The organism is Ruegeria sp. AG7 (assembly GCF_056541545.1).
The window spans coordinates 1-57,144 of the sequence record NZ_JBQFYP010000015.1 but is presented as its reverse complement, the minus strand read 5'-3'; the positions used below and the strand labels follow the sequence as shown (position 1 = coordinate 57,144).

Sequence of the window (57,144 nt, the reverse complement as noted above, 5' to 3'; positions counted from 1 at the left end):
GTTCATTGTATTACGTGGCGGCGGGGTCTTCGGGGCTGATGGCTGCGGCTGATGCAATGGAACTGGGCGGCACTTTCGGTATCGACGAAAACTGTATCCATATCCTGATGGCCGGAGGGCTGCCGCAATCCGCGCATATGCCCGGTGGAACCGAGGATGACACCGACGGGCTGGTTGAAGCGCTGGCCGGACTTACGTGCAACGACACGGTCATTGCTGTCTCTGCCAGCGGCACCACCCCGTATACACTTGAGGCGGCGCGGCTTGCTCGTGCTGCGGGTGCATGCACGATCGGGATAGCCAACAACCTGGGCAGCCCGCTGTTGGCGCAATGCGATCACGCGATTCTGCTTGCCACCCCGCCTGAACTGATTTCAGGCTCAACCCGAATGGGCGCCGGTACAGCCCAGAAAATCGCGCTGAACATGCTTTCCAGCCTTATGGCAATCAAGTTGGGTCATGTTCATGACGGGATGATGGTCAACTTGCGAGCAGACAATGCAAAGCTGCGGGCGCGTGCGACCGGCATCGTCGCCCGGATCGCCGGAGTTGATGCAAGCACCGCCCAAAACGCCCTGGCACAAGCGCAAGGAGACGCCAAATCCGCCATCCTTATCGCTGCTCGCGGCGTTTCACTGGCGGCAGCCGATGCGCGCCTGAAAGAAACGGGCGGAGTTCTGAGCGCGGCACTGACACCTGATAAATAACTGCAAACCAAATGGGAGAGTACAATGAAACGTAATAGCCTGAAACTGGCCTTGCTTGGTGGGACGCTGTTAGCCTCTGCCGCCTATGCCGAAGACGTCACGCTGACCATCGAAAGCTGGCGTAACGATGACCTGACCCTGTGGCAGGACCAGATCATCCCGGCCTTTGAAGCAAAGCATCCTGGCATCAAAGTCCAGTTCACGCCGTCTGCTCCGGCAGAATACAACGCGGTTTTGAACTCGAAACTTGATGCGGGGTCTGCCGGTGACCTGATTACCTGCCGCCCCTTCGATGCTTCGTTGGCACTTTATGAGGCTGGTCACCTGACCGATCTGTCCTCGGTCGAGGCGATGAACAACTTCTCGGACGTTGCAAAGTCTGCCTGGCAGACGGATGACGGTTCGGCCAGCTTCTGCGTGCCGATGGCATCGGTTATTCACGGCTTCATCTACAACAAGGACGCTTTTGCCGAGTTGGGCCTCGAAGTGCCGACCACGGAAGACGAGTTCTTTGCCGCATTGGACAAGATCAAGGAAGACGGCACTTACATCCCAATGGCAATGGGTACCAACGACCAATGGGAAGCTGCCACGATGGGCTACAACAACATCGGGCCGAACTACTGGAAGGGTGAAGAAGGTCGTCAGGCGTTGATCGCAGGCGAACAGAAGCTGACCGATGAAGCCTGGACAGCCCCGTACGCAACGCTGGCCCGCTGGGGTGCCTATCTGGGTGATGGCTACGAAGCACAGACCTATCCCGACAGCCAGAACATCTTCACTTTGGGCCGCGCAGCCATCTATCCTGCGGGATCATGGGAGATTTCCGGCTTCAACGCACAAGCCGATTTCGAGATGGGAGCTTTCAAGCCTCCGGTTCAGAACGCGGGCGACACCTGCTATATCTCGGACCATACGGATATCGGCATCGGCATGAACGCGGCTACGAAGAATCCTGAAGCCGCTGAAACATTCCTGACCTGGGTCGCAAGCCCTGAGTTTGCTGAGATCTTCGGCAACGCTTTGCCCGGGTTCTTCCCGCTGTCGAGCACTCCGGTCGAGTTGCAGGACCCGCTGGCCAAGGAGATCGTCGGCTGGCGTGAAGAATGTGAATCGACCATCCGCTCGACCTACCAAATCCTGTCGCGCGGAACACCAAACCTCGAGAATGAGACCTGGGGTGCATCCGTTGCCGCGATCAAAGGTGCCAAGTCGCCCGAAGAGCTGGGTGCAGAACTGCAGACAGGCCTCGCCTCGTGGTACGCACCACATCAGTAAGCTGAACCATACCCGGGCAGCATGAGTTGCCCGGGTACGCCCAGCATTCCATTGAAAGCGCTCCCCATGACCCGCCCCCGCATCCGCTGGCATATCGTCGTGTTTCTGGCACCAGCCGTACTTGTCTACACAGCGGTGATGATCTTTCCCCTGTTCAATACGCTCCGTCTGGCCCTTTACTCTGAGGTCGACCAGAGCCGCGTATTTGTTGGACTGCAGAACTTTCAAACGCTGTTTTTCGATCCGATCTGGTCGGAACAGTTCTGGAATGCGCTGGGCAACAATTTCTGGTTCTTTCTGGTTCACATGCTGGTGCAGAACCCTATCGGCGTCGCGCTGGCCGCACTGCTCAGCCATCCGCGCCTGCGATTTGCGGTGCTCTATCGGTCGGCGATCTTCATTCCGACAATCCTCAGCTTTGTGATTGTCGGGTTTGCATGGAAATTGATCTTGTCGCCCATCTGGGGCATCGCGCCTTCGATGCTGGACGCGGTTGGGCTGAAATCCCTCTTTGCCCCGTGGTTGGGGAAGGAGGAATACGCTCTGACCACTCTGGCGCTGATTTCGGTCTGGCAGTTTGTTGGTATCCCTATGATGCTGATCTACGCGGCCTTGCTGTCGATCCCCGAAGAAATCCTGGAAGCCGGGGAAGTGGATGGCATCACCGGTACAAGCGCCTTCTGGAAGATCAAGCTGCCGCTGATCCTGCCCTCGGTCGGGATCATCTCAATCCTGACATTTGTCGGCAATTTCAACGCCTTCGATCTTATCTATGCTGCACAGGGTGCTCTGGCGGGGCCTGATTTCTCGACCGATATTCTCGGTACCTTCATGTATCGCACATTCTTTGGCTTCCAGCTGCAATTAGGTGATCCGCATATGGGTTCGGCCATTGCTGGTGCGATGTTTGCAATTATCCTACTGGGTGTCTGTGTCTACCTTTTCGGCATCCAGACCCGGATGCGCCGGTACCAGCTGTAAGGAGCAGATGACATGAACAAGGCCCGCTCCAACCCGCTAAACACCTTCGCGATGCATGGTGCACTGATCTTTTATACGCTGATCGCACTGTTTCCGGTTTTCGTGATCCTGATCAACAGCTTCAAGACCCGCAAGGCTATCTTTCGCGAACCGCTGGCGCTGCCCGATGCCGACAGTTTTTCGATGATCGGATATCAGACAGTGATGAAGCAGGGGGATTTCTTCCTTTATTTCCAGAACTCTCTGATTGTGACTGTTGCATCCCTGACATTGGTCCTGCTGTTTGGCGCAATGGCGGCTTATGCGCTGAGTGAATACCGGTTCAAAGGCAACATGCTTATGGGTCTGTACCTGGCTCTTGGAATCATGATCCCGATCCGCATCGGCACTGTGGCCATCCTGGAAATGATGGTCGCGACCGGGCTGGTGAACACCCTGTGGGCGCTGATCCTTGTCTATACGGCGCAGGGCCTGCCCTTGGCGGTGTTCATCCTTAGTGAGTTCATGAAACAGGTGAGTGACGACCTCAAGAATGCGGGCCGCATTGACGGCCTTAGTGAATACACAATCTTCTTTCGGCTTGTGTTGCCGCTGGTGCGTCCGGCAATGGCAACGGTTGCCGTATTCAACATGATCCCGATCTGGAACGATCTGTGGTTCCCGCTGATCCTGGCCCCCGCGGAAGAGACCAAGACACTGACACTGGGCAGCCAGGTCTTCATCGGTCAGTTTGTGACAGACTGGAACGCGGTCCTGTCAGCCCTTTCAATGGCGATCCTGCCGGTGCTGATCCTCTATGTGATCTTCTCGCGACAGCTCATTCGCGGCATCACGTCAGGAGCGGTGAAATGACTCGCGTCCTGATCGCAGGCCTTGGGAACATGGGGCTGAGCCATGCGCTGGCACATCATCATCACCCGGACGCGCAGATTGTCGGGCTGGTGAACCGATCCGGCCGCGTGGATCACTCTGATCTGACGCGCTATCCGGTGTATTCAAGTTTTGAAGCCGCTCTGACCGAAACCAAACCGGATCTGGTTGTTATCGCGACTTATTCGGACAGTCACGCGGATTACGCCTGCGCTGCGATGGAGGCGGGTGCCCATGTGTTTGTCGAAAAACCACTCGCCACCAACGTTGTCGATGCGCGGCGTGTGGTCGAAACAGCGGCGCGGCTGAACCGAAAGCTGGTGGTGGGCTATATCCTGCGCCACCACCCTTCCTGGATGCGCCTGATCGCCGAGGCTCGCACTCTGGGTGGCCCCTATGTGTTCCGTCTGAACCTGAATCAACAATCCTCAGGGCCTGAGTGGGAGACGCACAAGGCCCTGATGCAGACCACGTCACCCATCGTGGATTGTGGTGTGCATTATGTCGATGTGATGTGCCAGATCACCGATGCAAAGCCCGATCGCGTCCATGGCATGGGACTGCGCTTGTCGGATGAAATCGCGCCTGACATGTACAATTACGGCCAGTTTCAGGTGGTGTTCGATGACGGTTCGATCGGGTGGTACGAGGCTGGCTGGGGTCCGATGATGTCCGAAACTGCGTTTTTCGTGAAGGACATCGTTTCGCCCAACGGGTCTGTTTCGATCACCGACGGAAACAAGGGCGCGTCAGCAGACATCGATGGTCATACCAAGGTTGGTGGCCTTCTGGTTCACACGCCGCAGGGCGACCGGACTATCGACATGCCTGATGAGCCCGGTCATCAGGAACTCTGCGATGCTGAACAAGCCTATATGCTGCGCGCCATCGCCGAGGATATCGACCTGACCCGCCACATGTCCGACGCCGTACAATCCCTTGCAATCTGCCTGGCCGCTGACCAAAGCATCCGCACCGGCCAACCCGTTTCTCTTGAGGAGACCAGCCAATGACCGCCCTGTCACTGAAAAACATTCACAAATCTTTTGGCAATGTAGAGGTCCTGAAGGACATCAGTCTTGAGGTTGAGGACGGCGAGTTTGTGGTTTTTGTCGGCCCTTCCGGATGCGGAAAGTCCACTCTTCTGCGCGTTATTGCAGGGCTTGAAGACGCCACATCGGGCGAGATCAGAATTGCGGGCGAGCAGGTCAATCTGACCCCGCCCTCGAAACGCGGCATCGCCATGGTGTTCCAGAGCTACGCGCTTTATCCACACCTGAATGTACGCGGCAACCTGACCCTTGCCCTGAAACAGGAACGCCAGCCGAAAACCGTGATCGACGAGCGCGTCGCCGAGGCGAGCCGGATGCTGGGGTTGGAGCCCTACCTTGACCGCTACCCATCCGAACTGTCGGGGGGGCAGCGCCAGCGTGTTGCCATCGGTCGCGCCATCGTGCGCCAACCCAAGCTGTTTCTGTTCGACGAGCCGCTGTCCAATCTTGATGCCGCTTTGCGCATGAACACCCGGATTGAGATTGCAAATCTACACAGGCAACTCTCGGCTTCGATGATCTACGTCACGCACGATCAGACAGAAGCGATGACACTGGCCGACAAGATTGTGGTGCTGCGCGACGGACGGGTGGAACAGGTCGGCACCCCGATGGAGCTGTACAACAACCCGGCAAACCGCTTTGTCGCCGGATTTCTTGGTTCACCTTCCATGAATTTTCTGCCCGCAGACAGCCTGACCCCGGGCGATGCGCGTGAACTTGGGCTGCGCCCGGAGGACATCCGCTTGGAAAGCGGCGGACCGATTGCCGGCACCGTTTCACATGTTGAACAGTTGGGTGGTGATACCAATGTCATTCTGCAAACCAGCAACGTGCCAATCACAGTCCGGTTGTTTGGCCAGTACGCGATTGCCCCGGGTGACGATGTACAATTCGGGTTTGATCCTAGCCGCGCATATTACTTCGGGAATGACGGACAGAGATTACAGTAACGGCAGTTTTCGACCCGTTCTGCACCAGTTTGTTCTGGTGTGAGCGTGACCCAAAGAGTGCAACCGCTGGAAAACATGACTGGTTATCCAAGATTGTGGCGTGTGAACATGAATTGCCCGGATGGCAGGTTCGACCGGAAGTCAGCGGCACGACCGGACAGCGCCCTGTAGAACTGACGCAAGCCGGGCTCGATGTCTTCAGCCAGATTTTCGCACTGTTGGCACAAGGTATTGACCAGGCTGTTAGGGTGTCGATTTGTGATCGCCAAAATCAGCTCTGCATGTGCAACCCTGAGTTCCTGGAACGCCGCTGTTTGCAACAGGGCCTGATCGCCCACCAAAACAAAGACGGATTCCGGGTTGGCTTTGCCTTTCAGATCAACATGCCCGGCCTCTAACATGGCCAGATTCCCATGCGTGATTTCATGGACGCCGTTTGAAACGACGATGTCGTAGTCGACCGTTCGACAGCATTGTTCGATCCGCGCTGAGACATTCACGACGTCACCGATGACCGTATAGTTGAACCGTTTCTGCGAGCCGATATTGCCGACGCAGGCCTGTCCGGTCGCAAGCCCCGTTGCCAGCGCGATAGGGGGGCGGTTTCGCATGATGTCGGATGCATTGAACTCTGCCAAAGCGCGCCGCATCTTCAGCGCGGCTAATGCAGCCCGGCACGGGTGGTCAGCGACAGGTAAAGGCGCGTTCCAGAACGCCATAACAGCGTCGCCGATAAACTTGTCGATGGTTCCTCGTTCAGCCAGTATCTGGTCGCCGATACTGGAAAAAAGCGCATTCAGCAGCGAGACCAGCTCGGTGGCAGATGCGGACTCAGACAAAGGTGTAAAACCCCGGATGTCGGAGAACATCACTGTGATATCCTGCGTCTCACCTCCCAATTGCAGCTGATGTCCCGAGGCTTCCATCTCATCAAGGATCTCCGGGGCGACGTAATGAGAAAAGACTTTTCGGATTTTGCGCTTTTCCCGTTCGGTAGACAGGAAAAGATATCCTGCCAGCAGCCCGAAATTAGCCATGCCACCGATAAGCGGAAATGTGGCGTCGAACAAAACCGACTGGTTTTGAAAGACCAGCCAACTCAATATCAGAACGGCGGCAGCGGCGACACCGCCTGCAATGAAAGATGCAACCGCACCAAAACTGGACATGACGGCAATCACGACAAGCCCGAGAAAGGCGAAGGCAAGCATTTCCTGCGCAGCGGTCACATCCGAGCGGCTTAGCATTTCGTTGGTCAGGACCTGTTCCAGCACCTGGGCGTGAATTGAAACGCCGGGAACGCTCTCGCCAAGCGCCGTCTGGTGCATATCGAATAAACCGGCGGCCGACGTTCCGATCAGTATGATCCGCCCCTCAACTTCCGCCCGAACGTCCGCATCATCCGAGCCTTTGAGGATATCGTTGGCCGAAATATACAGCTCGGGCGCATCGCGCCTGTATCTCAGCCAAATCTCGCCGTTTTCTGTTGTTGGTATCCGGTATCCCCCGACCTCAACCGCCAACATGATGCCTGTTTCATCCTGTGCACCTTCGGCCACAATATTGGTCTCGCCCAAGGCAACTCTCAGGGCTTCAATTGACAGACCCGGCAACAACCCATCCGGCCCGCGCCAAAGAACCGGCACGCGGCGCATGATACCTGTTCCCCCGATGGGCGAGACGTTGACCCCACCAATACCTGCCGCGGTCCGGTCCAACGGAGGCGCAATTGGCGTCCAATGAGGAACTGAAATTAGACCCGCGGCGGGATTTTCACCGAATTCAATGATACCTGCTTTTGCAGTGATGGGGTTTCCTTCCGCCGACATTCGTGCGGCAGTCCCAAGAACGACCGGCCAATAGGCGATTTCCATCCCAAGCAAGACATCGTTATCGAGCTTTTGAGCGTGCCGTTCAACTGTAAGAACCCCTTCCAGAGACGGATCGTTCAGAAGCCGTGAGGGGGAAAACCGGTCAGGCTCAGCGAACAACATATCAAATGCGATAGCCGCAGCACCGTATTCACCCAGATTCTGAACCATTTGCGCCACCAGAGTCCGGGGCCAGGGCCATTGCCCCCAATTGGCCAGAGAGGCTTCGTCAATATCTACAACCCGTATGGGAAGGTCGGGATTGAACTCTCGCGGAGATGACCTTTGCAGAACGTCGAAATAGATCAGACGGGCCATTCGCACCGGATAGGGATCCATGACCCGGATGAAACAGCCCACCAGGATCAGACACAATCCGACAAGGCGGAACGCCCATTTCCCTGTCTTGGTTTTGCGCTTCTCGTTGCTCACGTCGTTCTCCGAAAAAGTGAGGCAAAGCCCAATTGGTCAAAAGCGCTATTGGACCAGTTCGTTTCCCGGCTCCTGTTGTTCCGGTTCTTCCGGTTCAGACTCTTCTGGTTCCGGTTCAGGTTCTTCCGGTTCTTCCGGTTCAGACTCTTCTGGTTCCGGTTCAGGTTCTTCCGGTTCCGGTTCGGGTTCTACTTCCGGCTCTGGTTGTGACGGGGGCGATGGCGGTGCTGCGACGCTGATTGCGCGCGGCTGCGGCGCAGTTCTGCGAATGTCGGCCCTGTCGACTTTGGCCTGCTGCACGGGTGCACCTTCGCCAGAACACCCCTCAACCCTCACCTGCAATGGAGGCAGCAGGCCTTCCTGCGACTGAACAAATGGGAAACCAGATTTCAGCGCCTGATCATACTGCTCCTGATCAGCAGGCCGCCCGACTGTCCCGCCTCCACTGGTGGCATACATGCTGCATACGCGGCCTGTGGACCTGCAAGACCCCTGTGCACTGCACATTTGAACCGTTCCGTGCAGGACAAGCATTGCACTCTGGGTTTGTGATACGACCCACATGTCGAAAGTTGTTCCGCGAACGGCCATAGTCGCAGTCGGTGTCTTGATCGAATATGCACCTTTTCGGCTTTTGCCGGAAATGAATCGAAAGCTGCCACCCAAGGCCTGCACGGCAAAGCTTTTGGCCTTTCGATTGCCGCGCAGCATAGTCACGTCCAACACCATATGCGCATTGGGGCCAACGGCAATTTTTGTTTCATCCACAAATACGATCTGTACCAAACCGCTGTGATCTGTAGATATCGTATCGCCTGATTCAACGTCCATTCCTGAAATGACAGGCTGAGTGTTTCCGGCGCGAATGATCTGAGCGCCTTGCTTGGCGCTGATAACTGTTCCGATGTTGGCAAGGGCCTGCGCCGGCATGAGCGCGACAACAAATACAACCAACACAATCTTTAACCAAGTCAAACCAGAGCCCCTTCCCCCCACGGGTCTAAGTAAACGCGAAGCGCGCCAAGCTCGATTTTTGCCCCCAGAAATGTGTTATTCTTATTCAAATGCTCTAAAATGCTAGCAATATTTATGCATTATGGTGTGTATTTGTAGCAAGTTGTTTTTTAATCCGCGTTTACCAGCTTAAACACTTACGGATATGTGGGCGATGGTCTCCGCCATGGTCAGTAGGTGTGAACAACATGCTAACACCAATGGAAAAGAGAGACGTAAGTGGGGCTAACTGGCAGGTGTTTAGCAAGGCAACTGAACAGGCCAAAGCGCAGTATCCGTCAAATTCGCGCATAGGGCACGTGGCTCATCGCTTTTCTCGCGATGAGCCGTGATGCTTTTGCAGCGTGTTGTTGAAGGGTCAGAGGAATTGTTCGGGCAACAATGCGTCCGGCATGTTTTGGTAACACACGGGTCTCAGGAACCGCCGGATTGACAACGTGCCAACCGAGGTGGCACCGAAATTGGTCGAAGCGGGGTAGGGGCCGCCATGCACCATGCTGTCACAGACCTCGACGCCCGTGGGAAAGCCATTGGCAAGCACACGTCCGGCCTTGCGCTCGAGGATCGGCATCAGGCAACGCGCGGTGTCCATGTCCGCATCATCCATATGCAGTGTACAGGTCAGCTGACCTTGCAGGCTGTGTGCGACGGCCTGCATTTCGTCAGGCGTTTCGGCGGTCACAATAACGCCTAGCGGGCCAAAAACCTCTTCACCAAGGGTTTCGTTTGCCAGCCAGTTCACAGCATTGGTGCGATACAGGTGCGGGGACGCGGTGCGTTGGCCACGCATCGAGGTCAGAACCTCCTGCACACCTGTTGTATTGGCGATCCTTGCCTGACCAGCTCGATAAGCGTCGGCGATGCCGTCGGTTAGCATGGTCTGCGCGGGTGTCTTTGACAGGGCGGTTCGCGCGGTCTCAGCGAAGCGGTCCGCTGCTGCACCCGCCAGCATAACGGCGACCCCGGGGTTGGTACAGAACTGACCTGCGCCCATGGTCAGCGACCCCGCCCAGTTCTGAGCAATGTTGTCGCCCCGGTTCGTCAGCGCAGCATCGAGAATGAACATCGGGTTGACCGAGCCAAGTTCACCGAAAAACGGGATTGGCTCAGGACGCGCGGCACATAGATCGAACAGTGCCCGTCCACCAGCCAATGAGCCAGTGAATCCGACAGCCCTGATCAGCGGGTGTTGTACCAAAGCGGAACCCACGGTCCGGTCACCCCCCTGAATCAGACTGAAAACACCGGGATGAATTTTGCAGCGTTCGATGGCAGCATGTATGGCCTCGGCTATGATCTCACCGGTACCCGGGTGAGCGCTGTGCCCTTTTACGACAACGGGGCACCCAGCAGCCAAAGCGGCTGCGGTGTCGCCGCCTGCGGTTGAAAAGGCCAAAGGGAAATTCGAAGCACCGAATACGGCGACAGGGCCAATCGGGCGCTGAAGCATTTTCAGATCCGGGCGCGGCAGCGGCGAGCGGTCTGGCAACGGGCCGTCGTGGCGCCGATCCAGATACTCACCACTCAGAATATGTGTCGCAAACAAGCGAAGTTGGCCCGATGTGCGACCCCGCTCCCCTTGCAGACGGGCCTCGGGCAGGCCGGTTTCCTGCGTGCCTATTGCAGTAATCGCCTCGGCGCGGGCTTCGATCTCATCTGCTATGGTATTCAGAAATGCCGCGCGGTCTTCCCGGGTCGAAAAACCATAGCTCCAGAACGCTTCTTCGGCAGCTTCCGCAGCTGCATCAACATCCTGAAGACGCCCCACCGAAAAACTGTGTGAAGATCCAAAAGCGGGCTGTGACTGAAAAACCGTGTCACCTGAAAGCCAATTTCCAGCGATGAGGTGCTTACCATGGGGGGAGCAGGTCATGAATGTTCCATATCTACGATTCTAATGTTATGGATAATGTATCCAATTAAGGAGGGCAATCAAGCGCCCTGTTAGGTCTCCTCCATGGCGCGTTTTGCCACGATCATCTCCAGCAGTTGTTCCTTTGTTCGCCGGATGTGCCGCATCAGCATGTCACAGGCTTCGTCGACGTTCCCTGCTTGCGCTAGTTTCAACAGCTCTCGATGTTCTTTTTTCGCCGGTTCCCGCTGCTTCATCACGCTCAGATGCATTCGGACATAGCGGTCTGATTGCAGATTGACGCGATCCAGCAATTCATTTGTCAGTTTCCTCTGCGATGCCGCGTAAAGGGCGGAGTGGTATTGATAGTTCAGGATCCCCCACTTCCCGACGTCATTCTCGTCATAAGACGCTTCCATCTGTGTCAATATGTCGTTGCATCGCGCAAAGTCGGCAGATGTCATCTGCGGAATGGCTCTGCGGAAAAGATCGACTTCAATAAGCATTCGAAGGTCGAATATCTCTCCGATTTCATTCAGGGAGTGCTTGGTGACTGATCCGCCCCGATTATTGGCCCATTGAATCAGGCCTTCAGCGTTCAGACGCTTCAGGGCCTCGCGGATGGGCATCCGCGATACGTCATATTCCTCGGCCAGAGCTTCCTGGCGAATAGCTTCACCTTCGGCAAGTTCACCATTCAGTATCCGCTCACGAAGATCGTTCGCGATGACATCTGGTAGGCTTTGCTTGGTTATTGCGCGCTTTCCTGCCATAATTTTCCTGCCACTTGTTTGGGTACAGCTACCGGTTACCGGCGGTTATTCCAAGTTGAGCCGCGACGCGACCACTTAGAAAGCTGATTAAGGACACTCCGTTTAATAATGCATCCAATATCTATGTTGTTTCAACCCTGCTGAGACAGCGAGGTAAGACCAAGTGCGAATGGAACCTTCTGTGACCGCCTTTCCCTGAGAGCGGGCACGGTCAATGCACTGTTTAGTCAGACACCCCAGGTGTCCGACAAGCGATACCCGCCAGGCCAGGGGTCATCTGGGTCAAGCATGTGTTGATGAATGCCGGTGATCCAGCCGCGCCCACTTATTTCGGGGACAATCGCGGCACGGCCCGCCACCTCGGTGGCATCGACGATCCTGCCAGTGAACCGTGATCCGATGATCGAGACCGCCTCGAATGTCTGACCCGGCGACATCAACCCCTTTGCAGCCATCAGCGCCATGCGTGCGGAAACCGCTGTACCCGTGGGCGATCTATCAACTTTGCCCGGTTGGATTGCGACGGCAGATTTGCCAGTTAATCCGGTCTCGGTCTGGCTGATCGGGCCGCAGAAAGCACAGAATGAAATGTGGTCCCAATCCGGGTTTTCAGGATGCGAAAACCCAAGCTGTTCATTGGCTGCATTGGTGATCTTCACCCCCAATCGGGCGATGTCACGGGCCTCGTGTTCGACAATCTCGAATCCCAATGCCTGTGCATCGACCACGACAAAACTGTCACCCCCATAGGCGGTATCAACCATGATCGTATCCAATCCGGGTACCTCAAGCGGGACGGACAGTTTGTCGGCAAAGCTGGGCAGGTTCTGCACGAAAATGCGTTGCGCTTTTCCACCGCTGCATTCCGCCCGTACACGAACCAGCCCGCCTGGGGCCTCAAGCACCATATGAGTTTCGGGTTCCTGCATCGGAATGATTCCGCCATCCAGCAATACGGTTGAAACACAGATCGAGTTCGAACCGGACATGGGTGGCGTGTCTTCGGGTTCCATAATGATAAAGGCCGCGTCGGCCTTGGGGTGTTTCGGGGGCACCAGAAGATTGACATGACGGAAAACACCGCCCCGAGGTTCGTTCAGAACGAAGTTGCGCAGCGTCTGGTCGCCCGCGACAAAGCTGCGCTGTTCCCACAAGGTATCGCCCGGTGGCGGGGCGACACCCCCAACAATAACATCCCCGACTTCGCCTTCTGCATGGGCAGAAATGACATGAACGGTTTTGCTGCTCCGCATCGGATCTCTCAATATTGTGCGACAGGCTCGCCCAGAGCGTCGAAAATCGGTGTAACGCCCAGACCCGGACGGGCGGGTGCGGTCATCCGGCCGTTGACACGCTTTGGCGCACCCTCGGCAATGTCCACCGTGCCGTAGGAATTGAAATCCGTGGCAGAGAATGTGAACTCGGACGGCGTTGAACGGGCCAGATGTGCGATGGCTGCGGTGGTGATGTCACCGCCCCAGGTGTCTTCGATCGTCATGGGGATGCCGTGCGCCACGCAGAGGTCACGCATAAGACGGGCTTTGGTCAACCCTCCAACTTTCGAGATCTTCAGGTTGATCACATCCATCGCGTCTTCGGCAATGCCGCGGACCAGCGTGTTGGGGGTGTCGATCACCTCGTCCATCACGAAAGGCAATGCGGTGCGGCGGCGGATCGACACGCATTCCTCATACGTCAGGCAAGGCTGTTCCACATAGACATCCAGACCCGAAATCGCTCCCACCACGCGGGCGGCCTCGTGCCGGGTCCAGCCGGTATTGGCGTCCGCTACCAGCAGGTCCGTCTTTTTCAGAACGGCGCGGGTGGCGTGGATACGGTCAATGTCGTCATTGGCCTCGCCACCCACCTTGAGCTGAAATTTGGTGTAGCCTTCGGCGGCATAGCCTTCGATCTTTTTGGCCATGATCTCGGGTGCTTCCTGACTGATCGCGCGATAAAGCACCACATCGTCCTGCGCCGCGCCACCCAGCAAGGTGTAAAGCGGCTGTTCCGTGGCCTTGCCCAGCAGATCCCAGCAGGCAATATCCACCGGGGCCTTGGCATAAGGATGACCCCGCAAGGCCGCATCCATCGTGCGGTTGATCTGACCGATATTCAGTGGGTCCTGCCCGATCAAATGCGGGGCCAGCTCTGCCAGCCCGGCCCGGACGCCGAGCGCGAAAGACGGCAGATAGGCCGAGCCAAGCGGGCAGCATTCGGCATAGCCTTTCAACCCCTCATCCGTGATGATTTCCAAAACGGTGCTGTCAAACACTTCGACAAAATTGCCGTTGGACCAGCTATAGCGGCCTTCTTTCAGCGGCAGATTCACCTGATATACGTTCAGCCCGGTGATTTTCATAAGGTGTTCTCCAGATTAGAAGCGTGTGGATGCGAAAGGTGACATATCGAGCACCGGCTTGGCGTCAGTGACCAGATCGGCCACCAGTTCGGCCGTGCCTGCGGATTGGGTCAGCCCCAGATGACCATGGCCAAAGGCATAAAGCACCTTTGGTGCGCGCGAAGATCGGTCAATCACTGGCAGGCTGTCGGGCAGTGACGGGCGAAAGCCCATCCATTGCGTGCCGCCCTCTAGGTTAAGGTCTGGCATGAAGCGCCCGGCCTTGGCCAGCAACGTGTCAGCGCGCCGGTAATTTGGGGCCAGCTTCAATCCACCCAGTTCGACCGCGCCACCGATGCGCACACCGCCGTTGATCCGGGTCACCACAAACCCATGCCCCCCAAAGGTCAGATGCGTGCGCAGGTCAAAAGCGCCTTCGGGCAGGGTCGTGTTATAACCCCGCTCGGTCTCTAGCGGGATATGATCCCCTAGGGATTTGGCCAGTTGGTGTGACCAGGCTCCGGCGGCGACAATCACCTGACCTGCCGAAATGTCACCGTTGACGGTGACGAGACGCACGCCGTCATCGGTTGGTATCAGTGCCGTGATCCCTGCGATCTTAACCTGCCCACCGCGCGCGATGAACTGTTCCGCCAGATGCTTGGTCCAGCGGGCCGGATCGACGGTATTCATCCATGTCGGGGTAAAACCCGCATGGGTGAATCGCCGGTTTAGTCCGGGTTGAATCTCGGCAATTTCATCCGGACTGTCCAAAAGATCAAACGGGATGCCATGGTCCTTGCGCAGGTCCCAGGTGGGCAGGCTGGCACGGAAATCTCTCTCACTCTCGAACAACTGCAATTGGCCTTGGCGCTGCATCAGCGCTTCGCCGTCTACATATGCGATCTGGCGCTCCAGCGCGGAGCGGCTTTGGTTCATCAGCGCGGCCTGTGCGGACAGTGAGGCAGCATAACGATCCCGCCAACTGGCCCGCCAGAACCGGAGCATCCACGGTGCAATACTCAGCGCATAAGCGGGCGGGATCGACAAAGGCCCCAGCGGATCAAGAAGCCATTTTGGTGCTTTGCGCATGATCCCTGGGGTTGCAAGCGGCACGATATCTGTAAAGGCAAAGGCCCCGGCATTGCCCTTTGACGCTCCGGCTGCAACGCCTTCACGGTCCAGCACCAGCACCTGCCTTCCACGCTTTTGCAATTCCAGCGCTGAGCTGATGCCAATGATGCCAGCACCGATCACAACTATGTCCGTTTTGGTGTTATGCTGCATGGTTACAGGTTCTCAAATCGTGGTGCGGGGTCGGGGACCGGACAGTGTCTGTCCCCGGACTTGATTTCAAAGCGCGATACCATCACGGAACGGATCATTCGGCGCGAAAACCAACCTGCCTTCCGACATGATATGCGCCTGCCCGGTCAGGGTGGGAATGACACACCCGTTCGGGCCGGGTTGGTAGCTCAGCACATAGGGGCTGCCGATCACGCTTTCCTGCACAATCTCTTCCCCGGCGGCCAGCGCCCCGTTTTCCGCCAGACAGGCGAGGCGCGCCGAACTGCCCGTACCGCAGGGCGACCGGTCATATTGATTGTCAGGGCACAATACAAAGTTTCGGCTGTGAACATTCTTGTTGGGGGATTGATCCTGTAGGATCACGTGATCGACCAGTTCCCCGTTCTCACCACACACGCCCTGTGCGATGCAGGCTTCACGTATGGCGATGGTCAGATCTGTCAACGCACGAATATTTCCCGGATTCACCGGGATCGGGCTGGGATCAACAATGAAGAACCAATTTCCGCCATAGGCAAGATCGCCGGTTATCGACCCATGGCTGCCGACCTCAATTTGCACAGCTGCCCGCACGCGGCGGCTCTCGACATTTGTGACGCGCACGGTATTGGCGTCCAGCAACTCCACCGAGATGACCCCGACCGGGGTTTCCACCCGGTGCGTGCCCGGCCGGATCCGACCCATATGGGCCAGAGTGACACCCAAACCGATGGTGCCATGCCCGCACATGCCCAGAACGGCATCCGCATCGAAATAGATCACGCCGGTCTCGCATCTTGAATCTTCGGGCGCGACCAGAAGCGCGCCCACCATTCCGGGCTGTCCGCGCGGTTCCAGTAAGATGGATTTGTAGAACACCTCATGCTCGGTGGCCAAGCGTCGTGCACGCTCGGCCAGTGGGCCGGACCCCAGATCGGGGCCACCGTCGAGGATTACCCGCGTAGGCATTCCCCCGGTGTGACTGTCAATCACATGCATTCAGCAATGACCCCGCCCTGGTCGGACCAATCAGTAAACCAAGTGCGGAACAGGTCGTATTGCTGTTCGCAATAGTTGCGCTGGGCATCCGTCAACTCGTCGGTTTCGTTGAAGTGCAAGCGGTACTCTTCTTCGCCGTTCAGGACCAGCAGGTGTTTGTAATACAGTACCAGATCGGTGCCTTCGTCAAAGCTGGCCAGCACGCCAAAGGCTTCTTCCAGTTCCCGCGCGCGAAGGCGGGCTTCGGCATGACCGGCTGCCGCTTTCTGACACAGGGCCGCCAGCAGAAGTGCCTCTTTTGGCAGGGCAGTGCCAATCCCTGTGATCGAGCCGGTGGCGCCGCAATTGACGAAGCCATGGTAGACTTCGGTGTCTACGCCAACCATCAGTGTGACCTGATCATCTTTCGAGGTAATGTGTTCCGCCGCATAGCGCAGATCGCTTTTGCCACCGAATTCCTTGAACCCAACCAGGTTGGGATGATCTGCGCGCAGTTCCAGGAACAGATCGGCGCGCGTCGCAAAGCCGTAAACCGGGCTGTTATAGATGATTGCCGGAATATCAGATGCAGCCGACAGGATCGCTTTGAAATGGTTGCGCTGCGCCGCGATGGACGATCCACGCGACAATACACGCGGGATCACCATAAGCCCTGCCGCACCAACTTTTTGCGCATGTGCGGCAAGCGCTACGGCGGATTTCGAATTTATCGCACCGGTGCCGACGACAACGGGCAGTCCGGCTGCGATCAGACGTTCGACACCTTCCATCCGTTCGGCATCCGACAAGAGAGGCCAATCGCCCATCGAGCCGCAATAGACCACGGCGGACATGCCTGCTTCGATCATTTCCTTGCCCTTTTTCACCAGCGCGTCGAAATCCGGTGTCCGGTCCGGTTTGCAGGGGGTCATTAGGGCTGGCATGGTGCCGGTGAAGATATTTTGGGACATGAAGGTAACCTTCCTAATTGTATTGGGGCGGGGGCTTTTATCGCACATTCGACAGGAATTTGCGGGTATGTTCGGATTGGGCTTCGCTAAAAATCTGCGCGGGCGGACCGATCTCTTCCATCACGCCCTGATGAAAAAAAGCAACCCGGTCTGATACATCACGAGCGAAACCCATCTCATGCGTGACACAAATCATCGTCATCCCTTCTTCGGCCAATAACCGCATCGTGTCGAGAACCTCGCCCACCAGTTCAGGATCCAGCGCCGAGGTTGCTTCGTCAAACAGCATGTATTCCGGCTCCATCGCCAGCGCGCGGGCAATGGCAAGTCGCTGCTGCTGACCGCCCGATAAGGCCGAGGGAAAGACGTTCAGCTTCTCGCCCAACCCTACATGGGTCAACTGCTTTGCGGCAATGTCACGCGCCTCGTCCCTCGACTTGCCTTTGACAATCTTCGGGGCCAACGCAACGTTTTCCAGTGCTGTCAGGTGCGGAAAGCTGTTCCATTGCTGGAACACCATCCCCAGCTTTGTGCGCAGCTTGTTGATATCGGTGCCTTTTGCATGAACATCAATGCCATCAACCCTGACCGATCCTTGCTGGATCGGTTCCAGCCCGTTGATGCAATAGAGAAGGGTCGATTTACCGGAGCCTGACGCACCGATCACCGACAGAACTTCTCCTTTCTGCACATCCAGATCGATGCCTTTCAGCACATGCAGCGATCCGAAATATTTGTGCAGGTCGCGAATTTCGATCATTGGGCCCACCTTTTTTCTAGTGACGCGGAATACCGCGAAATCGGATAGCTGAGCGCGAAATAGAACGCGCCAGCGATTGTCAGGATCAGGAACGGTTCCTGCGTGCGGGTGATCAGGATCAGGCTGGCCTTGAGCAGCTCGACATAGCCCAGAACTGAGACCAGTGCGCTGTCTTTCATCACACCCAACGCGACCCCGACCCATGCCGGGAACACCGCGCGCCCACCGATCGGGAAGACGACATAGCGCAGATCCTGCCAATAGGTCATGCCCAGACTGCGCGCCGCGCGGCGCATCGGATCGCCGACGGCCTCAATCCCGCCGCGCGCCACATTCGCAACCAGTGCTGCTGTGTAGATGGATAGGATCACCACGCCCGAGGCGAACGGGTCCAGATTGAGTCCGACAATAGGTGCAAAGTTGTAAAACAGCACCAGTTGGATGATCAGAGGGACCGAACGGAAGATATCCAAAACCGGAGCCAACGTCAGGGTCGCTGCCAGTTTGCCCTCGTACAGAAGCCAACCGCACACCACGCCAAAAACCGTTCCAATGGAAATCGAAAGCATTGAGATCCAGAGCGTTCGCAGCGCGGCTTCGCCCAGAAACCACAGATCGTTGATGTTGAAGCCGCTGAAAAAGCTGACAGTGGGTTGCATCTGTGCCTCCTTCAGTAGCGGAAAAGCCGGGACGCCAGCAGGCGCGAGGCAAAAAGGATGATTTTGACGATCACGTAGTAGATGACCGCGGTGACGGCGAAATATTCAAAGATTCGGAAAGTGCGCGAGGCAAAGAACTGCGTCTCGCCCGACAGTTCCCGGAAGCCGACCAGCATACCCAGTGACGACATCAAAACAGCCCAGACCATCTGGTTCGTGATCGGATGATAGACAATGCGAAACACCTGCGGGATCACGACGCGTGTGTAAGCCTGCCACGCGTTCATGCCCAGCGATCGCGACGCGCGTAGCTGTGTCTCGGGGACGGCCTGAAAACCGCCACGGAAGTTTTCAGCCAGATAACCGGCGCAATTGAATGTCAGTCCGGCCAGCACGATGAAGTACGGCGACAGATGCAGGCCAAAGGCACCAAGCCCGAAGCCGAAAAAGAACAGCTGGAACAGTGCCGGAGTATTGCGCGCCAGTTCGACCCAGGCTGAGGCGAACCAGTAAAGCGGTCCTTTCAGGTGCAGCCGCGTCAGTGCCAGACAAAGCCCGATGATGATGCCAAGGACCATTGCCAGCACGGCAACCTGTATCGTCAGCAGCGATGCCTCAAGCAGGTCCGGCAGGCTTTTCATCACCGGTCGCCAATGGAAGTTATAGTCGAACACGGGTGTCCCTCGCGCAATTTACCGGTCCTTTCGCCCGAAGAGAACCGGGCGAATGGTTGGTACAGTAAAGGATCAGTACATTACGCCGGGAATGCGAAGTTCGGGGGCTTCGCCACCGACATAATTTCCCCAATGCTCCTGATAGCGGCCCGAACGCACCTGGTGGGTCACGAACAGGTTCAAGAAGTTCAGCCAGGTGACATCTTCGCGCTTGCCGACAACCGAAGTGTAGTCGGTGGTCCATGGCATGCGAGGACCGGCAACAACAGTTTCATATTGCTGGGTAATCGGCAGCACGGCAGTGTTTGTGGTAATGCCGATATCGGCCTTGCCCTGAGCCACCGCCAGGAACACTTCATTCTCGGACTGGTAGCCTTGGTAATTGCCTTCTTCACCCCATTCGGCGGCGATCTTCAGCCATTCCTGCTCGGGCACGGTGCCGATCGCGGCAGCCACGCGCTTGCCACGGATATCCTCGAAGGTTTCAATGCCACTTTCGGCATTCACCACACCCTGCGCATAATAGATGGCGTAAGGAATGGTAAAGCCCACCGTACGCGCCCGTTCAAGGCTGTCCGAGGTTGCTCCGAACACAACGTCTGCGCGTCCGGTGACGATCACTGGCAGGCGTTCCGCCCAGGTCAGCGGCAGGATTTCGGCCTCAACTTCAAGAGCGGCGGCCAGATCATTGCAGTATTCGACATCAAAGCCTGCCGGTTCGTTATTCGCGTCGCGATACCCAATTGGCGGAAAATCCAACACAACACCGCAGCGCAATGTCCCGCGATCTACGACATCGTCCAGCGTGTCCGCCATCGCAGGAACCGTGGTGATGGTGGTGAGGGCCGCCAGTGCGGCGAGTTTCTTGAGCATGTGATCCTCCCTGAATCAATCGATACGCGCAGCTATAGAGGATATTGTATCCAACATCCAGTATTTTGTTGAGCAGGGAAAGCCTACTTTCAAAGGGTGTCATGGCTCTTGGGTGCGATTGAAATGACTGACTTGGCCCGCGTGGAAGGCCGTCGTCCGACGGTGGCCAAATGGAATTGGCACCAGGTATTACTGAGTTGGAGGTTTTGGCCGAAAGTGGTCCGTCGTCAAACGTGAAGGTGCATTGTGCACAGAAGCCGGGGTGCTTTCAGCTTGAGACGGAAAACGTTTTGTGATGGGAGTGTGTGACGCCCAAGCAACTCCAACCTGCGTCTCTTAAAGAAAACCGGCAATGCTTGCCCGCGCGACCAAATGTGCGTTCGGTCAGACTTTGACGGCTTGGAGTTCTTCGAGCAGGTCGAGGAGTTGATTGAGTTTTTCTTGTCCCATTTGTTTTTCGATACTTTGGTAGATCTGCAGAGAGGTTCCGAGGTTTTCGGCGAGGATGTTTCGTCCTTCGTTTGTGATCTTCACCATTGTGCGTCGTTTGTCATGGCTGTCCTGGCGGCGTGATATTTGGCCTTCGGCTTCCATCGTGCGCAGGATGCGGGTGAGGCTTGGCAACAACAGGCAGGCCTCTTTGGCGATTGAGCTTTGCTCCACTTCACCCAGCTCGTCCAGCACGCGCAGGATGCGCCATTTCTGCTCGGTCAGTTGTATCCCCTGCAGCATGTCCCGGATGGGGGCCATGACGGTTTCGCGTGCGCGCAGCAAGGCAATCGGTAGGGCGCGCGAGGTGTTTTTGGTGTGGCTTTGTTCACTCATGGCAGTCTTGTAATTCGCGGAGTCAAAAGATGCAAAGATTAACAAAGCAAGTTCTTGACAGTGGGGGCTCCAATTTACTAAACATGTTTACCATTGGAGGGGAGCACATGCCACATTTTCACGTCGAATATTCCGGCAATCTGGAAGACAGGATCGATATGAGTGGCTTGTGCGAATGCATCCGGGCCACGGCTGCCGGGATCAAGACATTCCCCCTGCCCGGTATTCGTGTCCGGGCCACGCGGGTCGATCACTATGCCATCGCGGACGGCAATCCGGCGCATGGGTTTATCGATATCTCGATCCGCCTGCGCGCTGGCCGGGCTGCGGATGTCAAACGGGACGCCACGCAGCGCATTTTCGAGGCGGTTGAGGCCTATCTGTCCCCCGCCTTCGCCGGACATTCCATCGCGCTCTCGCTTGAGATGCGTGACATTGACCCAGACCTTTCGCCCAAGACCGGCACGATCCGGGACCATTTGGGCGCGACCAACCAGGAGACCTGATCCATGAGCGCACTGGATACGAACATCGAGAAGCTGGCGGGCTTTCTGGCGCGGTTTAAGGAGACCGGCATCAAGAACCGGATCGCGGGCGAAGATCGCGACGGTTCCGCAGGGGTGTTCCAATCCACATCTCCGGTTGACAGGTCGGTGATCTGCGATGTCGCCCATGGCACTGCCGATGATATCGACGCTGCCGCCAATGCCGCTCATGTCGCATTTGCCGATTGGCGCGACATGCCTGCCACCGAGCGGCGCCGCATCTTGCTGAACGTTGCCGATGCGATCGAGGCCCGTGCCGAGGAAATTGCGCTGTGTGAATGCTGGGACACAGGCCAGACCCTGCGCTTTATGTCCAAGGCCGCGCTGCGGGGGGCCGAGAACTTCCGCTATTTCGCGGATCAGGTGATACAGGCGCGGGACGGTCAGCATCTTAAGTCGCAGACCCTGATGAACATCACCACGCGCGTTCCGATTGGTCCGGTGGGGGTGATCACGCCGTGGAACACGCCGTTCATGCTGTCGACATGGAAGATCGCGCCTGCTTTGGCCGCCGGGTGCACCGTGGTTCACAAACCGGCCGAAGATTCTCCGCTGTCCGCTCGCCTGCTGGTGGAGATCGCCGAAGAGGCCGGGCTGCCCAAGGGGGTGCTGAACACCGTGAACGGGTTCGGCCCCGATGCGGGTAAAGCGTTGACGGAACATCCGTTGATCAAGGCGATTGCCTTTGTCGGTGAAAGCCGCACCGGCAGCAGCATCACCAAACAAGGTGCCGATACGCTCAAGCGGATGCATCTGGAGCTGGGCGGCAAGAACCCGGTTGTCGTGTTCGACGACGCCGATCTCGACCGGGCGCTGGATGCGGTGATCTTCATGATCTACTCGATCAATGGCGAGCGCTGCACGTCATCCTCGCGCCTGCTGGTGCAGGACACCATCAAGGACGCGTTCGAGGCCAGGCTGATCGAACGGGTCAACACCATCAAGGTCGGGCATCCGCTGGATCCTGCGACCGAGATCGGGCCACTGGTGACCGAGGAGCATTATAACAAGGTGACTTCCTATTTTGACATCGCCAAAGAAGACGGTGCGACTGTCGCCGCCGGAGGTGCCAAGGTCGGCGACACAGGGTATTTCATTCGCCCAACCCTGTTTACCGATGCCAATAACCAGATGCGTATCGCGCGCGAAGAGATATTCGGCCCGGTTCTGACCTCGATCCCGTTCTCGACCGAGGACGAGGCGCTGCAGATCGCCAACGACACACCATACGGTCTGACCGGCTATGTCTGGACCAATGACCTGACCCGCGCCTTGCGGTTCACCGACAAGCTTGAAGCCGGGATGATCTGGGTGAACTCGGAAAACGTCCGCCACCTGCCAACACCGTTCGGCGGCGTCAAGGCATCCGGTATCGGCCGCGACGGCGGCGACTGGAGCTTCGAGTTCTACATGGAACAAAAACACGTCGGCTTCGCAACAGGAAAACACAATATCATGCAGCTGGGGAAGTGAACTCGGGCAATGGCTCTGGTACACAAACGTCGGTAAACACGAGGAGGAACTGTCATGGGAAAGATCGTACAAGCCGCGAAGATTACGCATGTGCCAAGTATCTGGATGTCCCATACGATGCCAAAATACAAAGGCATCCGGCAGTCTGCCATTGATGGTTATGCGCGCCTGCGCCAGGACGCGATAGATCGCGGGGTCGAGACGTTCCTTGTGTTCGACACTCATTGGATCACCAATCAGGGGTTTCACCTGAATACCAAAGAGCACCATAAAGGCCGCTTCATTAGCCACGAACTGCCACATATGCTGGCGGATATGGAGTTTGATTATCGCGGGGATCACGCGTTGGGGGAAACCATCCTTGATGTTTTGCGCGAGCGCGGTGAGCGGGCACTTGGCCATTCGCACCCCGATATGGGCATGGAATATGGCACCCTTCTGCCTATGCATTTCATCAACGAAGGGGTGAATGCCCGCGTTTTGCCTGTTGCAGTCAACCAGTTCTCGTCGATCCAGGAAAACCGCATCTGGGGTGAGGCCATTGCCGAAGGTATCCGACGTTCCGACCGGAAGGTTTCCGTAATGGCATCCGGCTCACTCAGCCATGACTTTACGACGAATGAACGCTCGGTCGAAGGGTTGAATGCGGTAAACGGCGAGTTCAACCGCCAGATGGATATGCACGTGCTGGAGATGTGGGAGCAGGGACGGTTTGAAGAGTTTCTTGAGATGCTTCCAGACTATGCAAAGAAATGTACAGGCGAATGCGCCATGAAGGACACTGCTTTGCTGTTCGGAGCTCTGGGCTGGGGCAGCTACAAGGGTGAGGTCGACATCTACACCCCCTACTTCGGCAGCTCTGGCACAGGTCAGGCGAATGTCAGTTTTTCGGTCTGAAGGCAGAACCTGGGACCTATTCAATTGAAAAATGCACACCTGTTCGGCTTTAGTCCACGAGCCGAACAGGTAAGGTCGGGGACTGGACGAATTGGTGCTCAGTTACAAAAGAAGGCTTGCGCATGGATTGGGACACGTTTTCGCATTGGGGTCAGCACATTTCGAAATGGGCGGCCGACTATCACAGAACTCTTGCCGAGCGCCCTGTTCGCGCACAGACCACACAAGGAGAAATCGCGGCCCAGCTAAAGGTATCGCCCCCCGATAGTGGCGAGCCGATGGAAGCCATCATGGCCGATTTCGAACAGATCGTGATGCCGGGTATTACTCATTGGCAACACCCCCGGTTCTTTGCCTATTTCCCGGCCAATGCAGCGCCCCCGTCGATGCTGGCTGAAATGCTGGTGACCACAATCGCGGCGCAATGCATGTTATGGCAGACCTCACCAGCTGCGACTGAAGTCGAAGGTGTCATGGTCGATTGGCTGCGGCAAGCGCTTGGATTGCCGGAAGGTATGACCGGAGTTATTCAGGACAGCGCATCATCAGCCACGTTGTCGGCTGTGTTGACAATGCGGGAACGGGCAACAGGGTTTACCGGCAACCGCGAAGGCCTGAACGCCAAGGGCGCGCTGCGCATTTACTGCTCAGATCAGGTGCATTCGTCGATTGATCGGGCTTGCTGGGTTGCGGGGATTGGTCAGGACAATCTGGTGAAACTGCCTACAGGTGGTCCGACCTTTGCGATTGATGCAGGGGCTCTTGACGCCGCAATTCAGGGTGACATCGCGGCTGGGTATGTGCCTGCCGGTATCATTGCAATTACGGGCGGTACCGGGGTTGGGGCCTGCGATGATCTGGTAGCGGTCGCTGAGATTGCGCAAAAATACGACCTCTACACACATCTAGACGCGGCCTGGGCGGGGTCGGCGATGATCTGCCCCGAGTTTCGTGAGGCCCTTTGGCCCGGGGCGGACCGTTACGACAGCATTGTCTTCAACCCCCATAAATGGATGGGTGCGCAGTTCGATTGCGCGATCCAGTTTCTGCGGGACGCCGCGCCACAGCTCAACACGCTTAAGATCGAACCGGAATACCTCAAGACCACTGGGGCAGAGGTGACGAATTATTCGGAATGGACCATCCCCCTGGGTCGTCGGTTCCGGGCATTGAAGATCTGGTTCTTGTTGCGATCATACGGTCTCGACGGGTTGCGGGACCGTATTCGCAACCATGTGCTCTGGGCCAATGAACTTGCAGAAAAGATCGGCGCGATGGAGGGGTTTGAGGTCACCACCGGCCCGATCCTGAGCCTGTTTTCCTTTCGCTGTCCTGGGGATGACGCTGCGCAGCAGCGGCTGGTGGATGCGCTGAATGACGATGGCCGAATTTACTTGACGCAAGGCATGTTCGATGGCCGCAAGATCATCCGCTTTCAGGTTGGGCAATTCGACACATCCCGCGATGACGTGCTGATGGCCGCGGATGTCATCCGCGATGTCTGGGAGAGCCTGCCATGAAATTCGCAACGTTCAGTGCTGCAAGGGATACAGTCTTTCGCGCGGTTACCAAGGATGGTGCGATCACTCTGAATGATGATTTCCCCGAGTTTTCCAGCCTGTATGAGGTTATCGCTGCGGGTGAGTTTGGCAAAACTGGAGACTAAGAAAGCCAAAGCCGCACACTCTCGTTGTGATTGAGGGACCACCGGAGGAATATCAAATGTCCAACCGGCTGGCGCCGCAAAGTATTTTCTGGAATTGAACAGATCAAGCATGACGGACGAAGAGGTAACGGCGGCGAAACGCAACTTCTTAGACGATTTGAAGATGCGCAAAAAGTAAGAAAGAAGGCCACGCGCTCGCTGCAGCCACGGTCCTTACCTGCGCGCCTCAGGATAGCCGACCAGTCTGGCCTGAGATTTCAGAATAACACACGTGACCAGCCCAAAGCGTGTTTTCCCCAAGCGGGCACGCCTATAGCTTTTGCACGCCATGCATAGTCAGGGTGCTCACCAGATCGGCATAATCCTCGCGGGCTTTGGGGCCTGCGCCGGTGTTCCACATGTAATACCAGTTTAACATGCCAAAGACTGACATAGTCGCTCCTCGAAGCTTGTCCTTGGCTCCGTCAAAAGAACCGGGGGACAACTCCAGAAGTATGTCGCGTACAAAGTTCACCAGATCAAGCTGATAGCCCCGTAGCCTTTTTTGCTGTTCCTCGGTCAGTGCGCTCATGCCACTGATCTGAACCCGGTGCTCGTCATCTGCACCCTGATAGGCAAAAAGGATCTCGCGCACTGCTTTGCGCAGTTTCTGTTCGGGGCTAAGGCCGTCCAGATCAACATTGCAAATCCGGTCCCGCAACTCACGCAGGTACGTTTCAAGGATGTCATACAGGATGGCATCCTTGCTGTCATAGTAGTGGTATATGTTTGCTTTCGAGATCCCACATTCTTTGGCCAAAAGGGTCATCGAAGCACGGTCAAACCCCTGGTCGGCAAACACTTTTGCCGCCATCTTCAGGATCTGCTCTCGTTTTTGGTCGTGGTCTTTAGCAATTGTCCGGGCCACGGCTCAGTCCTTATCGCGATTGTCTACAACGCGCTTCGCCTTGCCCTGAGAGCGTTCGACGTCGCCGGGGTCCCCTACTACAATTTCGGTTGAAACGCCAACGACGTCCTTGATCCGCTTGGTCAGCATCCGAGCAGCGGCCGTTTTTGACAGCTCGTCGGTGGAATCGGGGGAGGATTCAACAAAGACCCGCATGGCGTCCATGCGACCGGATTTATAGAGCTCGATCTGGTAATAGGGGGCAAGACCGCCCGTTGCCATGACCTGTTCCTCGATCTGGCTGGGGAAGACGTTGACGCCGCGCAGGATCATCATGTCGTCGCTGCGACCGGTGATCTTTGCCATCCGGCGCATTGACCTTGCTGTCCCCGGCAGCAGGCACGTCAGATCGCGTGTGCGGTAGCGGATCATCGGCAGCCCTTCTTTGGTCAGTGTCGTGAACACCAATTCTCCGGTTTCGCCATCGGGCAGGACTTCTCCGGTCGCCGGGTCGATGATTTCCGGCAGGAAGTGATCCTCCCAGATTACAGGCCCGTCTTTGGTTTCAACGCATTCATTGGCGACTCCGGGGCCCATGATCTCGGACAGGCCATAGATATCGACGGCGTGCATGTCGAAGGCTGCCTCGACCTCGGCCCTCATCGCGTCAGTCCAGGGTTCGGCACCAAAAACGCCAACCTTCAGCGAGCTCTCACGTGGGTCGAGACCCGCCTTGTGGAACTGTTCAAGGATATTGAGCATGTAGGAGGGTGTAACCATGATCCCGTCAGGACGGAAATCGTTGATCAGGTTGACCTGCTTTTCAGTTTGCCCGCCCGACATCGGGACGACAGTCGCGCCAAGGCGTTCGATCCCGTAATGGGCGCCTAGCCCACCGGTGAACAGCCCATAGCCGTAGGCATTGTGCACCATGTCGCCCTTGCGCAGCCCAGACGCCCGAAGAGAGCGCGCGCCAAGGTCAGCCCAATTGTCGATGTCATTCTTTGTGTAACCGACCACTGTCGGTTTGCCTGTCGTGCCGGAGGACGCGTGCAGGCGAATTATCTCGCTGCGCGGGACCGCAAAAAGACCAAACGGATAGTTGTCGCGCAGGTCGTTTTTATACGTGAACGGAAACTTTGACAAATCCGAAAGCTGCTGAAGATCGTCGGGATGCACGCCAGCCTCGTCAAAGCGCTGCTTGTACATCGGAACGTTTTCATAGGCGTGACGCACGGACCATTTCAGGCGCTCAAGCTGCGTGGCGCGAATTTCGTCGATCGAGGCGATTTCGATCGGGTCCAGGTCCGCTTTGTTGGGGGTAAGGTCTTCCATCGCGTAACTCCTCCAGTCACGAAACTATTCTTGAAAATTCTGGCCGCCAACGGCGCGGGACATGCCGCGAAATTCAGCGATCAGAGTATTGTCTTGATTGATGACGCGGACGTCGTAGATACCGCTGCGACCGGACAGGTTCACTTCTGTCGCGGTAGCCGTCAGGCGGTCACCCTTCCGTCCTGGTGCGAGATAGCTGACCATTGTATGCTGTCCCACCGTTGCAACATTCCGGCTGTTGCAGGCAAAGGCAAAAGCGCTGTCGGCAAGAGCGTGCGTGACGCCGCCATGGCAAATACCGTGTCCGTTACAGTGATGCGGTGCAACAGTCAGTGACAGGACAGCGCGCCCTTCTTCGACCTCCACAAGCTCCATCCCGAACCATTTACTGGCTTCGTCATTGGCCCACATCGCTGCCGCGGATTTTTGGGCACGTTCGTTTGGGGTCATCATCATCTTCCCTGAAAATGCGGTGCGCGTTTTTCGAGGAAACTGGACACGCCTTCTGCGTAATCGGCACTTTCCCCACAAGTTTTCATCGCGTCCGCTTCAATTTCAAGCTGATCGGACAAGGATGTGGTGGCTGCTGTTTGAATGCACTGCTTGGTCAGGCCCAACCCAAGGGTGGCGCCGTTGGCGAGTTGCGTGGCAAGAGCGCGTGCTTCGGTCATCAGCTGATCATCGGGCAACGCCTTCCAGATCAGCCCCCATTCTTCGGCCTGTTTGGCGGTTAGGGGCATTGCTGTCAGGGCCAGCCCCTTAGCGCGCGCTTCGCCCAACAATCGGGGCAGGTGCCAGCTGCCGCCTGTGTCCGGAATCAGCCCGACCTTGGAAAAGCTTTGAATGAACTTTGCGCTTTCCCCGGCCAGAACCATGTCGCAGGCCAGTGCAAGGTTCGCGCCTGCACCCGCGGCCACGCCGTTTACGGCACAAATTACCGGGAAATCCAAAGACCGGATCAGTCGAACCAAAGGGGCATAGAAAGTGCGTACAGTTTTGCCCAGATCAGGCGGGCCATCCATTTTCGAGGGATCGCGGTCTCCAAGGTCCTGACCCGCACAAAAACCGCGCCCTGCGCCGGTCAGCAAAATCGCGCGGGAACCATTTTCGCGCGCGCTCTTCAGCGCGTCCTGAAGGGCAAGATGCATCTCCTCATTGAACGAGTTCAGCTTGTCGGGGCGGTTCAGGGTTATTTCTACCCAGTTTCCGTGATCATGTACAAGGATCGTATCGCTCATGGCAGTCTCATCTGTTCCCGTGACAACTTAATCATTGCATTAACCGAACGGTTGGTCAATATATAAACCCGAACCGAATCTGGACTGATCAAAGGGATTGCCAATGTCGCAGCCGTCGCTGGTGAGTGTTGACTTTAAGGGCGACGTGGCCTGGGTCACGGTCGACAACCCGCCGGTGAACGCAACCTCGACGGGCGTTCGGCAGGGTCTGGCCGCCGCGGTCGATGCAGTTCAGAAAGCTCGGGTTGCCGTCCTGTGCTGCGCCGGTCGGACATTTATCGCGGGCGGTGACATGTCCGAGTTTGATGCGGCTCCGGTTGAGCCGCATTTGCCTGATGTTGTTCAGAAAATCGAAGACAGTAATGTGCCGTTTATCGCCTGTATGCACGGCAACGTGTTAGGTGGCGGGTTTGAAATTGCCATGGCCTGCGCGTGGCGGATCGCAGCGCCGGGCACCAGCTTTGGGTTGCCGGAAGTCAATGTGGGCCTCATCCCGGGGGCAGGGGGCACGCAGCGATTGCCGCGCCTTGTTGGAATGGAAGCAGCGATCGACATCGCCTGTTCGGGAAAAACCCTGAAAGCCGAGGAAATGGCCAATCTCGGCGGAATTGACCTGATTGCCGATAACCCAACGGCAGCTGTTCTGGACTTTGTCGCCAACCTGCCAAAGCGCCCGGCACCTGTCAGTCAAAGGCCCGTCGGCGAATTCGCGTCTGACCTTCTGGAGACGAGCCGTCAGGCTTTGATAAAACGCGCCAGGGGTCAGCAATCACCGCTGGAAAACCTGACCGCGCTCAGCTGGTCGTCCGAACCCTTTGCTGCCGCACAGCCGAAAGAGCGTGCGCGCCATCTGGCTCTGCGTCAAAACTCTGAAAGCCGCGCCTTGCGGTACGCCTTTTTTGCCGAGCGCAAGGTGGCCAGACCTTCCATGATTGCCGGAGTTACTCCGCGCGATATCAGCCGGATCGCAGTTGTCGGTGGCGGGTTGATGGGCGCAGGGATCGCCACCGCTGCCCTGAGTGGCGGGCTGTCTGTTACTTTGATTGAAAGAGATTTGGATGCAGCTGCCGCCGCCCGTAGCCGGGTTGAGGGGCTGCTACAGAGGGCGGTCAAGCGGGGTAAGATGTCCGAAGCACAGCTGCGGGAACGCCTTGCTGCGTTTCGAGCTGTGGACAGCTACTCCGAAGCTGCGAACGCTCAGCTGGCGATCGAGGCTGTGTTTGAAGACTTGTCAGTCAAGCAACAGGTTTTTGCAGAATTGGCCCGCCATATGCAGCGTGACGCGATTCTGGCCACGAACACGTCTTACCTGAGCCCAGTCGATATCTTCGCGGGTATCGAAAATCAATCGCGGTGTATTGGCCTGCATTTCTTCAGCCCTGCCCATGTTATGAAGCTGTTGGAAGTCGTGCATACGCCGCAAACTTCGCCCGAAGTTGTCGCCACCGGGTTTGCGCTTGGAAAAAGGCTTCGCAAGGTTTCTGTGCTGTCGGGCATCTGTGATGGTTTTATTGGCAACCGGATGTTGGCTGCGTATCGGCGCGAGGCCGATTATTTGCTGGCGGATGGGGCGTTGCCTTATCAGGTGGACCAGGCAATGCGAGCTTTCGGGATGCCCATGGGGCCTTACGAGTTGCAAGATCTGACCGGCCTCCAAATCGCCTGGGCCAACCGAAAACGTAATGCAGCAACCCGCGACCCGAACGAACGTTATGTGACGATTGCTGACCAGCTTTGCGAGATGGGTCGTCTTGGCCAGCGCACGGGCAAAGGATGGTATCGCTATGAAGACGGTACTCGCGAACCGATCCGTGATCCCGAAGTGGACGCGTTGATCGAGTCCTACTCGGCTGATCAGGGCATAACGCGGCGGGCATACGCACAGGACGAAATCGTGTCGCGCATTTTGGCGGTGTTGGACAATGAGGGCGCGTTGATCATTCAGCAGGGGATCGCCGAGTCCGCGGAAGCCGTCGATATGGTTCAAATTCACGGCTACGGCTTTCCGCGCTGGCGCGGCGGTCCGATGAACTACTGCAAGGAAATCGGTGCCAGCACGACGCAGGCAATGATGGAAACCGTAGCCAAGGAAAGCCCCGGTTCATGGCGCGTCGCGGGCTGTCTTGGAGACAATTAACAAGTTGATGGTTACAAAAGTGACCATTAACGCATTCTTGACTCATGTTTCACAGGGAGGAGACAGAACTATGAAATTCACAAGGTTGAGCACACTTCTTGCCTCAGCTGCATTGGCCGTTTCAGGTACAGTGGCGCTTGCGGCAGACTATACGCTGACCATCTCCAGCTGGGCCCCACCGACCCATGGCATCAATGCCAAGATGTGGCCGAAATTCGTCGAGATGATCGAAGAGGCCACCGATGGTCAGGTCACCGCCGAGCTGAAGCTGGGCCTTGCCCCGCCCCCCGCGCAGATGGACTTGATCATGGATGGCGCTGCCGATGCCTCGATCATATTCCACGGCTATCAGCCGGGTCGGTTTGTCACCACCAAGATGATCGAACTACCCGGATACGAAGGCTCGGCCGAGGCTGCGTCGGTTGCGTATTGGCGGGCATATGACGCGCATTTGAAGGCAGCGGATGAACACCGTGGTGTGAAAGTGATCGCTTTGCACACGCATGGTCCAGCTCAGCTGCATTCCAGCAACCCGGTAACAACACTGGACGAAGTCTCGGGCCTCAAGGTTCGCATCCCCGGCGGTGTTGGTGGTGACGTGGGCACGGCGCTGGGTGCAACCGGTATCCAGGTTCCTGCACCGAAAGTGTATGAAACCCTGGCTTCCAAAGCCGCAGATGGCGTCGTCATGCCCTTTGAATCCCGCAAAGGTTTCAAGCTGACGGAAGTGGCCCAGAACGTCTATGAGGTCCCTGGCGGCCTGTATCGCGGTTCGTTTGCCTTTATTATGAACGAGGACACCTTTGCTGATCTGCCCGCCGATCTGCAGGCAGCGCTGGAAGAAAACGTTTTCGGGGAACCGCTGAGCCGCGAAATTGGCAAGATCTGGGATGAGATCGATGCGATCGGCCGGGAAGAGACCGAAGGCGCCGAAGGTAACGCAATCCATGCCGCATCCGCTGAAGATCTGGAAAAGTTCAATGCGATTGCCGCGGATGTACGCGCCAAGGTTATCGACGAAGTCAGTGGCACAGGCATCGACGCCCAGGCCGCCTACGACATGATCGTAAATGAAATGGCTGCGCAATAACGCAGTCGGGCTGGCGGACGCGATCCGCCAGCCGATTTCACCCGCTGGGGACCCGTTATGCAATCTCTCGTGACCTTTGCGCGTCGCGTCAGTATCGTGCCAACGCTGCTGGCCTGTGCCGCGCTATTCATCCTGATGGTGATGACATTCTTTGATGTCATCCTGCGCTCTGTCTTCAACGCCCCGATCGAGGCGGCGACAGAGCTGACCCGGATCCTGATGGCCATCCTCGTGTTCTCGGTCTTGCCGATGATCTCAGCAGGGAAGGGCCAAATCGCTGTGGACTTGACGGATGGGCTGTTTTCTCGCCTGCGGTTAAGCCGGGTGCGCGATGGGATCGTGTATCTGGTGTCCGGCGTCATGTTGATCTGGCCGATCCAACGTGTCTGGCTACTTGCCGAGCGCGCGCGGGATTACGGGGACGTCACGGAATACCTTTCGATCCCTGTCTTCTATGTAGGCTGGTTCATCTCGGGGTTCATAGCGATCACCGCTGTTGCAATGGTCATCACCGGCTTTTTGCACTTTCTTGCCCCCCATACCTTGTCGGAGCACCACCAATGACCGCTGCCCTGATCGGTTTTGTTCTTGTTCTTGTTCTTGTGCTGGTGCGCTTACCTATCGTGTTTGCAATGGGATTGGTCGGAACGCTTGGGTTTGCCTATGAACGCGGTGGCAGCATCCTGTCCGAGCGTGGGCTGAAAGCCGCGATGTCGATGGTGGGTCGTCAGATCACCGACACGGCGCAGGATTACGGCCTGTCGGTCGTCCCGCTGTTTATCCTTATGGGCTTGTTCGTGAATAAAGGTGGTCTTGCGCGCGAGCTTTACGCAGTTTCAAATGCTTTTCTGGGTCATTTCCGGGGCGGTATCGCCATGGCGACAGTTGCGGCATGCGGAGGTTTTTCGGCCATTTGCGGCTCGTCTCTGGCAACGGCGGCCACCATGTCCAAGGTCGCAATGCCGGAAATGCGCCGCTATGGCTATTCCGACGAACTGTCGACGGCATCGATTGCAGCGGGCGGTACGCTTGGTATCCTTATTCCGCCTTCGGTGATCCTGGTCATCTACGGGCTGCTGACCGAAACCTCGATTGGAAAACTTTTCGTTGCGGGTATCATTCCCGGTCTGCTTGGCATCCTGTTCTACCTGCTCGCCGTCCGCTGGACCGTCGCACGCAAGCCCGAGTCGGGACCGGCGGGTGAACGTCACGGCTGGGCCGAGCGTCTGTCGGCGGTGCGCTCAGTCTGGGCCGTATTGCTGCTGTTCTTTCTGGTGATTGGCGGATTGTACGGTGCATTCGATTTTCATCCACTGAACCTGACCTTCAGCCCGACCGAGGCGGCAGGCATGGGCGCAATGGGCGCTTTCCTGATCGCGCTGTCACGAGGCGGGCTTACTTTGGGGTCGACTTTTGAGGTGCTGAAGGAAACCACCTATACCGCCGCGGCATTGTTTTCCGTTCTGATCGGGGCACAGATCTTTTCGAATTTCATCAACCTTGCCGGTCTGCCTGAAGCGCTCATCGCGTTGGTTACGGCCTATGACGTTGAACCTTTTGTGGTGATCCTGATGATCCTTGGAATCTACATCATTTTGGGTTGCGTCTTTGAATCCCTGTCGATGCTGCTGCTGACGGTGCCGATCTTCTTCCCGTTGGTCACATCGTTGGGGTATGACCCGATCTGGTTTGGTATTGTTGTGGTTGTGGTGACTGAAATCAGCCTGATCACTCCTCCCGTCGGCTTGAATGTCTTTATTCTGAAAGGTGTGGTCGGGGATGTATCAACCGGAACAATCTTCAAGGGTGTCACTCCGTTCTGGGTGGCGGATATCTTCCGGCTGGCCCTGATCGTTCTGGTGCCGTGGTTGGTATTGGTTCTGCCTGAACAAATGGGGGCGATGGGGCACTGATGTTCTCTCTGACCGCGCTTCCTGACGGGTATCACACAGATCCCTATCCTGCCTACGCCGCGCTGCGCGAGGATACGCCCGTCTGCTGGCAGCCTGACGGATCGGTTATTCTGTCTCGGTACGAGGATCTGGACCTTATTTACCGGGACATCACGCGGTTCATATCGGACAAGAAAGCGGTATTTGGTCCAAAATACGGGGTCGACAGCCCCTTGTATGAACACCACACCACCAGTCTGGTGTTTAATGACCCGCCGCTGCATACCCGTGTTCGCAAGGTAATGGTCGGCGCGATGAACCCGCGCGCGTTGGCGCAAATGGAACCGGGTCTGATCCAGCTTGTCGATGGGCTGCTGGACGAGATGCAGGTCAAAGGCAATGTCGAACTGATCGAGGATTTTGCCGGAGCAATCCCGATTGAGATCATCGGCAATCTGCTGGGTATACCACGATCCGAACGCGGGCCATTGCGCGATTGGTCTCTCGCCATTCTTGGTGCTTTGGAGCCGCAATTGACGCCAGAGCAGGAAGAGTGGGGTAACCGCTCGGTCTCGGACTTCAAGGGCTTCCTGCGGCATATCATCGAGGATCGCCGCGCCAACCCCGGAGATCCGGCAACGGATGTCCTCACCCGGCTGATCCAGGACGACACGGATGGTGGCCTGACCGAGGTAGAGCTGTATCAGAACTGCATATTCATCCTGAATGCGGGGCATGAGACGACAACGAACCTGATCGGCAACGCATTGGAGCTGTTGGACCGGCACCGCGACAAGCGGGCGGAGTTGCTGGCTGACCCGAACCTGATCGTTCCGGCTGTGGACGAGTTTCTGCGGCTGGAAAGCCCGAACCAGTTCGGCAATCGCCTGACCACTGTTGATGTAACGTTCCACGGTCAAACCATTCCGGCTGGTACCGATGTTCATCTGTGTATCGGTGCGGCCAACCGCGATCCACGGCAGTTTGACCGGCCCGACGAGATGATCTTGGACAGACGCCCCAACAAGCATCACGCCTTTGCCGGAGGGCCCCATACCTGCGTCGGCCTGACCCTCGCGCGTCTGGAGGGCCGGGTGGCCGTCGGCCGGTTTCTGACCCGTTTTCCAGACTATCGCATCACCGACGGCGCCGAGCGGGGCGGGCGTATCCGGTTTCGGGGATTTGCACGATTACCCGCGCGGGTCTGAGAAACCCGGCTTGGGAAAATTGCTTGGTAAATTATTGACCGACCGTACGGTTTAAAATATGATTTCGCGAGACCGGCCTATGGCAGCGCGGGGATCGCGACTAAGACGAGGAGACGCTCATGACTATCCAACAGATTTCCAGCTTTGCAGCCGGTGAGTGGGTTTCGCCCGGCGAGGGTGCCCGCGCAATAACAAGCGCTGTGACCGGCGAGGTTATCGCCACAGCGGGTAACAGCGCGTTGGATGTCCAGGGGATGTTGGACTATGCGCGCAATGTCGGAGGGCCGGCACTGCGCAAAATGACGTTCCATGAACGCGCCAAAATGCTCAAGGCGCTGTCCGTCCATTTGGGTCGACACAAGCAGGTCATGTATGATTTGTCTTTCAACACCGGTGCGACGCAATCGGATCATATGATTGATATCGACGGCGGCATCGGAACGATGTTTGTCTTTGCCGCAAAAGGCCGTCGTGAAATGCCGGACGGTCATGTCTATCTGGATGGCGATGTCGAGCAGCTTTCGCGCAACGGTACTTTCCTGGGGCAGCACATCTGCACCCCGCTACAAGGCGTGGCAATTCACATCAACGCGTTCAATTTTCCGGTTTGGGGGATGCTGGAAAAGCTTGCCCCAACCCTTCTGGCGGGCGTTCCGGCGATTGTAAAACCCGCCACGAGCTCGTGTTATGTGACCGAGCTGTGTGTTCGGTTGATGCTTGAGTCCGGCATCTTGCCAGCGGGTGCATTGCAGTTGGTCTCGGGTGGTTTGGGTGACATGCTGGACCGTCTGACCATGCAGGACGTGGTCAGCTTTACCGGATCCGCCGATACGGCCCTGAAACTGCGCTCCAACCCGGTGATCCTTGAGAACTCGGTACGGTTTGTTGCGGAACAGGACAGCCTGAACTGTTCGATCCTTGGCCCCGATGCCGCGCCGGGCACGCCGGAATTTGACCTCTTCGTGAAGGAAGTCCAGCGCGAGATGACCACGAAGGCAGGGCAGAAATGCACCGCAATCCGCCGGATCATCGCGCCCGAACCGCAGGTACAGGCGGTAATTGACGCGCTGTCGGCGCGACTGGCGAAAACGGTCATCGGTGACCCAAAGCTGGAAACCACCCGTATGGGTGCGTTGGTTTCGAACGGTCAGAAGCGTGATGTTCTGGAGAAGACCGCTATCCTTGGGCAAGAGGCCGAGCGTGTCTTCGGCAACCCCGATGATTTTGTGGTTGAGGGCGCTGATGCCGAAAAGGGTGCGTTCCTACCACCCATGCTCTTCCATTGCGCCAATCCTGACGCGGCGCAACGTGTGCACGATACCGAAGCCTTTGGTCCGGTCAGCACTGTGATGGGGTATCGCGATCTTGACCATGCCATTGAGCTGGCGAACCGGGGGCAGGGCTCTCTTGTGGCGTCAGTAATCACCCATGATCCAGAAGTGGCGCGACAGGTTGCCATGGGATCAGGGGCTTATCACGGGCGTCTGTATTTCAACAACCGTGACTCGATGAAGGAATCCACCGGTCATGGTTCCCCTCTGCCGCACATGGTTCATGGAGGTCCGGGACGCGCCGGTGGCGGCGAAGAAATGGGCGGGGTACGGGGTGTGAAACACTATATGCAGCGCACCGCTATTCAGGGATCGCCCGATCTGCTGACAGCGATTGGACGAAAATGGGTGCCTGGCGCGACCGAAGTCGAAGGCCCTGCTCATCCCTTTACCCGCCGGTTTCACGATTTGTCGATTGGCGAGACCCTTCACACGGCGCCAAGAACTATCACCATGGAGGACATTGAACACTTCGCCGACTTCACCGGTGATACCTTCTATGCGCACATGGATCAGGCAGCGGCGGAACGTAACCCGTTCTTCCCGGGCAGGGTTGCACATGGGTACTTGCTGTTGTCTTTCGCAGCCGGATTGTTCGTCGAACCGAACGAGGGGCCGGTTTTGGCAAATACCGGTCTTGACGGGCTGCGTTTCATGAAACCGGTCGAGGCTGGTGACACCATCAAGGTTCGTTTGACGGTCAAGCACAAGACCAAGCGCAATGACGACTACGGCGAGGTTCGCTGGCACGTTACCCTGACGCAGCAAGACGATGAGCTGGTCGCAGAATACGAGTTACTGACCATGGTTGCCTACTAGGCACAAGTGCAGGTGCGCAGGGGCTGGATGGCAATTCCCTCCGGCCCGATTATACTGTGCTTATGAAAGATACGGCCCCAGAATGGTTCGAAACCTGCGTCAGCCAGTTGACCACAACTGGCACGCAACGTGTGTGGTCTGTTTTGGTCACGATTTTCGGTGATCTGGCCCAGAGCGGGTCTGACCAGGTTAGTGGCGCGCTGATCACAGCGCTGACCAACCTTGCAGGGATCAAGGCCGAAGCCACGCGTGTTGCGCTGCACAGGCTGCGCAAGGAAGGCTGGATCGAAAGTACGCGGGTCGGGCGAAACAGCGTTCACAGATTGACCGAATTTGGCCGTAGTCAAAGCGCCGCCGCCGCCCCGCGCATCTATTCCCGCGAGACGAATACACCAGAAACTTGGCATGTGCTTATCGCCAACAGTTCAGACAGTTCGCGAAAAGAGTTAGCGGATCTGATGCTGACCGGAGATTATATTTCGGTTAACCCCACAACAGCCATGTCTGCAGGCCCCACCCCCGAGAACCTTGAAGAACTGCTGGGTGTTGAAAGCAGCGCCATTTCGGTTCCAGGCTGGCTGCGCGACCTTTGTGGTCCTGAACAGCTCAAGTCTGCCTATGATCAGTTCTTGCACTCCCTTCAGAGCACCGAGCAACTGTTGCCTGTCGATGGCGTCGATGATCCGTTGAAAATAGCGGTGCTGCGCGTATTGATTGTGCATGGGTGGCGTCGTTTGGTTCTACGCCATCCATCCCTGCCTCCGGCCTTTTTGCCTGTTGGTTGGAAAGGCGCGGAATGTCGAGTGGCTGTGTCCCGACTGCTGGGACAATTGCCCAAACCGAATCTTGCCACGCTGGAATCTGCGGTGGGTGGTTAACTCGTTTTTTGCCGAGCCCGGGATGGCGCTTTTGCGGGCTGGAAGGCGGATGTGAAAGAAGCGTCATTTAATGTTACAGAAAACTGATAGAGACGATTACATGGTAACATAAAGCTTGCGCCGAATCGATTGAGCATTTATTAACCGACCAGACGGTTAATGCTCGTGTTCCAACAGGAGACGCAATTGATGGACGCTTTCATCTGCGACGCAACCCGCACCCCGATTGGGCGGTATGGTGGTGCGCTTTCATCGGTTCGCACGGATGATCTGGCGGCTATCCCGCTGGCGGCCCTGATGGCGCGCAACCCGCAAGTCGACTGGACCAGTGTGGATGACGTCATTTATGGCGATGCCAATCAGGCAGGAGAGAGCAATCGCAACGTTGCCCGGATGGCGTCCCTGCTGGCCGGATTGCCGACGGACGTACCTGGAACAACGATAAACCGCTTGTGTGCCAGTGGCATGGATGCCGTCGGAATGGCGGCGCGTGGCATCAAGGCAGGCGATTATGATCTTTCAGTTGCGGGTGGCGTGGAAAGCATGTCGCGCGCACCGTTTGTAATGCCCAAAGCGACGTCGGCGTTTACGCGCAGCAATGCGGTTTACGACACGACGATTGGCTGGCGCTTTGTGAACCCAAGGCTACAGCAGCAGTATGGTGTCGATTCCATGCCGCAAACGGCTGACAATGTGGCCGAAGATTATGGGATCAGCCGTGAAGACCAGGACGCCTTTGCCGAGCGCAGCCAGGCACGATGGGCTGCGGCGCACGCGGCAGGCGTGTTCCAAGAAGAAATCACGCCGGTTTCAATTCCACAGCGCAAGGGCGATCCGATTGTTGTCGATACGGATGAACATCCGCGCCCGGGAACCACAGCGGAAAAACTCTCGGGCCTCAAGGGTGTGAACGGGCCGGACAAAACTGTGACTGCAGGGAATGCCTCGGGCGTGAATGATGGTGCAGCCGCGATCCTGATGGCGAATGAAGCGACAGCGACAAAGAACGGCCTGACCCCGATTGCCCGTGTGGTTGGCATGTCCGTCGCGGGTGTCGAGCCTCGGGTCATGGGTATTGGTCCGGTTCCTGCCAGCCGAAAGGTTTTGGCGCGCGCCGGGCTGAGCATCGACCAGATGGATGTGATCGAGTTGAACGAAGCTTTCGCGTCGCAAGGTTTGGCAACGCTGCGAGAGTTGGGCCTGCCCGATGACGCCGCCCATGTGAACCCGAATGGCGGCGCAATCGCCCTTGGCCATCCATTGGGGATGAGCGGCGCCCGACTTGTGTTGACCGCAGCGTACCAACTGAAACGCACCAAAGGGCGCTATGCGCTTTGCACAATGTGCGTCGGTGTCGGGCAAGGCGCTGCACTTATTCTTGAACGCGTGTAACGGAGGAGACGGGACATGTATGCCCAGATGGTAGAATCCGAGGCGTCTAACGATGATCCTGAAAAGCTTGCTGAATTTCAGGCGCGGATCGACGCGGATATCAAGATCGAACCCAAGGACTGGATGCCTCAAGGGTATCGTAAAACGCTGATCCGCCAGATCGGACAGCACGCGCATTCCGAGATCGTCGGACAATTGCCCGAAGGGAACTGGATCACGCGTGCGCCGACGCTGCAACGCAAGGCAATCCTTCTAGCCAAGGTGCAGGATGAAGCTGGCCATGGGCTTTACCTGTATTGTGCGGCCGAAACACTGGGTGTCAGCCGCGATGAGATCACCGAGATGCTGCTGGACGGTCGCATGAAATACTCGTCGATCTTCAATTACCCGACGCTGAACTGGGCGGATATCGGCGCCGTAGGATGGCTGGTCGATGGGGCTGCCATCATGAATCAGGTGCCGCTGCAAAGAACGTCTTACGGGCCGTACTCACGCGCCATGATCCGCATCTGCAAGGAGGAAAGCTTCCATCAGCGTCAAGGCTATGACGCGATCCGCAAGATGGCCGAAGGCACGCCCGAGCAGCGCAAGATGGCGCAGGACGCGATGAACCGCTTCTGGTACCCGTCGCTGATGATGTTTGGACCGTCCGACAAGGATTCCGTCCACTCCGCGCAGTCGATGGCCTGGAAGATCAAGATCAACACCAATGATGAGCTGCGCCAGAAATTCGTCGACCAGACCGTCCCACAGGCCGAATATCTGGGTCTGACAATCCCCGACCCGAACCTGAAGTGGAACGAGGAGCGCGGGCATTACGATTTCTCAGAGCCGGATTGGTCGGAATTCTTCGATGTGATCAAGGGTAACGGTCCCTGCAACGTCGACCGTCTGGCGGCGCGCAACAAGGCCTGGGATGACGGCAAATGGGTGCGTGACGGGCTGTTGGCCCACGCGCGCAAGAAACAGGCCGGCAATCTGGCCGCCGAATAAGCTTACCCTGAGGAGGAAACCCGATGAATACCGAATGGCCCCTGTGGGAAATCTTCATCCGCGGTCAACATGGGATGAGCCACCGACATGTCGGCTCGCTGCATGCCCCGGACGCGGAAATGGCGATCAAGAATGCACGCGACGTCTATACCCGCCGCAACGAAGGCGTGTCGATTTGGGTGGTAGAAGCCAACAACATCTCGGCCTCGTCGCCCAGCGACAAAGGCCCGTTGTATGAGCCCAGCGAAAGCAAAGTGTACCGCCACCCGACATTTTTCGACATCCCCGAAGAAGTGGGGGCGATGTGATGACCCGCGACGAAGCGTTTCAGCAGTTCCTGCTGCGGATGGGCGACAATACCCTGATCCTGGGCCATCGCGTCAGCGAATGGTGCGGCCACGCGCCAGTGTTGGAGGAGGATATTGCACTGGCCAACACGGCGCTGGACCTGATTGGACAGACCCAGATGTGGCTTGGCCTTGCCGGAGAGATAGGTGGCGGCAAAAGCGCCGATGATCTGGCATTTCTGCGCGACGCGTGGGATTTCCGCAATGTGTTGCTGGTCGAGGTCCCGAACGGTGATTTCGGTCGCACCCTGATGCGCCAATTCCTGTTCGATGCCTGGCATTCGGTCATGCTCGGCCGTCTTCTGACATCCTCTGACGATCGTGTCGCCGCGATTGCTGCCAAAGCCAGCAAGGAAGTCGCCTATCATCTGGAGCGTTCGGCAGAAACGGTCGTAGGTCTGGGTGATGGAACAGAAGAAAGCCACACCCGGATGCAGGCAGCGCTGGATTACCTCTGGCCATATGTAGGCGAGATGTTTGTCAGCGATGACATCGACGCGCAGATGGTTGCTACCGGGATCGCGCCGAACCCGGCCGATCTGCGCGAAGAATATGATGCGCTGGTCAAACGGGTTCTGGCCAAGGCGACATTGACCCTTCCGGAAAGCCGATTTGCCCATAAAGGCGGGCGTGACGGGCGCATGCATACGGAACATCTGGGGCACCTTTTGACGCAGATGCAGTGGTTGCAGCGCGCATATCCCGGTGCAAGCTGGTAACATGTGATGCAACGCCACTCGACCGACCAGATCTGGGACTGGCTGGATGCCGTACCGGATCCCGAGATTCCGGTAATCTCGGTTGTCGATCTCGGGATCGTACGCGATGTGCGTTGGGATGCCGAAACGCTGCTCGTGACGGTGACGCCAACCTATTCGGGCTGTCCGGCAACATCCGTCATCAGCATGGATATCGAAACCGCGTTGCACGATCACGGTATCAAAGACGTGCGGATCGAAACCTGCATCTCACCAGCCTGGACAACCGATTGGCTGAGCGAAAAAGGCCGCGCCAAGCTGGAAGAGTTTGGCATCGCCCCGCCACAACCGGCGGGCGGGCCAGAGCGCTGCCCGCATTGCGGCAGTAAAGCGGTTGAAAAGGTCAGCCAGTTCGGCTCGACCCCGTGCAAGGCCCATTGGCGCTGTACCGACTGCCTGGAACCCTTTGACTATTTCAAGTGCATCTGAGGAGGAGCACCGGATGGCACGTTTTCATGACCTGAAAGTCACCGACATCCACAAAACCATCCGCGATGCGGTTGTCGTGACGCTTGAGCCTGTCAACGGCGCGGCGGATCAGTTCGATTTCACCGCAGGCCAATACCTGACGTTTCGCCGCGACTTTGACGGAGAAGAACTGCGTCGGTCCTACTCCATTTGTGCGGGCAAGGATGACGGGGTACTGCAAGTCGGGATCAAACGTGTCGAGGGCGGCGCATTCTCCAGTTGGGCCAATTCCGAGCTTAACGTCGGGGACGTTGTGCAGGCGATGCCACCGATGGGCAGCTTTCACACTCCGATCGATGCTGATGCGGAAAAGCAGTATCTCGGTTTCGCTGGCGGCTCTGGCATCACGCCGGTTCTGTCGATCCTGAAGACAACCCTGACCCGCGAACCCAAGTCCCGCTTTACGCTGATCTACGCCAACAAGGGCATCAACACGATCATGTTCCGCGAAGAGCTGGAAGATCTGAAAAACCTCTATATGGGCCGCCTGAACGTAATCCATATTCTTGAGGCGGATGCACAGGAGATCGACCTGTTCACCGGTCTGGTGACGCAGGAAAAATGCGCCGACCTGTTCAAACATTGGGTCGATATTCAGAACGTGGACACAGCCTTTATTTGCGGTCCCGAGCCGATGATGCTGGGGATTGCTGCAGCGCTGCGCGCGCATGGTCTTGACGACAGGCAGATCAAGTTTGAACTCTTTGCCAGCGCTCAGCCGGGCCGGGCCAAACGCAAGGAAGGTGCGGCAGATGCGGGCACGCAGGCGAACCAAACCAGCGCATCGATCACTCTTGATGGGTCCACTCAGACGATAACTCTGCCCAAGGACAAATCCATTCTGGACGCTGCCTTGGAAAACGCCATGGACGCCCCTTACGCCTGCAAGGCCGGTGTTTGTTCAACCTGCCGCTGCCGCGTTCTGGAAGGCGAGGTCGAGATGCTCGCCAATCACGCGCTTGAGGATTACGAGGTTGAAAAAGGCTATGTACTGAGCTGTCAGGCCTATCCGGTCACCGACCGCGTGGTCGTGGACTACGACCAGTAAAGGGAGAAGACAGATGACTGACACCATGACACTCGACAGCTATCTGGCCGCCGGCGGTGTGCTGACCAACCCGACCAATGTTCCGCCGCGCTACCGCGCCGAACTCATGAAGCTGATGGCCACGTTCGTGGACAGCGAACTTGCCGGTGCCGCCGGATTCGCAGACATCATCAATCAGGGTCCGGGAATCAAGGAACGTATCGCAGCCGCGAGGATTGTTCTTGAGAAAACGGATCACGCCGATCAGGTTCTCAGGATAATGGGTGAGTTTGGGGCCGATACCGAGAGATATGCCACACATCATCCGTGGACGGCCCGCCTGGATCGTGACGCAGATATCGGTGCGACCCGCAGCGCGCATGACATGCGCCTTGCGGTATTCAATTATCCGATCTCGGGCTGGACTGACGCCGTCATCATGAACCTGCTGATGAGCCGTGCGGTCATGGAACAATTGGCCGAGTTTTCAATGGTTTCCTACCAACCGTTGGCTGAAGCTTTCCGCAGCATCGCCCCGGTCGAAGCCCATCATGGCGCGTTGGCGTTGGAAGGTGCTGTGAAGCTTGCCGGGAACGGAGAGACCGAGCAGATGCAGGATGCGGTTAACTATTGGTGGCCGCGTGTCGCTGTATCCTTTGGTGGCGATGATCTGAAACGGTTTGAGCTTCTGAAATCGCTGGGCTTGCGCCACAATGGCAACAACGCACTGAAAGAGCGTTGGGTTCAGACAGCATGTGCCGCCGTGAAACAGCTGGGTCTGAAACCACCGGTCTAGTTCAGTGTGAACGCCAAAGGCGGGTTGAGAGGCAATTCCGGGCGTGGGCGATGTGAAACTCGCCCGGCGGTGCAAATCTCCGAATGCGGCCCGTTCATCCCCTTAGGTATTGTTGGTCCACCAGGTTCTGAGAACAATGACCTGACGTTTCACGCCGGCAGGTTGCGGTATTGGTTTTTTCCTCTTTTCATATCGGAGTGATTGCGCAAACTGAGCGTAATCAAGCGCCGGATTAAACTCACCAGAAGATAGTGCCTTGGCGGCCGTTCTGGCGCGAGCAGAGTTTGAGGACATCACCGCCACAACGCACCGGAAGGAACCGCCATGGATTTTGCCCCATCGCCGCGCGCCACGGAAATGTATGACCACCTGAAAGCGTTTATGGAGGCGCATATCTACCCGCGCATACGCGATCACAAAGAAGAAATGGCGGCAGGCAGTTTCCCGGTTTCGTTTATGGAAGATCTCAAGGCGTTGGCCCGGGCCGAAGGGTTGTGGAACTTGTTCCTGCCCAGCCTGCGCGACGATGAACCCGGCACCCGGCTGAGCAATCTGGAATACGCGCCGCTGGCCGAACTTATGGGGCAGGTGGCCTGGTCTTCGGAAGTGTTCAATTGCAGTGCGCCGGATACCGGCAATATGGAACTGTTGCACATGTTTGCTACTCCGGAACAGCGCGAGACATGGCTGGTGCCGCTGTTGAACGGTGAAATCCGATCCTCTTTTGCGATGACTGAACCGGATGTGGCCAGTTCGGACGCGACCAATATTACCACTTCGATACGGCGTGAGGGGGATGAATACGTCATCAATGGCCGCAAGTGGTTCATCACAAACGCCTGTCACCCGAACACCAGATTGTTTATCGTCATGGGTAAAACGGATCCCAATGCGGATCGGCACAAACAACAAAGTATGGTCATTGTCCCGAAGGACACGCCCGGTTTTGAGATTGTTCGCAACCCCACCATTCTGAACATGCACGACCCTGAAGGCCATGCCGAGCTGGTCTTCAAGGATGTGCGCCTTCCGGTCAGCAATCTTTTGGGCGAGGAAGGCAGCGGGTTCGCTCTGGCGCAGGCCCGGCTTGGTCCCGGTCGCATCCACCATTGCATGCGTTCGATCGGTGCGGCGGAAATGGCGCTTAACCTGATGGTCGAACGCGCGCAGGAACGGAAAGCGTTTGGCAAGCAGCTTGCAGAACAGGGCGTTATCCGCGAGTGGATCGCCAAATCCCGGCTGGAGATCGAACAGGCGCGGTTGCTGACCCTGAAAGCGGCCTGGAAGATTGATCAGGTGGGCGCAAAAGAAGCATTCCGAGAGATTTCATTGATCAAGGTCGTGGCGCCCAATGTACATGCTGCTGTCACGGATCGCGCGATGCAGGTCTTTGGGGCGATGGGCATGACCCCGGATACACCGCTGGCCGACAGCTATACCTGGGCACGCGCGCTGCGATATGCAGATGGGCCGGATGAGGTGCATTTGCAGGCGATTGCCAAGCAAGAGTTGAAGAACTCGAATTTTGGCATGTCGGCCCAATGGCTGACCCCTCCATCGCGCTAGGCCGGGGGCGGCATCAGGTCTTGTGCGCCCTGCTTTGTTTGAGCGGCAGAAACAAGGTACTTGTCCCGCGGCAGGGGGTAGGAAGTGAAGGGTAGGATGTAGCCCTGCGAAAATCCTACTGCCCTCTGACCTCGCGCACCCATGCGATGATGGTTTGGCGCGCTTCCACGTCCATTTGAACCGCTGAAGGCGGTGGCATGGCATGGCTGATCCCGGCCTGCAGGTAAATCTGGTCGGCGTGCCGGGCTACATCGCCCGGCGTTTCCAAATAAACTTTCTTCGGGGCCCATTTCATGGTGCCATAAACCGGCTCGCGGGCATGACACATCGAACAATTGCCCAGCACAGTGTCATAGGCTTCTTCAAACCCAGCAGCCGACGCAAATTTTTCTTCGTAAGGTGTCAATGCCCTTGCTTCGGCGTTCTCCCATGTCTCGCCGGTTCTGACAGAAGACAGCCATGCGATCACGATCATGAGGATGACAGTGACACCCCAGGTCCAGTGCGGCCCTTTCCCGGTTGCGTGCATCGTGTTGAAGTAGTGACGAATGGTCACGCCGGTCAGAAAAATCAGGCTGGCGATGATCCATGAATACTGGGTGCCAAAGGCCAGAGGATAATGGTTTGACAGCATCAGGAACACGACAGGCAAGGTCAGGTAGTTGTTGTGCGTCGAACGCACCTTGGCGATTTTCCCATATTTGGCGTCCGGCGTCCGACCCGCCTTGAGGTCTTCCACCACGATCCGCTGGTTGGGCATGATCTGGAAGAACACATTGGCCGTCATGATGGTTGCGGTGAACGCACCCAGGTGCAAAAGCGCGGCACGACCGGTAAAAATCTGATTGTAACCCCATGACATGGCCACCAGAATCACGAAAAGCAACAGCATTAGCGCGGTGGGTTGCTCACTCAGGCGCGACTTGCACATCTGGTCGTAAAGCAGCCAGCCGATAGTCAGTGACCCGCCTGAAATCAATATCCCCTGCCACAACGCCAGGTCCGCTTTGGTCGGATCAAGCAGGAACAACTCGCCCCCGACCCAATATATGATCATGAGCAAGGCCGCACCCGAAAGCCACGTCGTATAGCTCTGCCATTTGTGCCAGGTCAGGTGCTCGGGCATACGCGCGGGTGCGACAAGATATTTGACGGTGTGATAGAACCCACCCCCGTGCACTTCCCACTCTTCGCCATAGGCCCCTTCTGGCAAGGCAGGGTTCGGCTTAAGCATCAGGTCGAGCGCGATAAAATAGAATGACGCACCGATCCACGCCATCGCCGTGATCACATGCAGCCAGCGGACGGAAAAGGCCATCCACTCCCACAAAACAGCCAGGTCATACATGGCGTTGCTCCTACATATCCAAGTTCTTTGGCACTCTAGGCGACAGAGGTTTCATCGGGTATTGCTACGAAAGATCAAGCAGTATCAAAAATAACAATACAATGTCAGTCTACAGGATCACGCGGTGCAACGCTCAGCTGCCGCGATAGGTCGCGTAGCTGAAAGGCGAAAGTAGCAGCGGAACATGATAGTGGGCGTGTTCGGACATCCCGAACCGGATCGGGATCAAATCCAGAAAACGCGGGCTTTCAGGCGGCACGCCAGTGGCGTCGAGGTATTCGCCCGCATGAAACACCAACTCGTATTCGCCCGTCGAGAACTCGGCCTCGGGAAGGATTTGTTCATTGGTGCGGCCGTCCTCGTTGGTGAGCAGAGTTTTCAGCAACGTGCGGTCTGTTCCGTTGATCCGGAACAACTCGATCTTCATCCCACTGGCAGGGCAGCCCCGCGCCGTATCCAGGACATGTGTTGTAAGGTAACCGGCCATTTGCACCTCTCGCTAAGTATTGCTGTTACTATTGCAATACCCTAGCGGCAGGCAAAGGCAGTCTGTCAAAAGACTGCTTACAGTATTTTTTGAAAAACATAGGTGATTGTTTGGGTTATTCGTCTTTTCACCAAGAGGGAAATTGATGTGACGCGGTATCCACGAGACATGACCGGCTATGGCCGGCAAGTGCCAAACGCAAACTGGCCAAACGGGGCCAAAATCGCAGTTCAGATTGTGCTGAACTATGAAGAAGGCGGCGAAAACAACGTTTTGCACGGGGATGCCGCATCCGAGGCGTTTCTTTCCGAAATCACCGGTGCGGCCCCTTGGCCCGGGCAAAGGCACTGGAACATGGAATCCATCTACGAATACGGCAGCCGCGCCGGATTCTGGCGGGTGCATCGGCTTTTACAGGACCTTCCTGTTACGGTTTATGGCGTTGCCACAGCATTGGCCCGTGCACCGGCGCAGGTTGCGGCGATGAAGGCCGCAGGCTGGGAGATTGCCAGCCATGGCCTGAAATGGGTTGAGCACAAGGACATGGATGCGGAAGAAGAACGCGTCCAGATCCGTGAGGCGATCCGGCTTCATGCCGAGGTTGTGGGCAAACCACCGCGTGGCTGGTACACGGGCCGCTGTTCGATGAACACGGTCGATCTGGCCGCCGCCGAAGGCGAGCTGGCCTATATTGCCGACAGCTATGCCGACGATTTGCCTTATTGGGTCAAGGCTAGTGGCAAGGATCAGTTGATCGTGCCTTACACAATGGATTGCAACGATATGCGGTTTGCAATTCAGGCGGGCTATACCAACGGCGAACAGTTTGAAAGCTATCTCAAGGACAGCTTCGACATGCTCTACGCCGAAGGCCAAGCGGGCGAGCCGAAGATGCTTTCGATCGGACTGCATTGCCGTCTCATCGGCCGCCCTGGTCGCGCCATGGCCCTGAAACGCGCACTCGACCACTTCAAGAAACATGACGGGGTCTGGTTTGCCACCCGCGAACAAATCGCTGATCACTGGGCGCAAACGCATCCGCCAAGCCAACGGCTGACCCCGTCGGAAATGGACCGGCCAAATTTTGTTGCTGAATTTGGCGGTGTGTTCGAACACAGCCCGTGGATTGCCCAAGCGGCCTTTGATCTGGAGCTGGGCCCCACATATGACAATGCCGCAGGTGTTCACAACGCGCTGGCGCGCGTATTCCGTTCCGCCACAACCGAGCAGCGGCTTGGCGTCCTGACAGCCCACCCTGATTTGGCAGGCAAACTTGCTGCTGCGGGACGTCTGACCAAGGAAAGCACGGCAGAACAGGCTGGGGCAGGTCTGGACATGCTGACGGATGAAGAACGTGTGACCTTCACGACCCTGAACGACGCCTACACAACCAAGTTCGGCTTTCCTTTTATCATTGCGGTCAAGGACAACACCAAAGCAAGCATTCTGGAGGCTTTTCACCGTCGGATAGATAGTGACCGAGACACCGAATTCGCTGAGGCCTGCCGTCAGGTCGAACGGATTGCCGAGTTGCGGTTGATCGAGAAATTCGCGCAATGACATCCACGCTGAAACTCCGGCCACTGACCGCCGAGGCCTTTGCGCCGTTCGGCGATGTCATCGAGGTGTCTGGGGCGGTGGACAAATACATCAATCAGGGAAAATGCGCACGATACCATGATCGCGCCCAGCTGGATTTCCATGAGGGGCGCGCAGGGATCAGCGTTTTCCAATCCCGGGCCTTCAACCTGCCTATCAAACTTGAAATGGTCGAGCGCCACCCCGACGGCAGCCAGGCCTTTCTGCCGCTTTCAGATAAACCCTTTGTCGTTGTTGTGGCGCCCGACAACGCGGGTGTGCCGGGTGAGCCTGTTGCATTCATCACCGCGCCCGGACAGGGCGTGAATTATCACCGGAACACCTGGCACGGGGTTCTGACACCGCTTCATCCCCCCGGGTTGTTCGCCGTGGTCGACCGAATAGGAAACGGGCCAAACCTTGAGGAGTATTGGTTCCAGAACGCCTACACGATCACTGAATAGGGGACATTGCCGGAAGAGGGGCCGGCCCACGTAGTTTTTTGGGAGGAAAAACGCGATGTCAGATGCAACTTTAGGGACGCCGGAGCAGCTCCGTGACCCGAACTACACCCCGCCAATTCTGAAGGCGGTTCCTTTGGGAATTCAGCACGTGCTGGCGATGTTCGTTTCCAACGTCACGCCAGCGATCATCGTTTGCGGTGCGGCGGGTTTCGGGTTTGGTTCGAACAGCCCCGATTTCCCGCAGATGATTTACATGATCCAGATGTCGATGTTCTTTGCGGGTGTTGCGACACTGTTCCAGACCATTGGGCTGGGGCCTGTTGGTGCCCGCCTGCCAATCGTGCAGGGGACGTCATTTGCCTTTATTCCGATCATGATCCCGTTGGTGGTTGGAAAGGGCGTTGATGCGATTGCCGTATTGATGGGTGGTATAGTCGTTGGCGGCCTGTTTCATGCCAGCCTTGGGTTGTTCATTGGCCGTATTCGCTTTGCGCTTCCGCCCTTGGTTACCGGTCTTGTTGTCACCATGATCGGGCTTGCGCTTGTCAAAGTCGGCATCCAGTACGCGGCAGGCGGTGTACCCGCCATCGGTACCGAAGAGTACGGCTCTGGTCTGAACTGGCTCATGGCCGGAACTGTGATTGTTGTTACTTTGGGCCTGAAGTTTTTTGCCCGTGGTATGCTGTCGGTGTCGGCGGTTCTGATTGGCCTGTTGGTCGGCTACGTGGTGGCATTCGCACTGGGTCAGGTGAATTTGGGCAATGTCGGGCGCGCGTCTCCGTTTGCCATGCCGAACCCGTTTCACTTCGGTATCGAGTTTTCATTCGCGGCGATCATTGGGTTCTGTGCGATGTCTTTCGTGTCGGCTGTTGAAACGGTCGGGGATGTGTCCGGTATCACCAAGGGCGGCGCGGGACGCGAGGCAACCGACAAGGAAATTCAGGGCGCGACTTTTGCCGATGGTCTTGGAACTGCTGTATCAGGCATCTTTGGGGCCCTGCCGAACACGTCGTTCAGTCAGAATGTCGGCCTGATCGCGATGACCGGCGTCATGAGCCGCACGGTCGTAACCATAGGTGCCCTGTTCCTGATCATATGCGGGCTTATCCCCAAGATCGGCGCGGTGATCTCGTCCGTTCCGATCGAGGTTCTGGGCGGCGGTGTGATCGTGATGTTCGGTATGGTGGTTGCAGCTGGTGTCTCGATGCTGTCGGACGTGACGTGGAACCGCCGCAACATGGTGATCTTTGCGATTTCACTCAGCCTGGGTCTGGGCTTGCAATTAGAGCCCGGCGCTTTACAGCATCTGCCCGGAACTCTCAAAGTTCTGGCGACATCCGGGATATTGCCTGCTTCTATCATTGCCATTGTCTTGAATCTGGTTCTGCCCGAAGAGCTTTCGGATGAAGCGACGGAAGAGGTGTCCGGTGGAATGGCAGGCCACGGGTTGGGCTCTATCAAACAGGACGATCACGTCTGACCGGTTCAGCCCGGAATTGTAGATGAAAAAGCGGCGCACGTAGTGCGCCGCTTTTTGGTTTCAGGCCTGGCAGGCTTGGCCCATCGCTCACATAAGAAACGCGTATTTCGACGCGACGCTTAGGCGACCACACGGGGATGCCATCAGAAATCGACCTCAATCGCGATGCCTTTCTGTACGGCCAGCTCGACAACAGACGCAGCAACCGCCAGATCCTGAAGACCTACGCCAGTGCCATCGAACAACGTGATCTGATCGTCTGATGTCCGGCCCGGGTTCGTTCCGTTGATGACCGCACCCAACTGGACCAGGTCACTTTCCCTGATCAGGCCCTGTGCCACGGCGTGTTGAGCCTCGCCAATCGAAATCGACTGTGCGATTTCATCTGTGAATACAGATGCTTTGGCCAGCAACGCCGCCTCGACTTCCTGCTTGCCCTTGGTGTCCGTTCCCATGCACGCGATATGCGTTCCGGGGCTGACATGGTTTGCCATCAGCGATGGTGCAAAAGCCGAGGTGATCGAGATTATGACATCCGCTTCGGTCATGCCATCAAGTTCGACCGCTTCAAACGGAACACCGGCTTCACTGGCGACCTTTTCAATGTTGGGCAGCATCTCGGGGTGGTAGTTCCAGCCAAGGACCTTTTCAAAGGTGTGGGTCTCCAGCGCCGAGCGTAGCTGAAAGGTTGCCTGATGCCCGGCCCCGATCATACCGATCACCCGCGCGCCCGCACGGGCAAGGTGCTTGATAGATACAGAAGAGGCCGCTGCAGTGCGCAAGGCCGTCAAAAGGTTGCCGCCAACCATCGCCGACGGTTTCCCGGTGTCAGGGTCAAAAAGAAAAACAGTGGATTGGTGATTGATCAACCCGCGCTTTTCCAGGTTGTTCGGCCAATACCCCCCGGCCTTCAGGCCCAGTGTCAGCCCGGCGCGATCAAACCCGCCTTTAAAGCCGTACAGAGCGTCCTCATGCCCGATGGCTTCGCGCACGACAGGAAAGTTGTAGGCGTCCCCTGCGGCCATAGAGGCAAAGACCTGTTCGACGGCTTCAAAGGCCGCGTCGCGGGTCATGAGGTTGGCGATTTCGCGCTCGGGTACGATCAGCATGTCATTCTCCATTCAAAATTCGTGCGCCCGTGCGTTTCACCGACAAAAGCGGGCGCGCACGGGCGACTGTCCGGCCATGTTTGGCCGAAAGCTTATTCTTTGAGCAATCAGGCTCAGTACGCGCGGCCGCGGGCTGACACTGGCCACACGCATTCGACCTTGCCATTCCGGACGCCCACATACCAATCATGTACGTTTGCGGTTGGGTCACAGTGCCCCGGCACCAACTTTAGCTTGTCATTGACCTTGAGCGCCCCGCTCGGATCCATCACGACGCCATGTTCATCCGAGCATTTGATGTATTCGACATCGTCACGCCCGAAAACAACAGGCAGACCGCTATCCACCGACTGAGCCTTGAGACCCGCATCGACGATTGCCTTGTCAGCCTTGGCGTGGCTCATGACGCTGGTCAGGATGAAGAATGCGTTTTCCCATTCGCCCTGGTCGATCCGGTTGCCGTTCTCGTCCAGGATGCGACCGTAATCGGCATCCATGAACGCATAAGACCCGCATTGCAGCTCATTATACACGCCCGAGTTGGATTCGAAGTAGTATGACCCAGTACCGCCGCCCGAGACCAGCTCGCACTCGATACCCTCGGCTTTAAGGCCGTCTACTGCGTCTTTGACCATCGCGATGGCGGTATCCAGTTTCTCCTTGCGTGCCTCATAGCTGTCGAGGTGTTGCATTGCGCCCTGATAGGCCTGAATTCCGCTGAATTTCAGGTTGTCAGCAGCCTCAACCGCCTTGGCGATTTCAATCACTTCGGGTGTCGTTGTGACCCCGCACCGACCTGCGCCGCAATCGATTTCCACGAAGACTTCCAGCTGTGTTCCATGCCGGACAGCCGCCGCCGAAAGGTCAGCGACGTTTTCCAGATCATCGACACATACAATAATGCGGCTGCCCAGTTTTGGCAGGCGTGCGAGGCGGTCAATTTTGGCCGGGTCACGCACCTGGTTCGAAACCAGAACGTCCTTTATCCCACCACGAACGAACACTTCGGCCTCGGAAACTTTCTGGCAGCAGACACCGACGGCACCACCGATTTTCTCTTGCAGCTTGGCCACGTCGACCGACTTGTGCATTTTACCATGCACGCGGTGACGCATCCCGTGCGCTTTGGCATAATCGCCCATCTTCCTGATATTGCGTTCAAGCGCGTCGAGATCCAAAATCAGGCTGGGTGTCTGGATATCTGCTTCGTCCATGCCGGGCTTGGCCGGAATGTCGTAACCTACTTCGAACTGGTCGAGAGTGCTCATATCTTTCATCTCCGTAATCCTATACCGGGATTGTTTTTTGTTGGGGTATATTCAGGCGTTCATCCAGGGCAGCCGGTCCAGATCGACATTGCCACCTGTAACAATCAGTCCGACACGCTTGCCCTTGAAGGCGTCCGGGTTCTTGAGAACCGTGGCCAGCGGAACGGCCGAAGATGGCTCCATCACAATCCGCAGGTGCTTCCATGTCAGTTTCATCGCATCGATGATCTCCTGCTCGGAGGCAGTGTAAATTTCTGAAACGTGGTTCGATACGAAATGCCAGGTGAGATCCTTCAGCGGAACCAGCAACCCGTCAGCAATAGTCTTTGGAGCATCATCCGCGATGATATGACCGGCCTTGAAGCTGCGATAGGCGTCGTCTGCCTGTTCGGGTTCTGCCGCGATGACCGCTGTTTCTGGGGCCAGATTGGACAGGGTCAAACAGGTTCCGGACACCATGCCACCACCGCCGATTGGCGCAACGACCGCGTCCAGACCGTCGGTCTGCTCGATAAACTCGCGCGAACAGGTGCCTTGCCCGGCGATGACCCGAGGATCGTTGTAGGGATGAACAAAGTCACCGCCCGTAGCCGCCTGAACCTCGGCAAATGTCGCTTCGCGCGACGAGGTGGAGGGTTCGCATTCTGTAATCTTCCCTCCATAACGGCGGACCGTATCCTTCTTGGCCTGCGGCGCTGTCCGAGGCATGACCACGTTGCAGGGAATGCCCCGTTTCATCGCCGCATAAGACAGGCACGAGGCGTGATTGCCCGAAGAATGGGTGGCGACACCTTTTTCAGCCTGTTTCTCATCCAGCCCAAAAACCGCATTCGCAGCACCTCGTACTTTGAAAGCGCCTGGTTCCTGAAAGTTTTCGCATTTGAAGAACAGCTGCGCGCCTGACAGTTCATTGAGAAAGTCCGAAGTTCGCACCGGGGTGCGGCGGATATAGGGTTTGATCCGGTCATGCGCCGCAAGCATGTCTTCATAGGTTGGGATATACATTGTGCAATCCTTCATCATGCCGCGTTCTTCTGAACGGAACCGGGATGGCCGCGATAGTATTCCTGTGCGGCGGCAACTCCGGACCCCAGGTCGATATTCAGTCCCAGGTCAACCATGCACATCTCGGCAGTGGCGATCCCGGACAGAGCCATGACATCCGTCAGGCTGCCCAGATGCCCGATCCGGAACACCTTGCCCGCGACCTCACCAAGGCCCACGCCAAAGGCAACGCCGTATTTTTCAGCTGCGTGCGTGACAATATCCGTCGCGTTGAAGCCGTTCGGCGTACGGATTGCGCTTACGGTATCGGAATAGACCGCCGGGCTGCTGGCACAAAGCTCCAGCCCCCACGCCCCCACAGCGGCACGGACCCCTTCCGCAATCCGGTGGTGCCGGGCAAAAACGTTCTCCAGACCTTCACTCAGCAGCATAGAGCAGGCTTGATTGAGGCCATTCATCAACCCGACAGCGGGTGTATAGGGGTAAGCATTGTTGGCGTATCCCTTGGTCATGTCCCGGACGTCAAAGAATGTGCGGGGCAGAGTGCCGGTTTTGGTTGCTTCCATCGCTTTCCGGCTGAAACCGACGATGGCAAGGCCAGCGGGTAACATGAAACCCTTCTGCGACCCCGTAACGGCAACATCCACGCCCCATTCATCAAACCGGAAATCCATCGACGCGATTGATGAGACACCATCAACAAACAGCAGGGCCGGGTGTTGCGCGGCAGTCAGCGCCTTACGCACAGCAGCGATATCCGACTTCACGCCAGTTGCCGTCTCGTTATGCGTGGCTAGAACAACCTTGATCTCATGGCTTTTGTCGGCGGCAAGGATTTCTTCGTACCTGTCAGCCGGCAGCCCATCGCCCCACGGGGTTTCGACGATCTCAACATTCAGCCCATGGCGCTGGCACATATCGATCCATCGATGGCTGAACATGCCGTTGCGGGCCACCAGAACCTTGTCACCGGCGGACAGCGTATTGGTCAGGGCGGTTTCCCAGCCCCCGGTTCCGGTCGACGGGAAAATGAAGACTTCGGCGCTGTCGCTTTTCAGAATGTCCCGCACGCCCGCGCGCGCAGGATGCAGGATTTGCCCGAACAATGGCGAACGATGGTCGATCGTGGGCATATCGCAGGCTTTGCGCAGGCTTTCCGGGATGTTCGTCGGGCCCGGGATGAAAACGGGGTTTTGAAAGCTCATGGATGGTCTCCTTCCGTCCTTGCCAGCACAATAAGTTTCATCAACCCGATTGGAAATTTTTTTGAAAACGCATTTCAGAATTCGTGATAAGAGATTTAACTTATAGTTGTCAGTGAGTTATATTTTTCATATCCTGAAAAAGTCTTTCATAAATGATCAGAGGGTTTTTATGGAATTGCAAGACAATGACCCGAAACTCCGTCGCAAAGCCCGGGGAAGACCGCGGGGGTGGGACGACAAAACCGCGCAGAATACGATCAAATCACTGGATCGGGCGATGGAGGTTTTCGAATATCTGAGCCAGGCGCAAGGCAAAGCTCTTACTGAACTTTCAGATGAAATGCGTCAGGCACCGGCCACCGTTTATCGCATCCTCGTGACGTTACAGGGCAGGGGTCTGGTCGAGTTCGACCATGAAGAACAGGTTTGGCACATTGGCCCGCAGGCGTTTGTGATCGGCTCGCGGTTTTTGCGTCGTACCAGTCTGGTGGAACGGGCAAGGCCGATCATGCGCAAATTGATGGAAACCACGGGTGAAACCGCCAATCTGGGAGTTGAGAAAGAAGGTCTGGTGCTGTTCCTGAGCCAGGTTGAAACACATGAAAGTATCCGGGCGTTTTTTCCGCCCGGTACATTGTCACCCATGCACGCGTCGGGCATCGGAAAAGCGTTATTGGCCCACATGGACGAAGACAGATTGAACCGAAGGTTGGCCTCAGCGAATTTACAGGCTTTTACGGATCAGTCGATTACCGGCGCTGAGGCGTTGAAGAAAGATCTTGCAGCAATCAGATTGCGGGGTTTTTCCGTGGATAACGAAGAAAAGACTACGGGTATGCGATGCATTGCAGCACCCGTTTTCGATATCAACAGAGAGGCTGTCGCGGGGCTTTCAGTGTCCGGGCCAACCAGTCGCGTCGGAGCGGCCGAAATCGAACGGCTGAGCCGCCCGGTGATGGAAGCAGCGCGCCAGTTGACGCTGGCTATTGGTGGGACAGTTTTGCCACCGCAACCCTAAGGCTTTGCCGTCAGATTGCGGCGAACGCTGACCCCGGATCCGCTTGCCGCGCCACAACACCAACGCGCTGAGACGCGCATTGTGCACAGACAAACTCAACAGCAGAACAGGCGTGACCCTTACCGGTTATCTGATTTTCAGCTCCCCGCGTTACTGTGCGACTTTTTGTTTGTGTTTGTTGAACTGTTGGTCGAAGAGGTTTTTGAAGGGGCCGTTTTTCTGCATGAGTTGGTCGAGGTTTCCCTGTTCGGCGATAGCGCCGTCCTGGATGACGATGATCTTGTCTGCC

General features: G+C 57.0%; 54 protein-coding genes (1 of these 54 only partly in view). 30 read left to right on the top strand and 24 right to left on the bottom strand.

The window, feature by feature from the left end:
• From ACR0BF_RS16920 to ACR0BF_RS16895, 6 genes are all read left to right on the top strand, one after another.
• Window positions 1-707: the 3' portion of an N-acetylmuramic acid 6-phosphate etherase gene (locus ACR0BF_RS16920; protein WP_480625366.1), read on the top strand. The gene continues 181 nt to the left of window position 1, outside the view; only the last 707 of its 888 coding nucleotides appear in the window; its start codon lies beyond the left edge, outside the window; its stop codon occupies window positions 705-707.
• A 24-nt stretch (window positions 708-731) separates the two neighbouring features.
• Window positions 732-1,985 (top strand): ABC transporter substrate-binding protein, encoded by a 1,254-nt coding sequence (locus tag ACR0BF_RS16915; RefSeq protein WP_480520597.1) that lies wholly within the window; start codon window positions 732-734, stop codon window positions 1,983-1,985.
• A 66-nt stretch (window positions 1,986-2,051) separates the two neighbouring features.
• A complete protein-coding gene (locus ACR0BF_RS16910; RefSeq protein ID WP_480606982.1) occupies window positions 2,052-2,966 on the top strand; it encodes a carbohydrate ABC transporter permease in 915 nt (304 codons plus the stop codon).
• 12 nt (window positions 2,967-2,978) lie between these two features.
• Window positions 2,979-3,818: a carbohydrate ABC transporter permease gene (locus ACR0BF_RS16905; protein WP_267366204.1), complete on the top strand. Its 840-nt coding sequence runs from the start codon at window positions 2,979-2,981 to the stop codon at window positions 3,816-3,818.
• A complete protein-coding gene (locus ACR0BF_RS16900) occupies window positions 3,815-4,849 on the top strand; it encodes a Gfo/Idh/MocA family protein (protein ID WP_480625365.1) in 1,035 nt (344 codons plus the stop codon). The genes ACR0BF_RS16905 and ACR0BF_RS16900 overlap by 4 nt, the downstream gene beginning before the upstream one ends.
• Window positions 4,846-5,841, top strand: coding sequence for an ABC transporter ATP-binding protein (locus tag ACR0BF_RS16895; protein ID WP_480606977.1), 996 nt, complete (start codon window positions 4,846-4,848; stop codon window positions 5,839-5,841). Before ACR0BF_RS16900 ends, ACR0BF_RS16895 begins: the two co-directional genes overlap by 4 nt.
• An 83-nt stretch (window positions 5,842-5,924) precedes the next feature.
• Here ACR0BF_RS16895 and ACR0BF_RS16890 read toward each other — a convergent pair whose 3' ends face one another.
• From ACR0BF_RS16890 to hpaR, 14 genes are all read right to left on the bottom strand, one after another.
• Window positions 5,925-8,144 (bottom strand): CHASE2 domain-containing protein, encoded by a 2,220-nt coding sequence (locus ACR0BF_RS16890; RefSeq protein WP_480555192.1) that lies wholly within the window; start codon window positions 8,142-8,144, stop codon window positions 5,925-5,927.
• Window positions 8,145-8,189: 45 nt separating this feature from the next.
• The gene (locus ACR0BF_RS16885; RefSeq protein ID WP_480606971.1) at window positions 8,190-9,119 is read right to left on the bottom strand and encodes a FecR family protein; all 930 of its coding nucleotides are present in this window, start codon (window positions 9,117-9,119) and stop codon (window positions 8,190-8,192) included.
• Window positions 9,120-9,516: 397 nt separating this feature from the next.
• Window positions 9,517-11,031 (bottom strand): aldehyde dehydrogenase (NADP(+)), encoded by a 1,515-nt coding sequence (locus tag ACR0BF_RS16880; RefSeq protein WP_480625364.1) that lies wholly within the window; start codon window positions 11,029-11,031, stop codon window positions 9,517-9,519.
• Window positions 11,032-11,102: 71 nt separating this feature from the next.
• Window positions 11,103-11,783, bottom strand: a complete 681-nt coding sequence (locus ACR0BF_RS16875) for a GntR family transcriptional regulator (RefSeq protein ID WP_480478132.1) — start codon at window positions 11,781-11,783, stop codon at window positions 11,103-11,105.
• A 227-nt stretch (window positions 11,784-12,010) separates the two neighbouring features.
• Entirely contained in the window at window positions 12,011-13,036 is a 1,026-nt protein-coding gene (locus ACR0BF_RS16870; RefSeq protein WP_480555189.1) for a trans-3-hydroxy-L-proline dehydratase, read from the bottom strand.
• Between the two features lie 8 nt (window positions 13,037-13,044).
• Window positions 13,045-14,145: a cis-3-hydroxy-L-proline dehydratase gene (locus ACR0BF_RS16865; RefSeq protein WP_480520581.1), complete on the bottom strand. Its 1,101-nt coding sequence runs from the start codon at window positions 14,143-14,145 to the stop codon at window positions 13,045-13,047.
• Window positions 14,146-14,160: 15 nt separating this feature from the next.
• Window positions 14,161-15,411, bottom strand: coding sequence for an NAD(P)/FAD-dependent oxidoreductase (locus ACR0BF_RS16860; protein ID WP_480625363.1), 1,251 nt, complete (start codon window positions 15,409-15,411; stop codon window positions 14,161-14,163).
• Window positions 15,412-15,477: 66 nt separating this feature from the next.
• Window positions 15,478-16,410: a 4-hydroxyproline epimerase gene (locus ACR0BF_RS16855; RefSeq protein WP_480625362.1), complete on the bottom strand. Its 933-nt coding sequence runs from the start codon at window positions 16,408-16,410 to the stop codon at window positions 15,478-15,480.
• A complete protein-coding gene (locus tag ACR0BF_RS16850) occupies window positions 16,401-17,360 on the bottom strand; it encodes a dihydrodipicolinate synthase family protein (RefSeq protein ID WP_480555183.1) in 960 nt (319 codons plus the stop codon). Before ACR0BF_RS16850 ends, ACR0BF_RS16855 begins: the two co-directional genes overlap by 10 nt.
• 37 nt (window positions 17,361-17,397) lie before the next feature.
• Window positions 17,398-18,120, bottom strand: coding sequence for an amino acid ABC transporter ATP-binding protein (locus tag ACR0BF_RS16845; protein ID WP_480478144.1), 723 nt, complete (start codon window positions 18,118-18,120; stop codon window positions 17,398-17,400).
• The gene (locus ACR0BF_RS16840) at window positions 18,117-18,779 is read right to left on the bottom strand and encodes an amino acid ABC transporter permease (protein WP_480606955.1); all 663 of its coding nucleotides are present in this window, start codon (window positions 18,777-18,779) and stop codon (window positions 18,117-18,119) included. The genes ACR0BF_RS16845 and ACR0BF_RS16840 overlap by 4 nt, the downstream gene beginning before the upstream one ends.
• A gap of 11 nt (window positions 18,780-18,790) precedes the next feature.
• Window positions 18,791-19,453 carry an amino acid ABC transporter permease gene (locus ACR0BF_RS16835; protein WP_480606952.1) on the bottom strand — a complete coding sequence of 221 codons (663 nt, stop codon included), beginning with the start codon at window positions 19,451-19,453 and terminating at the stop codon, window positions 18,791-18,793.
• Window positions 19,454-19,525: 72 nt separating this feature from the next.
• Complete coding sequence (locus ACR0BF_RS16830; RefSeq protein WP_480623687.1) at window positions 19,526-20,326, bottom strand: transporter substrate-binding domain-containing protein; 801 nt, start codon at window positions 20,324-20,326, stop codon at window positions 19,526-19,528.
• A 384-nt stretch (window positions 20,327-20,710) separates the two neighbouring features.
• On the bottom strand, window positions 20,711-21,151 hold the full coding sequence (gene hpaR, locus ACR0BF_RS16825; RefSeq protein ID WP_480521553.1) for a homoprotocatechuate degradation operon regulator HpaR: 441 nt from the start codon (window positions 21,149-21,151) through the stop codon (window positions 20,711-20,713).
• A gap of 107 nt (window positions 21,152-21,258) precedes the next feature.
• On the opposite strand from hpaR, the gene ACR0BF_RS16820 reads away from it, so the two are divergent.
• The 5 genes from ACR0BF_RS16820 to ACR0BF_RS16800 all read left to right on the top strand — a co-directional run bounded on the left by ACR0BF_RS16820 (window position 21,259) and on the right by ACR0BF_RS16800 (window position 25,732).
• A complete protein-coding gene (locus tag ACR0BF_RS16820) occupies window positions 21,259-21,657 on the top strand; it encodes a 5-carboxymethyl-2-hydroxymuconate Delta-isomerase (protein ID WP_267365252.1) in 399 nt (132 codons plus the stop codon).
• 3 nt (window positions 21,658-21,660) lie between these two features.
• Entirely contained in the window at window positions 21,661-23,169 is a 1,509-nt protein-coding gene (hpaE, locus tag ACR0BF_RS16815) for a 5-carboxymethyl-2-hydroxymuconate semialdehyde dehydrogenase (RefSeq protein WP_480625361.1), read from the top strand.
• Between the two features lie 54 nt (window positions 23,170-23,223).
• Complete coding sequence (gene hpaD, locus ACR0BF_RS16810; protein ID WP_480606941.1) at window positions 23,224-24,066, top strand: 3,4-dihydroxyphenylacetate 2,3-dioxygenase; 843 nt, start codon at window positions 23,224-23,226, stop codon at window positions 24,064-24,066.
• Window positions 24,067-24,188: 122 nt separating this feature from the next.
• Window positions 24,189-25,586, top strand: a complete 1,398-nt coding sequence (locus ACR0BF_RS16805; RefSeq protein WP_480521221.1) for a pyridoxal phosphate-dependent decarboxylase family protein — start codon at window positions 24,189-24,191, stop codon at window positions 25,584-25,586.
• A complete protein-coding gene (locus ACR0BF_RS16800; protein WP_480521223.1) occupies window positions 25,583-25,732 on the top strand; it encodes a hypothetical protein in 150 nt (49 codons plus the stop codon). The genes ACR0BF_RS16805 and ACR0BF_RS16800 overlap by 4 nt, the downstream gene beginning before the upstream one ends.
• 310 nt (window positions 25,733-26,042) lie before the next feature.
• On the opposite strand, the gene ACR0BF_RS16795 is transcribed toward ACR0BF_RS16800, so the two are convergent.
• Genes ACR0BF_RS16795 through paaG form a run of 4 tightly spaced genes read right to left on the bottom strand, consistent with a single transcriptional unit; the run spans window position 26,043 to window position 29,191 of the window.
• The gene (locus ACR0BF_RS16795) at window positions 26,043-26,639 is read right to left on the bottom strand and encodes a TetR/AcrR family transcriptional regulator (RefSeq protein WP_480478162.1); all 597 of its coding nucleotides are present in this window, start codon (window positions 26,637-26,639) and stop codon (window positions 26,043-26,045) included.
• 3 nt (window positions 26,640-26,642) lie between these two features.
• Window positions 26,643-27,953, bottom strand: a complete 1,311-nt coding sequence (gene paaK / locus ACR0BF_RS16790; RefSeq protein ID WP_480478164.1) for a phenylacetate--CoA ligase PaaK — start codon at window positions 27,951-27,953, stop codon at window positions 26,643-26,645.
• Window positions 27,954-27,977: 24 nt separating this feature from the next.
• Window positions 27,978-28,403, bottom strand: a complete 426-nt coding sequence (gene paaI / locus ACR0BF_RS16785; protein ID WP_480547562.1) for a hydroxyphenylacetyl-CoA thioesterase PaaI — start codon at window positions 28,401-28,403, stop codon at window positions 27,978-27,980.
• A gap of 2 nt (window positions 28,404-28,405) precedes the next feature.
• The gene (gene paaG / locus ACR0BF_RS16780; RefSeq protein WP_480496128.1) at window positions 28,406-29,191 is read right to left on the bottom strand and encodes a 2-(1,2-epoxy-1,2-dihydrophenyl)acetyl-CoA isomerase PaaG; all 786 of its coding nucleotides are present in this window, start codon (window positions 29,189-29,191) and stop codon (window positions 28,406-28,408) included.
• Window positions 29,192-29,294: 103 nt separating this feature from the next.
• On the opposite strand from paaG, the gene ACR0BF_RS16775 reads away from it, so the two are divergent.
• From ACR0BF_RS16775 to ACR0BF_RS16705, 15 genes are all read left to right on the top strand, one after another.
• Window positions 29,295-31,328: an FAD-dependent oxidoreductase gene (locus ACR0BF_RS16775; protein ID WP_480625360.1), complete on the top strand. Its 2,034-nt coding sequence runs from the start codon at window positions 29,295-29,297 to the stop codon at window positions 31,326-31,328.
• 70 nt (window positions 31,329-31,398) lie between these two features.
• Window positions 31,399-32,418 carry a TRAP transporter substrate-binding protein gene (locus ACR0BF_RS16770; RefSeq protein ID WP_480625359.1) on the top strand — a complete coding sequence of 340 codons (1,020 nt, stop codon included), beginning with the start codon at window positions 31,399-31,401 and terminating at the stop codon, window positions 32,416-32,418.
• A gap of 57 nt (window positions 32,419-32,475) precedes the next feature.
• Window positions 32,476-32,982 (top strand): TRAP transporter small permease, encoded by a 507-nt coding sequence (locus ACR0BF_RS16765; RefSeq protein ID WP_480521232.1) that lies wholly within the window; start codon window positions 32,476-32,478, stop codon window positions 32,980-32,982.
• Window positions 32,979-34,331, top strand: a complete 1,353-nt coding sequence (locus ACR0BF_RS16760; protein WP_480478172.1) for a TRAP transporter large permease — start codon at window positions 32,979-32,981, stop codon at window positions 34,329-34,331. The genes ACR0BF_RS16765 and ACR0BF_RS16760 overlap by 4 nt, the downstream gene beginning before the upstream one ends.
• Window positions 34,331-35,518 (top strand): cytochrome P450, encoded by a 1,188-nt coding sequence (locus ACR0BF_RS16755; protein WP_480625358.1) that lies wholly within the window; start codon window positions 34,331-34,333, stop codon window positions 35,516-35,518. Before ACR0BF_RS16760 ends, ACR0BF_RS16755 begins: the two co-directional genes overlap by 1 nt.
• Window positions 35,519-35,637: 119 nt before the next feature.
• Window positions 35,638-37,668: a phenylacetic acid degradation bifunctional protein PaaZ gene (gene paaZ / locus ACR0BF_RS16750; RefSeq protein WP_480625357.1), complete on the top strand. Its 2,031-nt coding sequence runs from the start codon at window positions 35,638-35,640 to the stop codon at window positions 37,666-37,668.
• 62 nt (window positions 37,669-37,730) lie between these two features.
• The gene (locus ACR0BF_RS16745; protein WP_480521238.1) at window positions 37,731-38,546 is read left to right on the top strand and encodes a PaaX family transcriptional regulator C-terminal domain-containing protein; all 816 of its coding nucleotides are present in this window, start codon (window positions 37,731-37,733) and stop codon (window positions 38,544-38,546) included.
• A 189-nt stretch (window positions 38,547-38,735) separates the two neighbouring features.
• On the top strand, window positions 38,736-39,938 hold the full coding sequence (pcaF, locus tag ACR0BF_RS16740; protein WP_480476983.1) for a 3-oxoadipyl-CoA thiolase: 1,203 nt from the start codon (window positions 38,736-38,738) through the stop codon (window positions 39,936-39,938).
• Window positions 39,939-39,953: 15 nt separating this feature from the next.
• A complete protein-coding gene (paaA, locus tag ACR0BF_RS16735; protein ID WP_480476985.1) occupies window positions 39,954-40,931 on the top strand; it encodes a 1,2-phenylacetyl-CoA epoxidase subunit PaaA in 978 nt (325 codons plus the stop codon).
• Window positions 40,932-40,954: 23 nt separating this feature from the next.
• Window positions 40,955-41,239 (top strand): 1,2-phenylacetyl-CoA epoxidase subunit PaaB, encoded by a 285-nt coding sequence (gene paaB, locus ACR0BF_RS16730; RefSeq protein WP_209507558.1) that lies wholly within the window; start codon window positions 40,955-40,957, stop codon window positions 41,237-41,239.
• On the top strand, window positions 41,239-41,997 hold the full coding sequence (paaC, locus tag ACR0BF_RS16725) for a 1,2-phenylacetyl-CoA epoxidase subunit PaaC (RefSeq protein WP_480521242.1): 759 nt from the start codon (window positions 41,239-41,241) through the stop codon (window positions 41,995-41,997). Before paaB ends, paaC begins: the two co-directional genes overlap by 1 nt.
• A gap of 6 nt (window positions 41,998-42,003) precedes the next feature.
• Entirely contained in the window at window positions 42,004-42,465 is a 462-nt protein-coding gene (paaD, locus tag ACR0BF_RS16720) for a 1,2-phenylacetyl-CoA epoxidase subunit PaaD (RefSeq protein ID WP_480521244.1), read from the top strand.
• A gap of 13 nt (window positions 42,466-42,478) precedes the next feature.
• Complete coding sequence (locus ACR0BF_RS16715) at window positions 42,479-43,552, top strand: 2Fe-2S iron-sulfur cluster-binding protein (RefSeq protein WP_480521246.1); 1,074 nt, start codon at window positions 42,479-42,481, stop codon at window positions 43,550-43,552.
• Window positions 43,553-43,565: 13 nt separating this feature from the next.
• Window positions 43,566-44,327, top strand: a complete 762-nt coding sequence (locus ACR0BF_RS16710; RefSeq protein ID WP_480625356.1) for a Phenylacetic acid catabolic protein — start codon at window positions 43,566-43,568, stop codon at window positions 44,325-44,327.
• Between the two features lie 324 nt (window positions 44,328-44,651).
• Window positions 44,652-45,893, top strand: coding sequence for an acyl-CoA dehydrogenase family protein (locus ACR0BF_RS16705; protein ID WP_480625355.1), 1,242 nt, complete (start codon window positions 44,652-44,654; stop codon window positions 45,891-45,893).
• Between the two features lie 115 nt (window positions 45,894-46,008).
• Here ACR0BF_RS16705 and ACR0BF_RS16700 read toward each other — a convergent pair whose 3' ends face one another.
• Window positions 46,009-47,241 (bottom strand): urate hydroxylase PuuD, encoded by a 1,233-nt coding sequence (locus ACR0BF_RS16700; RefSeq protein WP_480625354.1) that lies wholly within the window; start codon window positions 47,239-47,241, stop codon window positions 46,009-46,011.
• Between the two features lie 133 nt (window positions 47,242-47,374).
• Window positions 47,375-47,728, bottom strand: coding sequence for a hydroxyisourate hydrolase (gene uraH, locus ACR0BF_RS16695; RefSeq protein WP_480625353.1), 354 nt, complete (start codon window positions 47,726-47,728; stop codon window positions 47,375-47,377).
• A gap of 147 nt (window positions 47,729-47,875) precedes the next feature.
• Here uraH and puuE point away from each other — a divergent pair, with 147 nt between their 5' ends.
• Genes puuE through ACR0BF_RS16680 form a run of 3 tightly spaced genes read left to right on the top strand, consistent with a single transcriptional unit; the run spans window position 47,876 to window position 51,250 of the window.
• A complete protein-coding gene (gene puuE / locus ACR0BF_RS16690) occupies window positions 47,876-49,288 on the top strand; it encodes an allantoinase PuuE (protein ID WP_480625352.1) in 1,413 nt (470 codons plus the stop codon).
• Window positions 49,285-49,770 carry an ureidoglycolate lyase gene (locus ACR0BF_RS16685; protein ID WP_480478180.1) on the top strand — a complete coding sequence of 162 codons (486 nt, stop codon included), beginning with the start codon at window positions 49,285-49,287 and terminating at the stop codon, window positions 49,768-49,770. Before puuE ends, ACR0BF_RS16685 begins: the two co-directional genes overlap by 4 nt.
• Before the next feature lie 55 nt (window positions 49,771-49,825).
• A complete protein-coding gene (locus tag ACR0BF_RS16680; RefSeq protein WP_480625351.1) occupies window positions 49,826-51,250 on the top strand; it encodes a uracil-xanthine permease family protein in 1,425 nt (474 codons plus the stop codon).
• Between the two features lie 143 nt (window positions 51,251-51,393).
• Here ACR0BF_RS16680 and bhcD read toward each other — a convergent pair whose 3' ends face one another.
• From bhcD to bhcA, 4 genes are all read right to left on the bottom strand, one after another.
• A complete protein-coding gene (gene bhcD / locus ACR0BF_RS16675; protein ID WP_480496106.1) occupies window positions 51,394-52,359 on the bottom strand; it encodes an iminosuccinate reductase BhcD in 966 nt (321 codons plus the stop codon).
• Window positions 52,360-52,472: 113 nt separating this feature from the next.
• On the bottom strand, window positions 52,473-53,636 hold the full coding sequence (gene bhcC / locus ACR0BF_RS16670) for a 3-hydroxy-D-aspartate aldolase BhcC (RefSeq protein ID WP_267366574.1): 1,164 nt from the start codon (window positions 53,634-53,636) through the stop codon (window positions 52,473-52,475).
• Window positions 53,637-53,678: 42 nt separating this feature from the next.
• Window positions 53,679-54,647 carry a beta-hydroxyaspartate dehydratase BhcB gene (gene bhcB, locus ACR0BF_RS16665; protein WP_480496144.1) on the bottom strand — a complete coding sequence of 323 codons (969 nt, stop codon included), beginning with the start codon at window positions 54,645-54,647 and terminating at the stop codon, window positions 53,679-53,681.
• The gene (gene bhcA, locus ACR0BF_RS16660; RefSeq protein ID WP_480625350.1) at window positions 54,647-55,837 is read right to left on the bottom strand and encodes an L-aspartate--glyoxylate aminotransferase BhcA; all 1,191 of its coding nucleotides are present in this window, start codon (window positions 55,835-55,837) and stop codon (window positions 54,647-54,649) included. The genes bhcB and bhcA overlap by 1 nt, the downstream gene beginning before the upstream one ends.
• 169 nt (window positions 55,838-56,006) lie before the next feature.
• Between bhcA and bhcR the strand changes: the two genes are divergently transcribed.
• Window positions 56,007-56,855, top strand: coding sequence for an HTH-type transcriptional regulator BhcR (gene bhcR, locus ACR0BF_RS16655; RefSeq protein ID WP_480521258.1), 849 nt, complete (start codon window positions 56,007-56,009; stop codon window positions 56,853-56,855).
• Window positions 56,856-57,144: the final 289 nt, after the last annotated feature.

What these genes read in the sequence shown, in the direction of transcription:
- bhcC (WP_267366574.1), bottom strand. Translation starts at nt 53,636, where the DNA reads ATGAAAGATATGAGCACTCTCGACCAGTTCGAAGTAGGTTACGACATT.
- ACR0BF_RS16865 (WP_480520581.1), bottom strand. Translation starts at nt 14,145, where the DNA reads ATGAAAATCACCGGGCTGAACGTATATCAGGTGAATCTGCCGCTGAAA.
- ACR0BF_RS16700 (WP_480625354.1), bottom strand. Translation starts at nt 47,241, where the DNA reads ATGTATGACCTGGCTGTTTTGTGGGAGTGGATGGCCTTTTCCGTCCGC.
- ACR0BF_RS16840 (WP_480606955.1), bottom strand. Translation starts at nt 18,779, where the DNA reads ATGCAACCCACTGTCAGCTTTTTCAGCGGCTTCAACATCAACGATCTG.
- ACR0BF_RS16875 (WP_480478132.1), bottom strand. Translation starts at nt 11,783, where the DNA reads ATGGCAGGAAAGCGCGCAATAACCAAGCAAAGCCTACCAGATGTCATC.
- bhcD (WP_480496106.1), bottom strand. Translation starts at nt 52,359, where the DNA reads ATGCTGATCGTACCCGAGCGCGAAATCGCCAACCTCATGACCCGCGAC.
- ACR0BF_RS16910 (WP_480606982.1), top strand. Translation starts at nt 2,052, where the DNA reads ATGACCCGCCCCCGCATCCGCTGGCATATCGTCGTGTTTCTGGCACCA.
- ACR0BF_RS16710 (WP_480625356.1), top strand. Translation starts at nt 43,566, where the DNA reads ATGACTGACACCATGACACTCGACAGCTATCTGGCCGCCGGCGGTGTG.
- bhcB (WP_480496144.1), bottom strand. Translation starts at nt 54,647, where the DNA reads ATGAAGGATTGCACAATGTATATCCCAACCTATGAAGACATGCTTGCG.
- ACR0BF_RS16870 (WP_480555189.1), bottom strand. Translation starts at nt 13,036, where the DNA reads ATGCGGAGCAGCAAAACCGTTCATGTCATTTCTGCCCATGCAGAAGGC.
- ACR0BF_RS16850 (WP_480555183.1), bottom strand. Translation starts at nt 17,360, where the DNA reads ATGTCCCAAAATATCTTCACCGGCACCATGCCAGCCCTAATGACCCCC.
- ACR0BF_RS16805 (WP_480521221.1), top strand. Translation starts at nt 24,189, where the DNA reads ATGGATTGGGACACGTTTTCGCATTGGGGTCAGCACATTTCGAAATGG.
- ACR0BF_RS16680 (WP_480625351.1), top strand. Translation starts at nt 49,826, where the DNA reads ATGTCAGATGCAACTTTAGGGACGCCGGAGCAGCTCCGTGACCCGAAC.
- uraH (WP_480625353.1), bottom strand. Translation starts at nt 47,728, where the DNA reads ATGGCCGGTTACCTTACAACACATGTCCTGGATACGGCGCGGGGCTGC.
- hpaD (WP_480606941.1), top strand. Translation starts at nt 23,224, where the DNA reads ATGGGAAAGATCGTACAAGCCGCGAAGATTACGCATGTGCCAAGTATC.
- ACR0BF_RS16895 (WP_480606977.1), top strand. Translation starts at nt 4,846, where the DNA reads ATGACCGCCCTGTCACTGAAAAACATTCACAAATCTTTTGGCAATGTA.
- ACR0BF_RS16845 (WP_480478144.1), bottom strand. Translation starts at nt 18,120, where the DNA reads ATGATCGAAATTCGCGACCTGCACAAATATTTCGGATCGCTGCATGTG.
- paaA (WP_480476985.1), top strand. Translation starts at nt 39,954, where the DNA reads ATGTATGCCCAGATGGTAGAATCCGAGGCGTCTAACGATGATCCTGAA.
- hpaR (WP_480521553.1), bottom strand. Translation starts at nt 21,151, where the DNA reads ATGAGTGAACAAAGCCACACCAAAAACACCTCGCGCGCCCTACCGATT.
- ACR0BF_RS16800 (WP_480521223.1), top strand. Translation starts at nt 25,583, where the DNA reads ATGAAATTCGCAACGTTCAGTGCTGCAAGGGATACAGTCTTTCGCGCG.
- ACR0BF_RS16715 (WP_480521246.1), top strand. Translation starts at nt 42,479, where the DNA reads ATGGCACGTTTTCATGACCTGAAAGTCACCGACATCCACAAAACCATC.
- ACR0BF_RS16745 (WP_480521238.1), top strand. Translation starts at nt 37,731, where the DNA reads ATGAAAGATACGGCCCCAGAATGGTTCGAAACCTGCGTCAGCCAGTTG.
- bhcA (WP_480625350.1), bottom strand. Translation starts at nt 55,837, where the DNA reads ATGAGCTTTCAAAACCCCGTTTTCATCCCGGGCCCGACGAACATCCCG.
- ACR0BF_RS16775 (WP_480625360.1), top strand. Translation starts at nt 29,295, where the DNA reads ATGTCGCAGCCGTCGCTGGTGAGTGTTGACTTTAAGGGCGACGTGGCC.
- paaC (WP_480521242.1), top strand. Translation starts at nt 41,239, where the DNA reads ATGACCCGCGACGAAGCGTTTCAGCAGTTCCTGCTGCGGATGGGCGAC.
- hpaE (WP_480625361.1), top strand. Translation starts at nt 21,661, where the DNA reads ATGAGCGCACTGGATACGAACATCGAGAAGCTGGCGGGCTTTCTGGCG.
- ACR0BF_RS16860 (WP_480625363.1), bottom strand. Translation starts at nt 15,411, where the DNA reads ATGCAGCATAACACCAAAACGGACATAGTTGTGATCGGTGCTGGCATC.
- paaD (WP_480521244.1), top strand. Translation starts at nt 42,004, where the DNA reads ATGCAACGCCACTCGACCGACCAGATCTGGGACTGGCTGGATGCCGTA.
- ACR0BF_RS16905 (WP_267366204.1), top strand. Translation starts at nt 2,979, where the DNA reads ATGAACAAGGCCCGCTCCAACCCGCTAAACACCTTCGCGATGCATGGT.
- ACR0BF_RS16770 (WP_480625359.1), top strand. Translation starts at nt 31,399, where the DNA reads ATGAAATTCACAAGGTTGAGCACACTTCTTGCCTCAGCTGCATTGGCC.
- bhcR (WP_480521258.1), top strand. Translation starts at nt 56,007, where the DNA reads ATGGAATTGCAAGACAATGACCCGAAACTCCGTCGCAAAGCCCGGGGA.
- paaK (WP_480478164.1), bottom strand. Translation starts at nt 27,953, where the DNA reads ATGGAAGACCTTACCCCCAACAAAGCGGACCTGGACCCGATCGAAATC.
- ACR0BF_RS16900 (WP_480625365.1), top strand. Translation starts at nt 3,815, where the DNA reads ATGACTCGCGTCCTGATCGCAGGCCTTGGGAACATGGGGCTGAGCCAT.
- ACR0BF_RS16685 (WP_480478180.1), top strand. Translation starts at nt 49,285, where the DNA reads ATGACATCCACGCTGAAACTCCGGCCACTGACCGCCGAGGCCTTTGCG.
- ACR0BF_RS16765 (WP_480521232.1), top strand. Translation starts at nt 32,476, where the DNA reads ATGCAATCTCTCGTGACCTTTGCGCGTCGCGTCAGTATCGTGCCAACG.
- paaG (WP_480496128.1), bottom strand. Translation starts at nt 29,191, where the DNA reads ATGAGCGATACGATCCTTGTACATGATCACGGAAACTGGGTAGAAATA.
- ACR0BF_RS16880 (WP_480625364.1), bottom strand. Translation starts at nt 11,031, where the DNA reads ATGACCTGCTCCCCCCATGGTAAGCACCTCATCGCTGGAAATTGGCTT.
- ACR0BF_RS16755 (WP_480625358.1), top strand. Translation starts at nt 34,331, where the DNA reads ATGTTCTCTCTGACCGCGCTTCCTGACGGGTATCACACAGATCCCTAT.
- ACR0BF_RS16705 (WP_480625355.1), top strand. Translation starts at nt 44,652, where the DNA reads ATGGATTTTGCCCCATCGCCGCGCGCCACGGAAATGTATGACCACCTG.
- ACR0BF_RS16855 (WP_480625362.1), bottom strand. Translation starts at nt 16,410, where the DNA reads ATGCATGTGATTGACAGTCACACCGGGGGAATGCCTACGCGGGTAATC.
- paaZ (WP_480625357.1), top strand. Translation starts at nt 35,638, where the DNA reads ATGACTATCCAACAGATTTCCAGCTTTGCAGCCGGTGAGTGGGTTTCG.
- ACR0BF_RS16915 (WP_480520597.1), top strand. Translation starts at nt 732, where the DNA reads ATGAAACGTAATAGCCTGAAACTGGCCTTGCTTGGTGGGACGCTGTTA.
- pcaF (WP_480476983.1), top strand. Translation starts at nt 38,736, where the DNA reads ATGGACGCTTTCATCTGCGACGCAACCCGCACCCCGATTGGGCGGTAT.
- ACR0BF_RS16820 (WP_267365252.1), top strand. Translation starts at nt 21,259, where the DNA reads ATGCCACATTTTCACGTCGAATATTCCGGCAATCTGGAAGACAGGATC.
- paaI (WP_480547562.1), bottom strand. Translation starts at nt 28,403, where the DNA reads ATGACCCCAAACGAACGTGCCCAAAAATCCGCGGCAGCGATGTGGGCC.
- ACR0BF_RS16830 (WP_480623687.1), bottom strand. Translation starts at nt 20,326, where the DNA reads ATGCTCAAGAAACTCGCCGCACTGGCGGCCCTCACCACCATCACCACG.
- paaB (WP_209507558.1), top strand. Translation starts at nt 40,955, where the DNA reads ATGAATACCGAATGGCCCCTGTGGGAAATCTTCATCCGCGGTCAACAT.
- ACR0BF_RS16760 (WP_480478172.1), top strand. Translation starts at nt 32,979, where the DNA reads ATGACCGCTGCCCTGATCGGTTTTGTTCTTGTTCTTGTTCTTGTGCTG.